The 57,671-nt window shown below is 36.6% G+C and carries 50 protein-coding genes and 1 tRNA gene (1 of these 51 cut by a window edge); 18 read left to right on the top strand and 33 right to left on the bottom strand.

Annotated elements, in window-relative coordinates:
* Positions 1 to 479: 479 nt before the first annotated feature.
* Positions 480 to 1,136 (top strand): ankyrin repeat domain-containing protein, encoded by a 657-nt coding sequence (locus R2R71_RS14485; protein WP_316831995.1) that lies wholly within the window; start codon positions 480 to 482, stop codon positions 1,134 to 1,136.
* Positions 1,137 to 1,188: 52 nt separating this feature from the next.
* Here R2R71_RS14485 and R2R71_RS14490 read toward each other — a convergent pair whose 3' ends face one another.
* The 5 genes from R2R71_RS14490 to pyrF form a co-directional block, all read right to left on the bottom strand.
* On the bottom strand, positions 1,189 to 1,407 hold the full coding sequence (locus tag R2R71_RS14490; RefSeq protein ID WP_316831996.1) for a PspC family transcriptional regulator: 219 nt from the start codon (positions 1,405 to 1,407) through the stop codon (positions 1,189 to 1,191).
* Between the two features lie 108 nt (positions 1,408 to 1,515).
* Positions 1,516 to 1,731 carry a hypothetical protein gene (locus R2R71_RS14495; protein WP_316831997.1) on the bottom strand — a complete coding sequence of 72 codons (216 nt, stop codon included), beginning with the start codon at positions 1,729 to 1,731 and terminating at the stop codon, positions 1,516 to 1,518.
* Positions 1,732 to 1,771: 40 nt separating this feature from the next.
* A complete protein-coding gene (locus tag R2R71_RS14500) occupies positions 1,772 to 3,055 on the bottom strand; it encodes a DUF2851 family protein (RefSeq protein WP_316831998.1) in 1,284 nt (427 codons plus the stop codon).
* 81 nt (positions 3,056 to 3,136) lie between these two features.
* Complete coding sequence (locus R2R71_RS14505) at positions 3,137 to 3,391, bottom strand: hypothetical protein (RefSeq protein WP_316831999.1); 255 nt, start codon at positions 3,389 to 3,391, stop codon at positions 3,137 to 3,139.
* A 92-nt stretch (positions 3,392 to 3,483) separates the two neighbouring features.
* Positions 3,484 to 4,317, bottom strand: a complete 834-nt coding sequence (gene pyrF / locus R2R71_RS14510) for an orotidine-5'-phosphate decarboxylase (protein ID WP_316832000.1) — start codon at positions 4,315 to 4,317, stop codon at positions 3,484 to 3,486.
* Positions 4,318 to 4,742: 425 nt separating this feature from the next.
* Between pyrF and rho the strand changes: the two genes are divergently transcribed.
* Both rho and pssA read left to right on the top strand, forming a co-directional pair.
* Positions 4,743 to 6,461, top strand: coding sequence for a transcription termination factor Rho (gene rho, locus R2R71_RS14515; protein ID WP_316832001.1), 1,719 nt, complete (start codon positions 4,743 to 4,745; stop codon positions 6,459 to 6,461).
* Between the two features lie 77 nt (positions 6,462 to 6,538).
* On the top strand, positions 6,539 to 7,228 hold the full coding sequence (gene pssA, locus R2R71_RS14520) for a CDP-diacylglycerol--serine O-phosphatidyltransferase (protein WP_316832002.1): 690 nt from the start codon (positions 6,539 to 6,541) through the stop codon (positions 7,226 to 7,228).
* Here pssA and R2R71_RS14525 read toward each other — a convergent pair.
* Together R2R71_RS14525 and folK are read right to left on the bottom strand one after the other, a co-directional pair.
* The gene (locus R2R71_RS14525; protein ID WP_316832003.1) at positions 7,225 to 7,605 is read right to left on the bottom strand and encodes an Hpt domain-containing protein; all 381 of its coding nucleotides are present in this window, start codon (positions 7,603 to 7,605) and stop codon (positions 7,225 to 7,227) included. The genes pssA and R2R71_RS14525 overlap by 4 nt on opposite strands.
* A gap of 16 nt (positions 7,606 to 7,621) precedes the next feature.
* Positions 7,622 to 8,116, bottom strand: coding sequence for a 2-amino-4-hydroxy-6-hydroxymethyldihydropteridine diphosphokinase (gene folK / locus R2R71_RS14530; RefSeq protein WP_316832004.1), 495 nt, complete (start codon positions 8,114 to 8,116; stop codon positions 7,622 to 7,624).
* 49 nt (positions 8,117 to 8,165) lie between these two features.
* Here folK and sppA point away from each other — a divergent pair, with 49 nt between their 5' ends.
* Positions 8,166 to 9,932: a signal peptide peptidase SppA gene (gene sppA / locus R2R71_RS14535; RefSeq protein ID WP_316832005.1), complete on the top strand. Its 1,767-nt coding sequence runs from the start codon at positions 8,166 to 8,168 to the stop codon at positions 9,930 to 9,932.
* A gap of 77 nt (positions 9,933 to 10,009) precedes the next feature.
* Here the strand turns inward: sppA and R2R71_RS14540 are convergent, their stop codons facing one another.
* On the bottom strand, positions 10,010 to 10,633 hold the full coding sequence (locus R2R71_RS14540) for a hypothetical protein (RefSeq protein ID WP_316832006.1): 624 nt from the start codon (positions 10,631 to 10,633) through the stop codon (positions 10,010 to 10,012).
* Between the two features lie 88 nt (positions 10,634 to 10,721).
* On the opposite strand from R2R71_RS14540, the gene R2R71_RS14545 reads away from it, so the two are divergent.
* From R2R71_RS14545 to murA, 6 genes are all read left to right on the top strand, one after another.
* Positions 10,722 to 12,395: a helix-hairpin-helix domain-containing protein gene (locus R2R71_RS14545; protein WP_316832007.1), complete on the top strand. Its 1,674-nt coding sequence runs from the start codon at positions 10,722 to 10,724 to the stop codon at positions 12,393 to 12,395.
* 90 nt (positions 12,396 to 12,485) lie between these two features.
* On the top strand, positions 12,486 to 13,088 hold the full coding sequence (locus tag R2R71_RS14550) for a DUF4254 domain-containing protein (RefSeq protein WP_316832008.1): 603 nt from the start codon (positions 12,486 to 12,488) through the stop codon (positions 13,086 to 13,088).
* A gap of 92 nt (positions 13,089 to 13,180) precedes the next feature.
* Positions 13,181 to 14,209 (top strand): glycosyltransferase family 9 protein, encoded by a 1,029-nt coding sequence (locus R2R71_RS14555; RefSeq protein ID WP_316832009.1) that lies wholly within the window; start codon positions 13,181 to 13,183, stop codon positions 14,207 to 14,209.
* On the top strand, positions 14,202 to 14,699 hold the full coding sequence (locus R2R71_RS14560; protein WP_316832010.1) for a histidine phosphatase family protein: 498 nt from the start codon (positions 14,202 to 14,204) through the stop codon (positions 14,697 to 14,699). The genes R2R71_RS14555 and R2R71_RS14560 overlap by 8 nt, the downstream gene beginning before the upstream one ends.
* A 410-nt stretch (positions 14,700 to 15,109) precedes the next feature.
* Positions 15,110 to 15,784, top strand: coding sequence for a DUF4290 domain-containing protein (locus R2R71_RS14565; RefSeq protein WP_316832277.1), 675 nt, complete (start codon positions 15,110 to 15,112; stop codon positions 15,782 to 15,784).
* 65 nt (positions 15,785 to 15,849) lie between these two features.
* A complete protein-coding gene (gene murA, locus R2R71_RS14570; protein WP_316832011.1) occupies positions 15,850 to 17,175 on the top strand; it encodes a UDP-N-acetylglucosamine 1-carboxyvinyltransferase in 1,326 nt (441 codons plus the stop codon).
* A 246-nt stretch (positions 17,176 to 17,421) separates the two neighbouring features.
* On the opposite strand, the gene R2R71_RS14575 is transcribed toward murA, so the two are convergent.
* From R2R71_RS14575 to R2R71_RS14605, 7 genes are all read right to left on the bottom strand, one after another.
* Positions 17,422 to 18,783: a pyridoxal-phosphate dependent enzyme gene (locus R2R71_RS14575; RefSeq protein ID WP_316832012.1), complete on the bottom strand. Its 1,362-nt coding sequence runs from the start codon at positions 18,781 to 18,783 to the stop codon at positions 17,422 to 17,424.
* Between the two features lie 251 nt (positions 18,784 to 19,034).
* Complete coding sequence (gene dprA / locus R2R71_RS14580) at positions 19,035 to 20,129, bottom strand: DNA-processing protein DprA (RefSeq protein ID WP_316832013.1); 1,095 nt, start codon at positions 20,127 to 20,129, stop codon at positions 19,035 to 19,037.
* Positions 20,130 to 20,185: 56 nt separating this feature from the next.
* Positions 20,186 to 20,452 (bottom strand): hypothetical protein, encoded by a 267-nt coding sequence (locus R2R71_RS14585; protein WP_316832014.1) that lies wholly within the window; start codon positions 20,450 to 20,452, stop codon positions 20,186 to 20,188.
* Positions 20,453 to 20,593: 141 nt separating this feature from the next.
* The gene (locus R2R71_RS14590; protein ID WP_316832015.1) at positions 20,594 to 22,090 is read right to left on the bottom strand and encodes a S41 family peptidase; all 1,497 of its coding nucleotides are present in this window, start codon (positions 22,088 to 22,090) and stop codon (positions 20,594 to 20,596) included.
* 2 nt (positions 22,091 to 22,092) lie between these two features.
* Positions 22,093 to 22,701 (bottom strand): HAD hydrolase-like protein, encoded by a 609-nt coding sequence (locus tag R2R71_RS14595; RefSeq protein ID WP_316832016.1) that lies wholly within the window; start codon positions 22,699 to 22,701, stop codon positions 22,093 to 22,095.
* Position 22,702: 1 nt separating this feature from the next.
* The gene (locus R2R71_RS14600; RefSeq protein WP_316832017.1) at positions 22,703 to 23,179 is read right to left on the bottom strand and encodes a hypothetical protein; all 477 of its coding nucleotides are present in this window, start codon (positions 23,177 to 23,179) and stop codon (positions 22,703 to 22,705) included.
* A gap of 123 nt (positions 23,180 to 23,302) precedes the next feature.
* On the bottom strand, positions 23,303 to 23,953 hold the full coding sequence (locus R2R71_RS14605; RefSeq protein ID WP_316832018.1) for an ABC transporter ATP-binding protein: 651 nt from the start codon (positions 23,951 to 23,953) through the stop codon (positions 23,303 to 23,305).
* Positions 23,954 to 24,054: 101 nt separating this feature from the next.
* On the opposite strand from R2R71_RS14605, the gene R2R71_RS14610 reads away from it, so the two are divergent.
* From R2R71_RS14610 to R2R71_RS14645, 8 genes are all read left to right on the top strand, one after another.
* On the top strand, positions 24,055 to 24,753 hold the full coding sequence (locus tag R2R71_RS14610) for a hypothetical protein (RefSeq protein ID WP_316832019.1): 699 nt from the start codon (positions 24,055 to 24,057) through the stop codon (positions 24,751 to 24,753).
* Position 24,754: 1 nt separating this feature from the next.
* The gene (locus R2R71_RS14615; protein ID WP_316832020.1) at positions 24,755 to 25,051 is read left to right on the top strand and encodes a transcriptional regulator; all 297 of its coding nucleotides are present in this window, start codon (positions 24,755 to 24,757) and stop codon (positions 25,049 to 25,051) included.
* A 56-nt stretch (positions 25,052 to 25,107) separates the two neighbouring features.
* Positions 25,108 to 26,673, top strand: coding sequence for a DUF4173 domain-containing protein (locus R2R71_RS14620; RefSeq protein ID WP_316832021.1), 1,566 nt, complete (start codon positions 25,108 to 25,110; stop codon positions 26,671 to 26,673).
* A 53-nt stretch (positions 26,674 to 26,726) separates the two neighbouring features.
* Positions 26,727 to 27,035 (top strand): hypothetical protein, encoded by a 309-nt coding sequence (locus R2R71_RS14625; RefSeq protein ID WP_316832022.1) that lies wholly within the window; start codon positions 26,727 to 26,729, stop codon positions 27,033 to 27,035.
* Positions 27,036 to 27,309: 274 nt separating this feature from the next.
* Positions 27,310 to 28,509 carry an ADP-forming succinate--CoA ligase subunit beta gene (sucC, locus tag R2R71_RS14630; protein ID WP_316832023.1) on the top strand — a complete coding sequence of 400 codons (1,200 nt, stop codon included), beginning with the start codon at positions 27,310 to 27,312 and terminating at the stop codon, positions 28,507 to 28,509.
* Positions 28,510 to 29,140: 631 nt separating this feature from the next.
* The gene (locus tag R2R71_RS14635) at positions 29,141 to 30,001 is read left to right on the top strand and encodes an RNA polymerase sigma factor RpoD/SigA (protein ID WP_010601359.1); all 861 of its coding nucleotides are present in this window, start codon (positions 29,141 to 29,143) and stop codon (positions 29,999 to 30,001) included.
* Positions 30,002 to 30,101: 100 nt separating this feature from the next.
* Positions 30,102 to 30,464 (top strand): hypothetical protein, encoded by a 363-nt coding sequence (locus R2R71_RS14640; RefSeq protein WP_316832024.1) that lies wholly within the window; start codon positions 30,102 to 30,104, stop codon positions 30,462 to 30,464.
* A complete protein-coding gene (locus tag R2R71_RS14645) occupies positions 30,407 to 31,066 on the top strand; it encodes an ATP-binding cassette domain-containing protein (RefSeq protein WP_316832025.1) in 660 nt (219 codons plus the stop codon). Before R2R71_RS14640 ends, R2R71_RS14645 begins: the two co-directional genes overlap by 58 nt.
* A gap of 69 nt (positions 31,067 to 31,135) precedes the next feature.
* Here the strand turns inward: R2R71_RS14645 and R2R71_RS14650 are convergent, their stop codons facing one another.
* The 18 genes from R2R71_RS14650 to R2R71_RS14735 all read right to left on the bottom strand — a co-directional run.
* Complete coding sequence (locus R2R71_RS14650) at positions 31,136 to 31,999, bottom strand: AMP nucleosidase (protein ID WP_316832026.1); 864 nt, start codon at positions 31,997 to 31,999, stop codon at positions 31,136 to 31,138.
* A 160-nt stretch (positions 32,000 to 32,159) separates the two neighbouring features.
* Positions 32,160 to 33,398, bottom strand: a complete 1,239-nt coding sequence (clpX, locus tag R2R71_RS14655; protein WP_316832027.1) for an ATP-dependent Clp protease ATP-binding subunit ClpX — start codon at positions 33,396 to 33,398, stop codon at positions 32,160 to 32,162.
* Positions 33,382 to 34,089, bottom strand: a complete 708-nt coding sequence (gene clpP / locus R2R71_RS14660) for an ATP-dependent Clp endopeptidase proteolytic subunit ClpP (RefSeq protein ID WP_316832028.1) — start codon at positions 34,087 to 34,089, stop codon at positions 33,382 to 33,384. Before clpP ends, clpX begins: the two co-directional genes overlap by 17 nt.
* 333 nt (positions 34,090 to 34,422) lie before the next feature.
* Positions 34,423 to 35,772 carry a trigger factor gene (gene tig, locus R2R71_RS14665; protein WP_316832029.1) on the bottom strand — a complete coding sequence of 450 codons (1,350 nt, stop codon included), beginning with the start codon at positions 35,770 to 35,772 and terminating at the stop codon, positions 34,423 to 34,425.
* Between the two features lie 73 nt (positions 35,773 to 35,845).
* Positions 35,846 to 35,927, bottom strand: a tRNA-Leu gene (locus tag R2R71_RS14670).
* 125 nt (positions 35,928 to 36,052) lie between these two features.
* Positions 36,053 to 36,352 carry a hypothetical protein gene (locus tag R2R71_RS14675; RefSeq protein ID WP_316832030.1) on the bottom strand — a complete coding sequence of 100 codons (300 nt, stop codon included), beginning with the start codon at positions 36,350 to 36,352 and terminating at the stop codon, positions 36,053 to 36,055.
* Positions 36,353 to 36,412: 60 nt separating this feature from the next.
* Positions 36,413 to 37,210 carry a helical backbone metal receptor gene (locus tag R2R71_RS14680; RefSeq protein WP_316832031.1) on the bottom strand — a complete coding sequence of 266 codons (798 nt, stop codon included), beginning with the start codon at positions 37,208 to 37,210 and terminating at the stop codon, positions 36,413 to 36,415.
* A 57-nt stretch (positions 37,211 to 37,267) separates the two neighbouring features.
* Positions 37,268 to 37,945, bottom strand: a complete 678-nt coding sequence (locus R2R71_RS14685; RefSeq protein ID WP_316832032.1) for an ABC transporter ATP-binding protein — start codon at positions 37,943 to 37,945, stop codon at positions 37,268 to 37,270.
* A gap of 75 nt (positions 37,946 to 38,020) precedes the next feature.
* On the bottom strand, positions 38,021 to 40,447 hold the full coding sequence (locus tag R2R71_RS14690; RefSeq protein ID WP_316832033.1) for an ABC transporter permease: 2,427 nt from the start codon (positions 40,445 to 40,447) through the stop codon (positions 38,021 to 38,023).
* A gap of 55 nt (positions 40,448 to 40,502) precedes the next feature.
* Positions 40,503 to 42,896: an ABC transporter permease gene (locus tag R2R71_RS14695; RefSeq protein ID WP_316832034.1), complete on the bottom strand. Its 2,394-nt coding sequence runs from the start codon at positions 42,894 to 42,896 to the stop codon at positions 40,503 to 40,505.
* Between the two features lie 83 nt (positions 42,897 to 42,979).
* A complete protein-coding gene (locus R2R71_RS14700; RefSeq protein WP_316832035.1) occupies positions 42,980 to 45,370 on the bottom strand; it encodes an ABC transporter permease in 2,391 nt (796 codons plus the stop codon).
* Positions 45,371 to 45,448: 78 nt separating this feature from the next.
* A complete protein-coding gene (locus tag R2R71_RS14705; RefSeq protein WP_316832036.1) occupies positions 45,449 to 47,830 on the bottom strand; it encodes an ABC transporter permease in 2,382 nt (793 codons plus the stop codon).
* Between the two features lie 91 nt (positions 47,831 to 47,921).
* Complete coding sequence (locus R2R71_RS14710) at positions 47,922 to 50,300, bottom strand: ABC transporter permease (RefSeq protein ID WP_316832037.1); 2,379 nt, start codon at positions 50,298 to 50,300, stop codon at positions 47,922 to 47,924.
* Between the two features lie 92 nt (positions 50,301 to 50,392).
* A complete protein-coding gene (locus R2R71_RS14715; RefSeq protein WP_316832038.1) occupies positions 50,393 to 52,768 on the bottom strand; it encodes an ABC transporter permease in 2,376 nt (791 codons plus the stop codon).
* A 77-nt stretch (positions 52,769 to 52,845) separates the two neighbouring features.
* Positions 52,846 to 55,221, bottom strand: a complete 2,376-nt coding sequence (locus R2R71_RS14720; protein WP_316832039.1) for an ABC transporter permease — start codon at positions 55,219 to 55,221, stop codon at positions 52,846 to 52,848.
* Positions 55,222 to 55,410: 189 nt separating this feature from the next.
* Entirely contained in the window at positions 55,411 to 56,109 is a 699-nt protein-coding gene (locus R2R71_RS14725) for an ABC transporter ATP-binding protein (RefSeq protein ID WP_010602884.1), read from the bottom strand.
* Positions 56,106 to 56,513, bottom strand: a complete 408-nt coding sequence (locus tag R2R71_RS14730; RefSeq protein WP_316832040.1) for a hypothetical protein — start codon at positions 56,511 to 56,513, stop codon at positions 56,106 to 56,108. The genes R2R71_RS14725 and R2R71_RS14730 overlap by 4 nt, the downstream gene beginning before the upstream one ends.
* 2 nt (positions 56,514 to 56,515) lie before the next feature.
* Positions 56,516 to 57,671, bottom strand: the 3' portion of a protein-coding gene (locus R2R71_RS14735) for an efflux RND transporter periplasmic adaptor subunit (protein WP_316832041.1). Its footprint extends 89 nt past the window's final position; 1,156 of the gene's 1,245 nt are visible here — the last part of the coding sequence; its start codon lies beyond the right edge, outside the window; it ends in the stop codon at positions 56,516 to 56,518.

Here is a 57,671-nt window from a genome sequence, read left to right on the forward strand (position 1 = left end):
AATAATGAACAAACTTAACTAAAACTGCGCAGCATTCACGAAAGCGTTATAAAAAATATAATCTATTCGAGGTTGCTTCCGCTGCGAAAAGTTTTATTGTACTATTCCGTGCACATGAAACATAAATAAAGCCATGGAATCAGTATAAATTACTATCATCGTTGCACTTTTAAAGCTCCCTTAAATTAAATAATTATTTGGGCAACATTAAACCTTTAACTCAAAAAATCGTCTATTATTTTAACAACACACAAGTTGTACGTTTTGTCAAATGAAGCGGATTTTGTTTTAGGTTTTATCCCGTTTGTTCCTGGAGAGGTTAAACGGGATTTTTTTATTAAAATTAAATTGGCCTTAATTCTTCATTAGCATCATTGGTTGAAGCCAATGGCCTCAGCATACATATTTCAGTAAAAATTTCTTAACACTATTAATTTTTTGTTAATTTAAATCGATTATTTGAAACGAAAATCAACTATATGAGTATAGCACAGCTCGAAGAACAAATTGAAGCAGGGAATTTTCAGGGTGTAAAAGAAATCCTGGTTCAAAATCCGCAACTTGCAAACACCAACACTTCACACCATATTTCTCCATTATTGCTGGCCTGCTATTATAAAAAACAGGATATCGCCAATTTAATTGCAGAATTTACAGATGATCTGACTTTGTTTGAAGCTTGTGCCGTGGGCAAGTTTGATGCGGCAACTTTACTCATCTTTCAGAAACCAGACTGTGTTAACGATTTCTCAGAAGATGGTTTTACACCATTGGGATTAGCCTGTTATTTTGGCCATGAGGAACTGGCAAAGTTCCTCGTACTTAAAGGTGCTGATGTAAACCTTGCCTCGAAAAACGGTTTTAATGTTTTTCCGATACATTCTGCGGTAGCCGCTAATAATATCAATATTGCTAAAGTGCTTTTGGATGCTGGTGCATATCCAAATGTTTGTCAGAAAGCTGGCTTGGCGCCTTTACATACCGCAGCGCAATTGGGAAATATTGAACTAATTATTTTATTGCTAGAGCATGGTGCAGAAGTAAGCTTACGTATGGAAGGTGGAAAACTACCTGCTGATTTGGCCGCAGAAAAGGGTTTTCATGAAATTGCCGAGATTTTGAGAGACGACGATTAGCCGATTTCTTCAACTTTAGATACTTAAACCAAAAACGATTAACTAAAATAGATTACTCCCAGATGCGCAAGCGCATTTTCTTCATGTAAGTTCTGATATCGAGTACTACTGCTGCTAAAAAATAGAACAAAATGGGAAAACCTACGGCAAGGAAGGATGAGTAGATAAAAAACAGCCGGACTTTTGCAGTACTCATATGGAGCTTATTTGCCAGGTAAGTAGAAACCCCAAAACTCTGCTGCTCGAAATAAGTTATAATCCGTTGAAACATTTTCTGCTCATTTTAAATCTTAACCATATCCTGTTCAAAAAGGATAACCAGTTTTCCTGCACTAATTTAGTAAATATTTTCACTTTACCTTAATAACGCTAAAACGTATTACTCTAGTGTAAGTCTTTCGAAATCCTGTCGATCTTCATGTTTAATAAACAGAATCTGCTTATCATCCAGATGGGCATATTTTTTCTTCAGCTCGTTTTTAAACTTATCTATATCAACTTCAGCGCTCAAAATTACCGTTAAAGCATCGGCATTGCCCCTAACCTCGATAATTTTATCGGGATAAAGTTCTTTAAGTTCGTGTGGAAATTCCATAATAGCTAAACCGATTAGTGCGCAGAAAGTTTTATGATTACTAAGCCTGTTTTAATATTTTAATGCCAATACCACAAGATAAACATTTTTTAGCATCGCAATAATGTTTTTTCAACTGCAAAATACCTTGTGTTGAGAAGGCATTTTTAACTTTCACACCTGCATCAGTAAATTTATCAATTATCGCATTTTCTTCTGGTGGCAGGCTTTCGAGTAGTTTTATCGCCCGGTTGATGTAAAACTGTGAAGCAGTATGCTTACCATATGCGAAAAGAAACAATGCAATGGTATTTAATAGGATATTATCGATAGAAGTTTTTCCGATTGCTGTACTGACATGATCGGCTTCTTTCTTAAAATGATAGTGGTTTCTCCAATAGTCGTTAACAGGCAAATCTTCAAATAATCCCCTCAATCCGGATATCTCCTTTATTTCCATTACTTTCGAAAACATATGATTGGATTTTACAATTAATGCAGCGAATTGTGCTAAACGGAGAGTTGGAAAATTTTGAGGGCGCATCCGCATAAACTTCCACGATGATACTTCTATGGGTTTGATTTTATATTTCTGTTTTAAAAACAGAAACTCCTCCTTCAGTTTGGCAGGGTATTCATCTTTAAAGCTTTCGCTTAAGAAACCTGCCGCACCAAAAACCAAAGCTTCAATCTGCAAGTTATTGTCTTTATGCTTGCTGTAAATTTGCTGGGAAATGGCCTTGGCAAAAAGCTCAAAAGGTAAAGCATTTATCTTAAATCCAAAGTTCCGGGCCATGAAGCGATAAAATGTTTCATCCCAGTTCCCGTTCAGCGTGTTTAAAGTTTCAAAAACGGCTTCTGTTTTTTGCGCAAATCTTTCTATCAATGTTCTGGATAAAAATGAATCAACTATGAGCGGGTCTACCTCTCCTATCTGCGCTGTGCAGGGAAAATCGGTCAGTGTTAAAAATATACTCTCGTATTTCGAAATTAAATCATCTGCGATACGGGTTTTGAGCTCCAAAACAGGCAAAACTGTTCCATTCATTCTTTTTATTTCCATATCATGTTCAAACACAACATGCAGAATTACATTCTCATAACCAGAATCATTCTGATGATTGTGCTTAAACCAATCAGAAGATTTAACATGGATTTCTATATTGCCAGCCCAGACTGTTTCCCCTAAATTTATCTTGGCATTACTAAAATCGGGCCCGGCATTCTTATTCAGAAAACCAGGATGAATGATCTTTAAACTTTCCCCATGATCAGTTTTTAGCCCGTTATGATCAAACAATCTGAATTGCCATACGTAATGAAGAAAGTCTTCAGGAAAATTCATTATTGAAGATAATGAAATATTCCCTTAAGTTGTAAATAAATTTTTAGCTTCTTTCGAGTACGGAGGGATGGAAATTTACAATTACTTCCAAGGCAGGCTATCAATGTGTTTGAATATTGCTGTTTTAAACTGTTCAGCGGTTAAGCTATTTTCCCATTTCTTATCAAATTCAGTAGGTTTTTCTAACGCTTTAGCATAAACTGGAACCTGTTCATTTACAAGAGGCAATTGATTTTCGAGTAAAATTGACAAAAGTTTATTTTTCTCAGCTTCAGACAATTTCTCAATATGCGATAGCAGTGTTTCGAAGTCTATATTTGAAGCGGGTTTATTCATAAAGGCATTTCAATTATTTAAATATAATCATTTTAAAAATTCAGACGCTATTTTAATATAAATCCGATTATTAAATACAGGTTATATCTGTTTTAAACAACCAAATCAGCAGCAATTAAAATCTGCTCCATCTCTTTCTGTAGTTTTAAAGCCTCTATCCTTGCCTTTTCAGCGAAATCTTCGCCATTGCTGGCATATATAATCCCTCTTGATGAATTAATCAGTAATCCACATTGTGCGTTTAAACCATATTTGCAAACCTCCTGCAAATCGCCGCCCTGTGCACCAACACCCGGTACAAGAAGAAAATGATTTGGAACCAGTTTACGTACATCGGCAAATGCGGCACCGCGGGTTGCGCCTACAACATACATCATTTGTTCATCAGTTGCCCATTGTTGTGAAGTTTTAAGCACCTTTTCAAAAAGTTTGTCGGTTCCAACTTCCTGCAGTTGAAAATCGGCATGACCGGAATTAGAAGTGAGGGCTAAAAGAATTACCCATTTATCTTTAAAAGTTAGGAAAGGTGTAACCGAATCGCTGCCCATATAGGGTGCTACGGTAACTGAATCGAAACTCATTTCAGATGATTTTTCATTAAAAAAAGTTTCCGCATACATGGCAGAAGTGTTACCAATATCGCCCCGTTTTGCATCGGCAATTGAAAAAATATCTTCTGGAATATATTTCCATGTTTCGGTTAAGGTTTTCCATCCTTTTTTACCGTAACATTCGTAAAAAGCAGTATTTGGTTTATAGGCCACGCATAAATCTTTTGTTGCATCGATAATCTGTTTATTAAATTCAAGAATGGGATTATCGTACTTTAACAGGTGCTGGGGGATTTTATCCAGTGATGAATCTAATCCAACGCATAAAAATGAACGTTTTTTTTGTATCTGCTCAAAAAGTTGCTGCTTAGTCATATAATGCTTATTTGCTGCAAATATGAGGTTTTTTGAAATTTTTGAGGAATAAAAACAACGTCATATTAATTATTTTTATAAACATTTTAAACTTTTTCTTGCGGATTACGTTTCAAATACATACAATTGCAACATAATTTCTCAACCGTTTATCTGAATATCCCAGAAAAAATTTATCAAGACTTGTTTTTTGTTACCATTTTTTGAAAGCGATTATCGTTTTTATTCAGCTCGTAAACAATTATGAAACCATTTTGAGTACACCAACATAACCAGCTCATCTTAAGTTTTATAGCCATAAGAATTTATACACAATGAAACCGCAGGGCTTGCGCTAACACAAATATTTAAAGCCTTGCAGATTTATAGCCGGAAAACATCCGTTATAAACAAATGAAAAATTTCTTGAAACATATATATTTAGAATGTTTAGCAAATCAGAATTAAATGATAAGCTCACCCCCGAATTACGTGAGCTGGCAAAAACCTATGGCATCGAAGGTGCCGACTCCCTAAGAAAAATCGACCTTGTTGAAGTGCTTCTACACCAGCAGGAAATTATAAATGCCGCTAAATCTGCCGGAGCTGGCGACCCATATGGCGAGGCTGAACCTGTTGCAGTTTCTCCAGCCCCAAAAACTAAAGCAGCTAAAGCTGAAAAGGCTCCAAAAGTAGCCGCAGCAACAACTGCAACTGAAACGCCAACACCAGAAAAACCAATTAAAAAAAGAGCCAGACTACCTAAAGAAGATTCGGCAGCGCCTGTTGAAAGAAGAAGAGAATCGGTAACTTTATTTGACGAACCACAACACGAACAACCAGAAGTACAACCGGATCGGGTTATCGAATCGGATGAAAGCGTTAAACCAATTTCAGCATTAATTGAAGAGTCTGCTGAAGTATTGCCACCGGTTCAGAAACAAAAACAAGAACCCCGCGAAAAGCAACAACGTGATGACAACCGCCAGCAAAAACAGCCTGGGGGTGGTAATCACCACAAAAACGAAAACAGTTATTCAAATCTGGATTTCGATAATGTAATTACAAATGAAGGCGTTCTAGAAATTATGCCAGATGGATATGGTTTCTTACGCTCTGCGGATTACAACTACTTAACTTCTCCTGATGATATTTATGTATCTCAGTCACAAATTAAACTTTTCGGTTTAAAAACTGGCGATACAGTAAAAGGCAGTATCCGCCCACCTAAAGAAGGTGAAAAATATTTCCCTTTGGTTCGTGTAGAAACCATTAATGGCAGAATCCCTGCCGAAGTTCGCGACCGCGTTCCTTTCGATTATTTAACGCCACTTTTCCCAACTGAACGATTGAATCTTTTTACGGATACAAATAATTACTCTACCCGTATTATGGATTTGTTTACTCCAATTGGTAAAGGACAGCGTGGTTTAATTGTTGCGCAGCCAAAAACAGGTAAAACCAATTTATTAAAAGAAGTTGCTAATGCAATCGCCAAAAACCATCCTGAAGTTTATTTAATTATTCTTTTAATTGATGAACGTCCGGAGGAGGTTACTGATATGGCCAGAAGTGTTAGAGCAGAGGTTATTGCTTCTACATTTGATGAGCCTGCAGAACGTCACGTTAAAATTGCCAATATTGTATTGGAAAAATCTAAGCGTTTGGTAGAAAGTGGTCATGATGTTGTAATCCTTTTAGATTCGATTACACGTTTAGCCAGGGCTTACAATACTACTGCACCTGCATCCGGTAAAATTTTATCGGGTGGTGTTGATGCCAATGCATTACACAAGCCAAAGCGTTTCTTTGGAGCTGCACGTAATATCGAAAATGGAGGTTCATTAACCATTTTGGCTACGGCGTTAACTGATACCGGTTCTAAAATGGATGAGGTGATCTTCGAAGAATTTAAAGGTACAGGTAACATGGAGTTACAATTAGACCGTAAATTATCGAACAAACGAATTTTCCCTGCTATTGATATTACTGCTTCGAGTACACGTCGCGATGATTTATTACACGACAGAGATACCTTGCAACGTGTTTGGATTTTACGCAACCACCTTGCTGACATGAATAGCCAGGAAGCGATGGAATTTGTACAATCTCAGATAAAAGGTACAAAAAGCAACGAAGAATTCTTAATTTCGATGAACAGCTAATAAAAGGTAAAATGTAAGATGGTAGATGGACAAAATAACGTTCCATTTACCATCTCACTTCTTACATCTTCCATTATATGAAAAGGCATATCCCTAATGCGATTACCTGTGCAAACCTTTTTTCAGGTTGTATCGGAATCGTTTTTGCATTTAAAGGCGAACTTCAAACCGCCGCCTATTTTGTAATCCTTTCGGGAATTTTCGATTTTTTTGATGGAATGGCAGCCCGTTTATTGAATGTAAAATCGGCTATAGGAAAAGACCTTGACTCACTGGCAGATATGGTAAGTTTCGGTTTCTTACCTGGTGTAATTATGTTTCATTTATTACAGAAAAGTGATTATTCCTCAGCTTATTTACCCTACGCAGGATTTCTCATTACTGTATTTTCTGCCCTTCGTCTCGCAAAATTTAATAATGATGAGCGCCAAACTGAAGACTTTATTGGTTTAAATACGCCAATGAATACTTTATTTATCTGCTCATTACCTTTTATAGCAAATGATTACCCGGAAATAATTGGTTCTACAATCCTCCTCATCGCTGTAACGGTAATTACAAGTTTCCTGCTAGTTAGCGAAATCAGAATCTTCTCATTAAAATTCAGTAACCTGAGCTGGGCAAAAAACAAAATCAAATTTATATTCCTGATTTTATCGGCAGTACTTATTGTTGCTTTGCAATTCGCTGCAATACCATTTGTTTTAGTATTGTACATTGCCCTATCCTTTTTACATTTTAGGAAAACTGAGGCTTCAATAAATTAAATATTATACTTTGCTTTGATCTCTGCCATAGCATCTTCTACCTGAAAGTAGACTTGATCCATTAGTACGCGAAGTTTATTGACACTTTCGGCCATTTTATTTAAGCCCTTTTCTTCCTTGCACGCAGTTTCGATGGTATGGATAAAGTCCTTAACATCATTTCGCCCAATATATGTGAAAGTTGGTTTTATTTTGTGAGCGCAATCCGACATCATTACCCAGTCTTCAACCTGCAAGGCCTTTTCCATCTCATTCAGATAGAAACTACTTTGATCGATAAAGGTATTGAAAACCTCAATTATAAATTCGGGATCTTCACCTACCATTTCTGTAAGATACGATAAATCTAGAGGAGGATTATCCAGGTCATCTTGCATAATCAAATTTAATAATTTACAATCTGTTTACCTCTAAATCATCAGTAACATTTTCGAAAATTTCTAAAATAGTATTCCCTGTTACCGGATGTACAACATCTGGCGCTATTTCTGCCAATGGAACTAATACAAACTTCCTGTTCTGCATGTGTGGATGAGGAATCTGGAGCCGCCCTTCTATATCGATAATTTCATCACCAAAAAGGATTAAATCAATATCAATTAATCTTTCTCCCCATTTTTCTTTCCTAATCCTACCTAATTTCTGTTCAATTTCCAATGCTTTATCCAATAAGCTCAAAGCACTTAAGCCTGTGCTCAGGGCTACCGCCTGGTTCAAAAAATCAGGTTGATCTTCTTTACCCCACGCTGCAGTTTGATAAATAGACGAAACCGCGATAACATCGCCAGCTTCATCATTTAAAAGCCGAATGGCCAGTTCCAGATTTTTATTTCTGTCACCTAAATTTCCACCCAGTAACAAATAAGCAATTGTACGCTCTAATGCCATATTAAGCCCTTGTATTTTTATATCTTTACCACAAAATTAAAATATTTAAATGAGAGATTTCTTCAAGTATCTGTTTGCTTCAATGCTCGGATTTTTCCTGTCTGTTATCATCCTGTTTTTTATCTGCTTCGTTGTTATTGTAGCTGCCATTTCATCGGTTGATGATGATAAAACAGTGGCTGTTGGTAATAATTCGGTTTTGTATTTAAACTTAGATCAGGCAGTAATGGAACGTACGCCTAAAAACCCATTTGGCAATCTTCCTATAGTTGGCGGTGAGGAGAAAGACGGTATTGGATTAAACGACCTTTTAAAATCGATTAAAAGAGCTAAAAACGACGATAACATAAAATGTATTTACGTTAATGTGAGTAGCCCCAATGCTGGTTTTGCAACCATGCGTGAAGTGAGGAATGCACTGATTGATTTCAAAAAATCGCACAAAAAAATCCTTGCCTACAGCGAAGTTTACACCCAGGGTGCTTATTATCTAGCCTCTGCTGCCGATAAAGTTTATTTAAACCCTGAAGGTGCTTTAGAATTTAAAGGCTTTAGCTCTGAGTTAACTTTCTTTAAAGGAACACTTGAAAAAGTGGGTGTAGAAATGCAGGTTATCCGCGTAGGAAATTACAAGAGTGCTGTAGAGCCTTACATCCTTGATAAAATGAGCGATTATAACCGTAAACAGGTTACAGCGTATGTTGGTGGACTTTACAATACATTTTTATCAGATATTGCACAATCGAGAAGCCTCGAAAAAGACAGTCTTTACAGCATAGCCGACAACTATAAAATCAGGGAACCCAAAGATGCACTTAATTTTAAAATGGTTGATGGCCTGAAATATAAAGATGAAATTCTGGAAGAGCTTAAAGCTTTATCAGGCAAAACCAAAAAGCAAAATATTACCTCTGTATCGGTGAATGATTACGCAAAAAACAACAATCAAACTGGTTCAGGCAAAGATAAGGTAGCGGTTATTTATGCTAACGGAGAAATTACCGGAGGAGAAGGTTCCGATAGTCAGATTGGTTCTGAACGTATTTCCAGGGCAATTCGTAAGGCACGCCTTGATGACGATATCAAAGCGATTGTTTTAAGGGTTAATTCTCCAGGAGGAAGCGCTTTGGCTTCGGATGTAATCTGGCGGGAAATTGTGCTAACTAAAAAAGAAAAACCTGTTATCGCATCCTTTGGCGATGTTGCCGCATCAGGCGGCTATTACATTGGCTGTGCGGCTGATAGTATCTTCGTTCAGCCTAATACAATTACCGGTTCTATCGGCGTGTTTGGCATCATCCCTAACTTCCAAAACTTAATGACAAATAAACTGGGAATTACATTTGATGGCGTTAAAACTGGTAAATATGCGGATATAATGGCTACTAATCGCCCGATGACAGAAGGTGAAAGATTCATTATACAGAACGAATTAAACAGAATTTACAGTGGTTTTGTAAGTCGTGTAGCGGATGGCAGAAAGAAAAGCAAATCTTATATTGACAGCATTGGCGGAGGCCATGTCTGGATTGGAACCGATGCTGTACAAATCGGTTTAGCCGACAGAATCGGAAGTTTTAACGACGCAATTAAATCTGCCGCTCAAAAAGCCAGGCTAAAAGAGTATAAAGTGGTTGAATATCCTGATGTTATCGACCCACTGAAATCATTGCTGGAAGAAAGTACCGATAAAATTAAAACCTACTATACCAAACAGGAATTAGGCGACAATTATATGCTTTATCAGCAAATGAAAAAGGTTATGGCAAGCTCTGGCATTCAGGCCAGAATGCCTTTCGAAGCTGTGATTAAGTAGCGTAATGGAAGATGTGGGTAGGTTAATCCCACATCTTCCATTTCACATTCTACATATTTCATCCCCAATATTCTATCTTATATTTTTTTCCACTCGGGATGTAAGGTTAAATAAGTATTGTTAATGGATTGATTAACCGGATGCACGGTTAAGGAAATACTTTTCCCCTTAAGGAATTCAAATCCAATACCATCCTTTTTAGCGTCGAAAACATTTATCGTATCCTTTTTCTCGTTAATATAAGTAGCCGCCAGCTCCATAGCCTTAAAATTCAGTTTAGCATCAGCTTCTGATATACCCACACCAATCCCATCTTTAGTTTTGAATTGGTTAGCAGTAATCCTAATCTGTTTTACTTCTTTAACCCGCATCGAAGTATCGCGATAAGCAGAATATACGGCCAGTTCATTCCTTGTATTACTGGAAGAATCTTTTCCATACCAGATCCCCCAGGCTTTACCCATTGCGGCATCGCCTGCATCAGGTTTACCTAGCTTTTCACCAACTGTTATCATATCTTCACCAAGGGCAACCTGACCAATTGACCTGCCAGGAACAATTAAAAAATCTGTTTCGATAGCTTTTTCAGCAACCGATTCGGCATGAACAGTTGTATCTTGTTTATTTTCTGTGTTGGCAGGTGATTGACAAGCAGCGAAACACAGGCTTAAGCCTGCCAATAGAATATTAGTTGTTTTCATACTTAATCAACAAAGCTTTAATAAATTCTGTTTCGGAAAAAATAATGTGTAGTTAAGTTTCAAACCATAATTCATAATTTTACCGCTTATGGAAAATAAAACCATCGCCAGAACCCTTCGTCTTTTATCGCAATTAATGGAATTGCACGAGGAAAATCCTTTCAAAATCAAATCAATTGCCAATGCTTATTTTAAAATTGATAAGTTACCTTTTGCGTTAAAAGATAAACCTGTTGATGAGATTGATAAAATTGAAGGGATTGGAAAAAGCCTGTCGGCAAAAATTATCGAGTTATTGCAAACCGGCAAATTAAAGGAACTAAACGACATTGTACAGCAAACCCCTGAAGGCGTTGTTGAAATGTTAGGCATTAAAGGTATTGGCCCAAAAAAGATTTTAATTATCTGGCGTACATTGGGCATTGAAAGCGTTGGTGAATTATATTATGCCTGCAACGAAAACCGATTAATTGAAGCTAAAGGGTTTGGATTAAAAACGCAGGAAGAAATAAAAAATGCCATTGAATTTAAGCTTGCCGCGAATGGCAGGTTTTTATATGCGCAGGTAGAAAGTTTTGCCAACAGCATTTTTGACGAGCTTTCAAGATGGCTGGTTAATGTAGACCATAATGCTGCAATTGCATTTGCAGGCCAGTTTCGCAGGGCTTGCGAAATTATTGATGAACTTGAAATTGTAATTGGTGCAACACATATTGATGAAGTACAGGCTTCACTCCCTGGTTTCGAAGCACTTTCTTTGATAGCTGCTGAAGACTCCTTTATCACAACCACCGAAACAGGTTTAAGAATTAAGATTTTTGTGGTTGAAAAAGCTGGATTTTATCTGGATTGGTTTAAACTTACCGGAAATGCTGAACATGTTGAAAAAGTTTTAAATTTAGCAGGCAATGGCCCTTTTGCCAATGAGCGGGAAATTTATGATCGGGCTGGTTTGGCCTTTATTGAGCCCGAATTACGTGAAGGTTTTAATGAAGTTGAATTAGCGAAGGAAAATAAACTTCCTCAGTTAATTACTTACGAAGATTTGAAAGGCAGTTTACATAACCACTCTACCTGGAGTGATGGCGTACATAGCCTCGAAGAAATGGCCGTTTATTGCAAAGATGTTTTAAAACTTGAGTACCTGGGAATCTGCGACCACTCCAAAACAGCAGTTTATGCTAAAGGCCTAAATGAGCAGCGTGTTTTTGGCCAGCATCAGGAAATTGATGAACTAAATAAAAAACTTGCCCCTTTCAAAATTTTTAAGGGAATTGAAAGTGACATCCTGAGCGATGGCTCCCTGGATTACAGCGATGATATTTTAAAAACTTTTGATTTCGTTGTTGCCTCTGTGCACAGCAATTTGCGTATGGATGAGCTAAAGGCAACCAGCCGCTTACTCAATGCGATCGAAAACCCTTACACTACAATTTTAGGTCACCCAACCGGTCGCTTACTGTTAAGCCGGGCTGGTTATCCAATTGATTATAAAAAAATTATCGATGCCTGCGCGGCCAATAATGTAGTTATCGAAATTAATGCAAATCCATTACGATTGGATTTAGACTGGCGCTGGCATCGCTATGCTTTAGAAAAAGGCGTATTACTTTCCGTAAATCCTGATGCCCACCGAACAGAAGGTTTTCATGATATGCGATATGGCATTAAGATTGCCCGAAAAGGTGGTTTGAGTGCCGACAAGTGTTTGAATGCTTTTTCTCTGCAAGAAATAACAAAGTATTTTGAAAGTAAGAAATAAAACTCACCACAGATGTTAAAAATGGATACGGACAAGTTTAATCTGTGTCTATCTGTGAAAATCTGTTGTAAAAAAGCATAACTTTGCCCCATGATAAGTGAAATTGCCAACCGCGTATTTAATCAGGTTATTACAGACTACCATAAGTTTGATGATATTGACCATCCGGTTGAAAACCCATATGATGCTGAAAGTTTAGAGCATCTTTTTTACATTAAAAATTGGATAGATACTGCGCAATGGCACATGGAAGATGTGGTTCGTAATCCGGAGATTGATCCTGTTGAAGGTTTAAGCTGGAAAAGACGTATTGACGCACAAAATCAAGTACGTACGGATATGGTAGAATTTATTGATGGTTATTTCTTAAACCTATACCAAGGTATTTCGGCGCTTTCAGATGCAAAAATCAATACGGAAAGCCCGGCATGGGCAATCGACAGGCTTTCTATCCTGGCTTTAAAAATTTACCACATGCAGGAAGAAGCTGAACGCGAAACAGCATCAGCCGAACACCGTGAAGCCTGCCAAACCAAACTAAATGTATTATTGTCGCAGCGTGATGATTTATCACAGAGTATTGATGAATTATTAAACGATATTGAAGCTGGAAAAAAATATATGAAAGTATACAAACAGATGAAAATGTATAACGACCCGAGCCTAAACCCGGTGTTGTATAATAAAGCATAGAATCCACAAGTCGTCATTGCGAGGCACGAAGCAATCTCTCTCATAAAAAAAGATTGCTTCGTGCCTCGCAATGACGAATGATCAAAAACGCCATGTCAAAAGAAAAAATTATTGTTCTACGTTTTTCGGCCATGGGCGACGTGGCAATGGTGGCTTCTGTTTTAAAAGAATTTCCAGTTCAAAATCCTTCTGTAGAAATCGTAATGGTTAGCCGTGAGGCTTTTAAACCATTTTTTGATGAAATTGAAAATCTCAGTTTCCACGCCATACAGCCAAAAACTGTTCATAAAGGAATTAATGGTTTATTTAAACTCTACCAGGAACTCCGGAAATATAATCCAACAGCAATTGCTGATTTGCACGATAATCTTCGGAGCAGAACGATTTCGACTTTTTTCCGTATAACCGGCATAAAAATCAGACGAATTAATAAAGGCAGGGCAGAGAAAAATGCCTTAACCCGTCCCGTTAATAAAATCTTTAAACCTTTAAAACAAACCGTAGAACGTTATGCAGATGTGTTTCGTAGCCTCGGTTTAAGCATTAAATTAAATCATCAGCTTCAGCAATCGGCAAGAGCACTTCCTGCTAAGGCTAATGTTCTTTTTCAAAATCCATCGACCAAAAAAGTAGGTATTTCTCCATTTGCACAGCATATTTACAAAGTTTATGCTTTAGAAAAAATGGAACAGGTAATTTCTTCATTAAGCTCGCAAGGATTTGAACTGTTTATTTTTGGAGGAGGAAAAACTGAGCAAAGTATCGCTGAAAAATGGGCTAAAACTTATCCAAACACCAATAACGTAATTGGAAATTTTAATCTGACCGAAGAACTTGCCATTATTTCAAATCTCGATTTAATGCTGAGCATGGATTCATCGGGTATGCACATGGCTTCACTAGTTGGGATACAGGTTGTTTCCATCTGGGGGCCAACACATCCTTATGCAGGGTTTTTGGGTTATGGGCAGCAGGAAAGCGATTGCATCCAAATCGACCATCCTTCGAGGCCAAATTCTATTTATGGAAACAAACCCTGTCTTTGTGGTGTTGAAAGTTGTATAGATTTAATTAAACCGGAAACGATTGTAAATAAAATTAAAGAAAAACTAAATGGCTAAGCAACTACTATTGATTCGTCACGGAAAATCAGATTGGGGAAATATTGACTTAAAGGATTTCGACCGACCGCTGAATAAACGTGGTAAAGAGAATGCACCCAAAATGGCCGAAAGACTGGTAAACAGGGCTTTCAAATTTGATTTAATTGTGAGCAGTCCGGCGAAAAGAGCAAAATCGACTGCAAAATATTTTGCGGAAGCCTATCAGTTTGAAGATATCCGGTATGAAGAAGCCATATACGAAGCCAATACAACAACACTTTTGAAAGTAGTAAATGACTTAGATGATTCGGCAGATACTGTAATTATGTTTGGACATAATCCGGGTTTTACGGATTTAGCTAACGAACTGAGTGATGCGGACATTTATAATATTCCAACTGCGGGAATGGTTTTAATGTCATTTCCATTTGAATCGTGGAAAATGGTGAGCCGTGGAACCGGGGATTTAGTTTTCTTTGATTACCCGAAGAATAGTGATGAAATGTAGTTTTTTTTCCACGGAAACACGGAACGGAGTTCAAGAAATCGTCATTTAGATTCACTCCATCCGCCGTTTTGACCGTAGTGGCCAAATTCATTCGATAACAACTAAAAGTTCTGCTAGTGCCCACTAAGGGAATCACAGCCCTTTGTTAAATAAACCCGATAAAACGAAAAGCCCGGAGCGAGAAACGAGTGAGGACTTGAAGTGATAGCGGGGCTGCAAGATCAAAAGCACTACTGAACGTAGATTTCCAAAAAAACAAAAAACAATCCTATTTGTAATTAAAAAGATTATCTTTGAACTATAAATAACGAAAGTCCGGCAATAGACATTTCGGTGAATTCATAACCTAAACTCTCCTGGTTATTTCATAATTCGTAATGCCGGAAGATTTATCCATTAAATTACCTTACATGAGTTTTGATTATAACACCACGCGAAGCCATTTAATTTTATCGGAATATGGCCGGAATGTTCAAAATATGGTGAAGTACATTTGCGAATTACCCACCATTGAAGAACGTAATAAATATGCCCAGGCGGTTATCGACCTGATGGGATTTTTGCAACCTCATTTACGTGATGTTGCTGATTTTAAGCATAAACTTTGGGATCACCTTCACATTATTTCTGGCTATCAGATTGATGTTGAAAGCCCGTACCCAAAACCTTTGCCTGAAAATGCTTTTAAAAAGCCAGAACCACTTCCCTATCCGCAGCAAAGAATTACCTATAAACATTATGGTAAAACCGTTGAGGATTTGATTGAGAAAGCCATGCGGGAAGAAAATCCTGAACATAAAAAGGCAATGGTTCAAAGTATAGCAAACTTTATGAAGATGGCCTATGTTACCTGGAATAAGGATAACGTAAGTGATGATACTATTATTAAAGATTTAAAATACCTTTCGGGAGGTTTATTATCGCTCGATGAAGGAGTAAACCTTGCAAAAGTTGAGTTCAGGGCGCAAAATCCTCGTCAGAATAACAACAATAACCGGGGGCGCAACAACAATAACAACAACGGTAAAAACCGTCAGAACAACAATAACAGAGGACGTAACAACAATAACAAATCTAAATATTAAAGGAAAGGTAAAAGGCAAAATATATGCATAGCCTTGATACTTAATACTAAATACCAAAAAGATATATGAACGCATTTGAAATAACAGGCGGAATTAAATTAAAGGGCGAAATCACACCTCAGGGCGCCAAAAACGAGGCTTTACAGATTTTATCGGCTGTATTGCTTACCGAAAAGAAAGTAACCATCAGCAACATTCCTGATATTAAAGATGTAAACAAACTGATTGAGTTATTGGGCGATCTGGGTGTTAAAGTTGAGCGCATTAACAAGGATACTTACACTTTTGAAGCAAAAAATATCGATTTAAATTTCTTTGAATCGGATACTTTTAAAGCAAAAGGTGGTGGCCTACGTGGTTCGATTATGATTGTTGGCCCATTGTTGGCTCGTTTCGGAAAAGCAGCTATACCTAAACCAGGTGGCGATAAAATCGGTCGCAGGAGATTGGATACGCACTTTATCGGTTTCGAAAAACTAGGTGCTAAATTTGTTTACGACAGCAAAAAAGCTTTCTTTAACGTTGATGCGACCAATTTACAAGGCGCTTACATTTTATTGGATGAAGCTTCAGTAACTGGTACAGCAAACATTGTAATGGCTGCTGTATTAGCTAAAGGCACAACAACTATTTACAATGCTGCCTGCGAACCTTATTTACAGCAACTTTGTAAAATGCTTAACCGCATGGGTGCAAAAATTTCGGGTATTGGCTCAAATTTATTAACCATTGAGGGGGTTAAAGTTTTAGGTGGTACTGAACATAGAATGTTACCGGATATGATTGAAATTGGTTCATTCATTGGTATGGCGGCTATGACGGAATCAGAAATAACTATCAAAAATGTTTGCTATGATGAACTTGGTGTAATCCCTGAAGTATTTAAAAAATTAGGTATTAAACTGGAGCGCAGAGGTGATGATATTTATGTTCCATCGCAAAAGCATTATGAAATTGATACGTTTATTGATGGCTCTATCCTTACCATTGCCGATTCTCCATGGCCAGGTTTTACTCCAGATTTATTGAGTATTGTGCTGGTTGTTGCTACACAGGCAAAAGGAAACGTTTTAATACACCAGAAGATGTTCGAAAGTCGTTTATTCTTCGTGGATAAATTAATCGATATGGGTGCCCAAATTATCCTTTGCGACCCACACCGTGCCACCGTAAACGGTATTGACAAAAAATACAAACTTCGCGGAATCAGCATGACTTCTCCTGACATCAGAGCCGGGGTTTCTTTGCTAATTGCCGCATTATCTGCTGAAGGTAAATCGACTATTTACAACATTGAGCAGATTGAGCGTGGTTACCAGGATATTGATACACGTTTACGTGCCTTAGGTGCGCAAATAAAGCGTGTAAATGCTGATGCGCCAAGCCATTAGGCTTTAAGCTGAAAGATTATAGATGAAGGCGAAAAGCCGAAAGCTTGAATAGCATAACGCAAAACGCCCGAGTAATTTCTTACTCGGGCGTTTTTGCACGCTATAAATTTTGGGATTCGTCATGCTGAATTTATTTCAGCATCTTTTAAATGAGAACCTGAAATGAATTCAGGTTGACGACCGGCTTAGACTGGATTCATTGCACATCTCATCCATCTCACATTATCCATTTTACGTCTTACATCATTATCCCGAAATCGCATTAATGATATCGTACTGCGTAATAATTTCGATTTTACCAGACTCATCTTCAACTAACACGGCTGAATTCTCCTTATTAATCAATGATGAAATTTTATCAATAGAGGTATTCAAATCAACAAAAGGAAATGTAGCAGTCATGATTTCAGCAACCGGAGCTGATTTCAAACCAGGATTTTCAAGTAAAGCAGATAAAATATCGCTTTCGGCAACTTTACCTACAATCATACCTTGCTGCGTAACCGGAATTTGCGAAATATTCATCGACTTAATGGTATTTATCGCTTCTAAAACAGATTTTGTAGTATCAAGCGTTACAATCTCTGTTGATTCCTTTTTAGATAAAATAGATTTTGCAGTAAGTTTCTCATCCTGTAAAAATCCACGTTCGCGTAACCAGTCTTCGTTATACATTTTACCCATATAACGACTTCCATGATCATGGAAGATTACCACAACAACATCTTCCGGTTTTAATTGATCCTTTAACTGGATTAAGCCGCCAATTGCCGCACCTGCAGAGTTTCCAACAAAAATTCCTTCTTTACGGGCAATATCGCGGGTCATTAAAGCAGCATCCTTATCGGTAACTTTCTCAAATAAATCAATTACATCGAAATTCACATTGGCAGGTAAAAAGTCTTCTCCAATACCTTCGGTGATGTAAGGATAAATCTCATCCTTATCAAAAATTCCGGTTTCTTTATATTTTTTAAAAACTGAACCGTAAGTATCAATTCCCCAGATTTTTATGTCAGGATTCTTCTCCTTTAAATACCTGCCTGTTCCGGAAATGGTTCCACCTGTACCTACACCAACAACCAGGTGCGTAATTTTACCTTCAGTTTGCTCCCAAATCTCTGGCCCTGTTTGCTCATAGTGCGCCTGCGAATTGGCTAAATTATCATATTGGTTGGGCTTCCATGAGTTAGGCACCTCACGCTCTAAACGTGATGATACAGAATAGTATGATCGCGGATCTTCAGGTTCAACATTAGTGGGACAAACAATAACCTCAGCACCAAAAGCACGTAAGGCATCTACTTTTTCTTTCGATTGTTTATCCGTTGTGGTGAAAATACATTTGTAACCTTTAATAATGGCTGCCATAGCCAGGCCCATCCCAGTATTTCCTGAGGTTCCTTCGATAATTGTACCACCTGGTTTTAGTTTACCACTTTTTTCGGCATCTTCAATCATTTTAACTGCCATACGGTCCTTAATTGAGTTGCCTGGATTAGTAGTTTCTATTTTGGCCAGAATTGTACCTGGAACACCTTTAGTTATCGTATTTAATTTTACCAATGGCGTATTGCCAATGGTTTCTAAAATATTATTGTACCACATGCAGCAAAATTAAGCAAAGGCATTAAGTATTTTACAAACAATATTTTATTTGAAACATAATTACGAAAATTTAAAATAAATAAAATTTTATTTCATAATCTATAATTATGATAGGTATTATAGATTGATTATTGGGTGAAACGCAATATAGATTTTTGGATTGGGCAACATTTAAACAGCAAATTTTGCCATTCCCGATAATCAGCATTGCTTTCAGCTTTATATTTTATATGGAAGAACATTATTATTTATCAGGCTAACTTATAAACCTTCCCTGGTAAAGAAATGATAACACCCTGCATTTCCAGTGTTAATAATACAATGGCTAACTTACTCTGCTGAATATTCAATACAATACTAAGTTCATCAATAGATGATTGTCCGCTTTGCAATTTATCCACTACTTTTTGTTCATCTGCCGTAAGGTTTAATTGCAGGCTAGTCTGGCCTGGATTTTTCTTTCTTTTAAGTTCGTCATTCCAGCCCAGGTAATAAATTAAATCGCCGGCATTATTAATCAAACCTGCCCGGTTGGTTTTAATCAGGAAGTTACAGCCTTCCGAGAACACATCATTTGTACGGCCCGGAAAGGCATAAACATCCCTATTGTAAGAATTCGCAATTTCTGCTGTAATCAGCGCACCGCCTTTTATCGAGGCTTCGATTACAATTGTAGCATCGGCGATACCGGCAATAATCCTGTTTCGCTGAGGGAAATTTTGCCTATCAGGATTGGTTAAAATCGGAAACTCTGAAAGCAATCCACCGTTTAAAACCATTTTTTGCGAAACGGTTTTATGTACCTGTGGATAAAGCCGATCTAAACCATGCCCCAACACACCAACCGTTGTGATATTATTTACCAAACACTCTTTATGTATTGTAACATCTATTCCGTAAGCCAAACCGCTAACAATTAAAACATTGTAAGGCGCCAATATTTCACAAAGTTGTTTACATAGATTTCTGCCGTATTCAGTAGCATTTCTTGTGCCCACAACACTGATGATTTTAGCATGATTTAAATCTGCCTTACCCTTAAAATAAAGTAAAATTGGAGCATCCACACAGTTTTTCAGGCGTTTTGGATAGTTCTCATCCGTAAAAAAAAGCACTTCAATGCCATGCTTTTGAATAAACTGAAGTTCTTCTTCTGCCCTAATTAATGCATCGGTATTTAAAATTGCTTCAACTGTTTTCGTACCGATCCCGGGAATCTGTTGCAACTGTTTTTTTGAAGCGGAAAAAACGGCTTCTGCACTACCGCAATAGGCCAGTAAATTTTTAGCATTTACCCGACCAATGGATTTAATGAAGGTTAAAGCAATTTTGTGGAGCGTACTCATCAATTTTCAGGTTAAGGTTAATAAATGCGGGATGATTTATTTCCTTAAAAAACTGCCTAAAAATCGATATCAATTAAGCTTTTTAATGGAATATGGATATTATTTTTCAACTGAATATAGTTTTCGGTAACCGACCAAACGGTAGTATCTACTTTCTTCGGACCAATTGTAGTGTTAAAAGTAATTACAGCTTTTGATTTAAATTCGTTGCCAAGCCGCTGAGCTTCATCTAATTTAGTTTTTAGTTCGCCGGAATGGTCTTCTTTTGCATTGATTATATTTAAGTAGCCTATGTGTTCCTTTTCTACAATTTCTATTGGCATAATATCTCTTTAACGATTAATGATAAACAAGCTTATCGAAATTTTATAAAAAAAACAACCTCAAAAATCGTTTTTTTTGTAATAATTGAGATAAAAAAAGCCGGTATTATTTAGATACCGGCTTACAATTTATGGTTTGGTTTATTTATTCAGTTTTAATTTTCTGGTTTCAATCATTCCCTTAAACTCGTGATCGATTTTACCCGTTAAATCCTCCATCTGCATTCTTGATAAAGCAGATGTACTGCTAATGGTATTATCTTTCAAATAAGAAGTAAAAGCGCCATTAGCAGAATAATTTAAGGCTTGTGCTAAAAGTTTCTCCGAAGTATCACCGAAATCCTTTGTCACATCATCAGCAATATCCTTATCAACGGTCATGCCGTCAAAATAATCGCCCTGATTTAACTGGTTTTTAGTTTGGAACTGCGGAATGTATAAGTCATTTTTATCTATACGGATAGAAAAGAAGCCAACTGGCTTACCGTAAGTTTTACGTCCAATCAGTTTAACATCCATCACCGGTTTTAAATTATTAATTAACAGCTCACTAGCAGAGGCTGTAGAAGAAGTTACAATAAAATAAACTCTTGAAAGGGTATTAAGTGAGCCTCTTTTTGCAAAAACCTCCTGATTACCTGCAGCTGCAATTGGCTTATATGAATAATCATAATATGAATATAAACGAGTTACACCATCATTACCTTTAGCATAAAATTTCTGGTTTTGAAGAATAGTTGCATTACCATCCTGCATGGTTTGTGTCCAGTAAGTAGTATACATCACTTTGCCATTCTGCGAAGATGGTGCAATTAAATTAGTAAATGCTTCAGAAGTAGCTACCGAACCACCACCGTTGTATCTTAAATCAACAACCAATTCAGTTACACCATCAGTAGCAAATTTTGCAAATGCGGCATCTAAAAGTGATGTAGAATTAGTGGTAAAGCTGTTAAATACTATATAGCCTACTTTTTTCGTACCGACTGTGTAAGTGTTCGTAAATAAAATAGGGTTAATATTGTACGAAGCACGGGTAACCACAACATCCTGTGAGGTTCCGTCCGGCTTCAGAACAGTTAAGGAAACGGTAGTCGCTGTACCAAAAATCGCATCTACAATTGCATTAACCGATGCATCTGTAGTGTTAATATTAGTACTGCCATTAATCTTGGTAATCTGGTAACCACGTTTTAAACCCTGTGTTGCTGCCGGAGAACTGGCATATACATATTTTATCCTTAAGTCGTTAGCTGCATTAAAGAAAACTGAAAAACCAAAATCACCGCTAACACCGCCTAACTGGCTTGCCACTGTTCCATCATCAATAAAAGAGTATTTATCTTTTCCACCCGTACTAGGCAAGGCTTTAATCGCAGCTAGAACAGCATCATTGGAAGCATATTGCCTTGGATTGAAGGTGGTATAGCTTGGCATTCCTGTATTCCAAAAATACGTTTGCTGTGCATATAAATAAATAGAATCTTTTGTTAACTCAGCCCGGGTACCAGGTGTTCCTGGTGTAGTTGTGGTTCCACCGTCTGGATTAACAGAAGACTTTTTACATGAAGTTGCAAACCCTACAACAGCAATGAAAGCGCACAGAAGCATTTTTTGTGCAGTAAACTTTTTGATCATATTTATTTGTAAATTTCTAGTGACACAATATACGGCAAATTAATTAATTTTGATTGTTGCTCATCAAATTTATTTGCACCAACAACTAACGCATCTTTTACTGATAAATTGTTGTTGCTTAATATGTTCTGAAAAATTTCTGATTTGGGTTGATTTAGTTCCTCCGCAAAGAAAACGGTAAGGTATTTTTCAAGTCCATTCCACTCGGTTTGCTTTATTTTATTCAATTGCTGCTCGGGATTGCCAGCGGTAACAATAAAAATCTGCTTTCTGTTTACTACCAATTCCTGCATAAATTCTAGCATATTTTTGTAGAGCAGTAATTTCAATGGCAAACGGGCATTTAAATGCAATAAATCATAGTTATGCTGATAGCTTTCCGCAAGTTCAAATTTGGTTGCTGTTTTTTGAAAAAGGCCTTCAGTCCCTTCATGCTCATATGTTATGCGCATGAAATCTAAAATAACCTGTGCATTTTTTTGTTCTGTATACTCGATAAATTGGGCAAACAAGTAATAAACCTGAAGCAGGTAATCTTTCGAAGGGAACAAAACATCATCCAGTTCGAAAATTACAATTTGTTTATCATCAGCAAAGGAATAGTTTTCCATATTAAACGGTAAAAAGTTTATAATCTTGGTTCTCCGACAGGTAAAACACGCCGTTTAGGGTTTCTGAAAGTTTTGCATCAGGCCTGTTTCCTGATGAATAAATACAATCACCTTTCACAAAGACATTTAAATCAGTACCTGAGGCTTTTATACCTGATAAAAAATCATTTAAATTATCCTGTGAAGGCAGCAGCACATCAATTCCATATTCACTAAATAAAACTGCCGATTTTGCGATGGCTTCTACTTCAAAATCGTGAAGGGGAATAATGCTATCAATGGCTTCCGTAATGCAAAAATTGAGCAAAATGTGGGCAATACTATCTTTATTTAATTCTCCTAAGGAGCTAAGCGCATAATTGTTCGTTACCATAGCCGGCACGTCGCCATAATCGGCAAATAAAATAAAATGACCTGGAAAGGCTTTTAACAATTTAAAGGCTTTCGAATTATTTCCGCCTGTAATGAGTATTTTCAAAGTTGAAAGTTAAATTAATGAATTGTTTATTGGATACATGAAAGAATGACTGAATTGCAAAATTGTATAATCGTTGAGGAATGCGATGTTTCATAGAATCTTTTATTCCTAATAATTTTATCTCTATACAATTAAACCATCTTTCATTGTCACGATCCGATCGCTGGTTTTGGCAAGGTGCTCGTTATGTGTTACAATAACAAAGGTTTGCTGAAAGTTATCACGCAGATTAACAAAAAGCTGGTGGAGTGCAGCGGCATTTTCCGAATCCAGATTTCCTGATGGTTCATCTGCAAGAATAATGGAAGGATTATTTATCAAAGCCCTCGCAATAGCTACTCTTTGTTGCTCACCGCCTGAAAGCTGATTAGGCTTATGATTTCCCCTATCTTTTAACCCAAATAAATCCAACAGCTCCAATGCCCTGGTTTCAGCTTGCTTTTTATTTGTTTTAGCAATAAAGGCCGGGATACAGATATTTTCTATGGCACTAAACTCTGGCAGTAAATGGTGAAACTGAAATACAAAGCCGATATTCTGGTTACGAAAAGTACTGAGTAATTCGCCCGATAATTTACTAATCACTGTTCCTTTTAATTCAACTACGCCTTCATCAGGCTTATCTAAAGTACCCAGAATATGAAGCAATGTACTTTTCCCTGCCCCCGAAGGTCCAATAATGCTTACAATCTCCCCTTTCTGTACCTCAAAATTTACGCCTTTTAATATTTGTAAATTCCCGTACGACTTTCTTACTTCAGTGGCTTTTAACATGCTTCAAATTTAATAAAAAAGGTAAAAGCTGAAAGCAAAAAGACTAAAGCTTAAAAAGGAAAGTGAGCTGAAAATAAATACCAGGTGTGTTTCGGGAAAAAATGAAAATAAAATTTGCAGATACCAATATGTTATTTAACTTTGAAAAACAAAGCACTTTTAATATGAACCCTCAGGAAGAACAGTTAAATGCACTAAAAGACATCAGGCAAATGATGGATAGGTCATCGAGATTTATTTCATTAAGCGGTTTATCGGGCGTATTTGCAGGGGTAATTGCTTTAATTGGTGCTTATTTTGCCAACGAGGAAATTGACAAATTTCTTAATAACCGGGGTTACAGCTATGGTGTTCAGGGCGAAATAGACCTGGAATATAACCTGATTAAATTAGCCTTAATCATTTTATTTGTGGCCTTAGCTGGTGGTGTCCTTTTTACTTATCGTAAAAGTCAGCGAAACAATCTTCCTATCTGGGATAAAACATCAAAATCTCTACTAATCAATCTTTTTATCCCATTGGCTGCCGGTGGATTATTTATTATTGCCTTACTATTTAACCACCCTAACACTTACAGCATTATAGCACCTACCTGTTTAATTTTCTATGGTTTAGCATTAATTAATGCCAGTAAGTATACTTACAGCGACATCCGTTATTTAGGTTTTCTGGAAATAGGATTAGGTTTAATTTGCATGTTTAACATTGGTTATGGTTTAATTTTCTGGGCTATAGGTTTTGGTGTATTGCATATAATTTATGGTCTTTTAATGTATTTCAAATACGAGAAAGGCAAATAAGATGAAGAATCCGATAGCCGACTTAAATAAAATATTCGATAGCCGAATCCGGTTAGGGGTAATGTCTGTATTGGTGGTTAATAACGAAATAGGTTTTAACGATTTAAAACAAATGCTCGAATTAACTGATGGGAACCTGGCATCGCATTTAAATACGCTGGAGCAGGCTGAATTTATTAAAGTACACAAAGGCTTTATCGGCAGAAAAACCAGTACCACCTACTCTATTACAACTTTAGGAAAGCAAGCTTTCAAGGCGCATCTTGATGCACTTGAAAAAATGATTAAGAAACTATAATATTTTTTTTAACTATTTACTTTGAAATTCAAAGCACTTTTAAATAAAAGATGAAAATGAAAAATAAATCTAACTTTTTACTATTATCAGCCTTTGTAGGCGGTTTACTATTCAGTTTTTTATTCTGGGAAGAACGACTGGCAATTAATCTATGTATTTACAGCATATTTCTGTTAACCATTACCTGGCTGAACCCTGATGTAACAAAAACTACCAAATTCAAATTTTATGGAATGGCACATCTTTTAGCTGCCATTCTAGTCGTTATTAACAACTCAGATTTAACTTTGGTTAGCTATTACATAAGTTTAATGTTGTTTATCGGCTTTAGTCATAACCAGCAATTAAGAACAGTTTTTACATCGCTGCTTAGCACTGTTCTGCAAATGCTTACCATTCCTTTCAACGCAATCAGAAATTTAAGCGAGGTTACTGTTGGTAATTTTAATTTGAAGCCTGTTTTCAGATTAATCAAATATGTCTTCATCCCGGTACTAATTATAATTGTTTTCAGTAGTCTTTATGCTGCTGCCAATAGTGTTTTTGCACATTACACCGAACAAGTACTGGTTTCGATTGGCGATGTTTTCGATGCTATTTTCGGTTTCATTTTTAAGGATTTAAGCTTCCCTCGTTTTATTCACTTTTGCTTCGGATTAATTGTTACCGGAGGCTTAATAATAACCTTTTCTGATAAAGCCCTACAAAATTTCGAACTGAAATTTAAAGAACAATTATTCAGAATCAGGAATAATTCAAATCAGAAAACCATATGGTTTGAACTTGCAAAAACTTTTAGTGGTAATTTACTAATCAGAAAACTGGCACTGAAAACAGAATTTATTACTGCACTTCTCTCTTTTACAGCATTAAATCTACTCTTGCTCTTATTAAATATCATTGACATTACTACGCTTTGGTTTGGACAAAAACCATCTGGAAACTTTTCTGCCGAGTTACATGACGGCACTAATACATTGATTTTCAGCATTATTTTAGCTATGGCCATCATTATTTATTTTTTCAGGGCTAACCTAAACTTTTATAGCAAAAGCAAAGTATTAAGAATGTTGGCTTTTGCCTGGATGTTTCAAAATGCCTTGCTCATCATTTCTGTATTAATTCGTGATGGTTATTACATTGAATTTCATGGCCTTACCCATAAAAGAATCGGAGTTTTGGTATTCGCTTTACTTTGCGCCATTGGCTTAAGTACAGTTTATTTAAAAGTAGTGAGGCAGAAAACATTTTTCTACCTCTTGAAAATTAACGGTAACACCTGGTTTGCTTTATTACTCGCATTTAGTGTAATTAACTGGGATGTTTTTATTGTGAAATACAATTTATCACATGCAGATTCTATAAGTATTGATACTACTTATTTATTATCCTTATCAGATAAAACGCTACCATTCATCGATAAAAACAAAGATAAACTATTAGCTACGCCAGTATTTATTCCCAAAGGTGAAGTAATTATCGACCCAACAAATGATCAGCTCATTAACCGACTAGATCAAAGAATTAACTTTTTTAAAGAACGTTATGAAAAATCAGGCTGGCTATCCTGGAATTTGCAGGATTGGAATACGGCGGAATATTTTAACCTTAATAAAAAATAGTTAGACTGTTAACAACAACCGATAATCAACAAAAAAAATTAAATTTATACATCATGAAAAATCAAAAAACACTCCATTATGGTAAACTAAGAGTGGCAATTATTTTAGGTTTAATTGCAATTATTCTAAGCATTCCACTAATTGCCATGCAATTTACCAATGAGGTAAAATGGACTTTAACCGATTTTATTGCTGCCGCAGTTTTACTTTTAAGTGCAGGTTTAGCCATAGAAATTGTTATCAGAAAAGTAAAAACAACCACTACAAGAACCGTTTTATTTTTCCTTATTCTGCTGGTCTTATTTTTAGTTTGGGCCGAACTGGCTGTAGGTATTTTTGGTTCGCCGATAGCCGGCAGTTAAAATGTAATATTCTTTGAAGTTGCAACAGCTCATTAGCCATTCATTTCGTACTTTGTTAAATAAACCCGATTGAGCGGTAATACTTTTTTTAAGCTTCGATGGTCGCAAAACGATCAGCTTGGCAATGGCTTTCGAAGCGTATTAAAAAAAGATTAGAGCGAAAGCGGGGCTGCATTTCCCGATTAACATAAAACGTTCATTTTCTAGAAAAAAACGGCAATAAATATTTGTTTAAAGCCTTTAGAATTGTAGCTTTGGGCAAATTTTGTAGCAAATGAATATTCACGAATACCAGGGTAAACAAATATTAAAAAGTTTCGGTGTTAACGTTCAAGAAGGAATTGTTGCCGATACGCCAGAGCAAGCTGTAGAGGCTGCAAAGCAATTGAAAACTGATTATAACTCTGACTGGGTTGTAATTAAAGCGCAAATCCACGCTGGTGGTCGCGGTAAAGGTGGTGGTGTTAAATTAGCCAAAAACCTTGATGAAGTTAAACAACGTGCTACCGATATTATTGGCATGCAGTTGGTTACACCTCAAACCGGTCCGGAAGGTAAAAAAGTGAACAAGATTTTAGTTGCTCAGGATGTTTACTATCCAGGTGCTTCTGAAACTAAAGAATTTTATATTTCTGTATTGTTGGATCGTGCCAAAGGCCGCAACATTATTATGTACAGTACTGAAGGCGGTATGGATATCGAAGAAGTTGCTGAACATACACCACACTTAATTTTCAAAGAAGAAATTGACCCTAAAGTTGGCTTACAAGGCTTCCAGGCACGTAAAATTGCTTTTAACTTAGGTGTTAGCGGTAATGCTTTCAAAGAGATGGTGAAATTTGTTTCAGCATTATACAAAGCTTACGAGGCTACCGATTCTTCGATGTTTGAAATTAACCCGGTGTTAAAAACATCTGATGATAAAGTAATTGCTGTTGATGCTAAAGTTAATTTAGATGAAAACGGTTTATTCCGTCACCCGGATTATGCAGCAATGCGTGATGTTACGGAAGAAGATCCAATGGAAGTTGAAGCAAGCGCAAGTAACTTAAACTTCGTTAACCTTGATGGTAACGTGGGTTGTATGGTTAATGGTGCTGGTTTAGCAATGGCTACTATGGACATTATTAAATTAGCTGGTGGTGAGCCTGCTAACTTCCTTGATGTTGGTGGAACCGCAAACGCACAAACGGTTAAAGCTGCTTTCAACATCATTTTGAAAGACCCTAACGTTAAAGCTATCTTGATTAATATTTTTGGTGGTATTGTTCGTTGCGACCGTGTTGCGCAAGGTGTTATCGATGCGTATAAAGAAATCGGAAATATCCCTGTGCCAATTATCTGCCGCTTACAGGGAACAAACGCTGAAGAAGCTAAGAAATTAATTGATGAGTCTGGCCTTCAGGTTTACTCTGCTATCGCTTTAAAAGAAGCTGCTGATTTAGTTACTAAAGTTTTAGCTGAAAAAGCATAATTAGCTTAGCGAAGTCTTAAAATACAGAAACCTTTCAGTGTAAGCTGAAAGGTTTTTTTTTATGCACAACGCCGTCATTGCGAGGCACGAAGCAATCTATTTAAAAATAACTTTAATGCAGAAAGATTGCTTCATGCCTCGCAATGACGTGATGGCTACCTTAAACTATAAAAAATATTTAGAAAATCAGGTTTCTGCGTGCTTCGGTTGCGAAAGTCCTGCTATCACTTCAATCTTTTTGTAAAACAGTGTCATACTGAGGTATGAAGCAGCTGTTTCATAGGCTCAAGATGCTTCGTACCTCAGCATGACGGTATATTTAAATTTGTGTAAAACAAAAAGTATTTCCGTTCTATCAGGTTTATTTAGTTAAGTGAATTCTTCTTCGGTTAAAAGTTAAGCCAAAAGCCCAAAATATCACTATGCTGGACAATCCAGAGCATTTCATATAATGTGATAAAAAGACAAGCTGCACTAATGTCAGAATATAATTTGGAATGATTTTTGTTGTAAGTAAAGCTGTAAAATACTTGTGCAAACACCTACATTTTCAGCATTTTATCCTTTCAGATTGCTATACAATTTCGTAACTTTGCACACTCAATAATTAAAGAGCACACAATTCGTATAAATGAGACAACTCAAGATAACGCAATCCATTACCAACCGTGAAAGTCAATCGTTAGATAAATACTTACATGAAATTGGTAAAGTAGATTTAATAACAGCAGAGGAAGAGGTAATTTTAGCAAGAAAGATTCGCGAAGGCGATCAGGCTGCATTAGAGCGCCTAACTAAAACTAACTTACGTTTCGTAGTATCTGTTGCAAAGCAATATCAAAATCAAGGTTTAACTTTAGGCGACTTAATTAATGAAGGAAACTTAGGTTTAATTAAAGCTGCAAAACGCTTTGATGAAACTAAAGGTTTTAAATTCATCTCTTACGCAGTATGGTGGATTCGTCAGTCTATTTTGCAGGCAATTGCCGAACAAAGCCGTATTGTACGTTTACCTTTAAACCAGGTAGGTTCATTAAGTAAAATCAGTAAAGCTTTCTCTAAGTTAGAGCAGGAATATGAGCGTGAGCCTTCTCCTGAAGAATTGGCAGATATTTTAGAAACTACTGTTGATAAAATTTCTGACACGCTAAGCAATTCTGGCCGTCATGTATCGATGGATGCTCCTTTTGTTCAGGGTGAAGAAAATACCTTACTGGATGTATTGGAAAACCATGAGCCAAATACAGATAGCTCGCTGATCAACGAATCATTATCGGAAGAAATTAAGCGTTCACTATCTACTTTAACAGAAAGAGAAAGAGAAATCATCGTTTTATTCTTTGGATTAGGTTCTAACCATCCGCTTTCTTTAGAGGAAATTGGTGAGAAATTTAATTTAACCCGTGAACGTGTTAGACAAATTAAAGATAAAGCTTTACAACGCTTACGTCATACTTCAAGAAGCAAGATCTTAAAATCTTACTTAGGATAATAATTTCCAAATTAGGAAATTCTGGAATTTTAAAGACCGACAAATTTGTCGGTCTTTTTTTGTATAAAATATCTTCGGTTTATTTTCTATATATTTAAGGATGTCGCTCAGCATTCTTAAAAAATCGATACTGGTTTATAAACCGATTATTTTATGGAATATTCTTTTGAGTTTGCTGTCAGGAATTTTCTTTGTAATTGACGGTTTTGAAAAACCTGGAGGTTATGCAATGGCACTACTAATGAAACCAACAGGCTGGTTATTTTCAATTATTGTTGAGCGATTTTTCCTGAGAAAACACTTATACTTCTACAAGAACATGGGTTTAGGTTTTCGAAGGATATTAGTTAACATCATTGCCTACGATATTGCATTTCTAATTATAATTATAACTGTTAGTCTTTTATGCCGGAACTTTTTATTGACAGTGTTACCCACCAGTTTAATCAGCAAAAAGTACTAAATGGTGTTTTCATCAGTTGTAAAACAGGCGAAATTGTAGGTTTGCTGGGCAGAAATGGTACTGGAAAATCTACATTGTTAAAAATCATTTTCGGAAGCCTCAAAGCTGATTTTAAGCATCTCAGAATTAATAATCAGGTAATCAATAAAAGTTACAAGTCAGGCAAAATTGCTTATCTACCTCAAGATAACTTTATCCCGCCTAAATTAAGTGTTGAAGCGGCCATTGAAATATTCTGCAAACACCATAAACAAAAAATACTCGAAATTGAGTTTGTAGCACAAAACCTTAAAAAAAGATTCAGGGATTTTTCGGGTGGAGAAAGCAGATTATTAGAAGCATTAATTGTGATATACAGTGATGCTGATTTTATTCTTTTAGACGAACCGTTTTCGCAACTAGCCCCTTTACTTGCCGAGGAAATAAAATTACATATCAATAAATTAAAACCGGATAAGGGTTTCATTATTACCGATCATTATTACCAATCGATACTCGATACCGCCGACCGGATTATATTATTGCATAATGGCGCCAATTACCAGGTAAATTCAGCTGATGATTTGATTCTTCATGGCTACCTTCCAGTTATTAAATCATAAAAAAAGACCGGTAAACCGACCTTTATCTTTAAAATTAAATTGCTTTTTCCCTCGAAATTACAGCCAGGATTAGAACAACAAATGCTTAACCGTTAAGCCATTATTTATTAACTGCTTTAACGAATCAATACCTATTCTTAAGTGTGTTTCTACATATTTTTCTGTTACACTGCTATCACTTTCAGCTGTTTTAACACCTTCAGGTATCATCGGCTGATCGGAAACTAAAAGCAGCGCTCCGGCAGGGATTTTATTTGCAAAAGCTGTGGTAAAAATTGTCGCTGTTTCCATATCGACCGCCATAGCCCTTAACGTTTTTAAATATTTCTTGAAATCTTTATCATGCTCCCAAACACGTCTGTTTGTTGTATAACAGGTTCCTGTCCAGTAATCTCTGCCATGGTCGCGAATGGTTGTAGAAATCGCTTTCTGTAACGCGAAAGCCGGCAATGCAGGCACTTCCGCAGGCAAGTAATCGTTTGAGGTACCCTCTCCTCTTATTGCTGCGATTGGCAAGATTAAATCGCCAAGCTGATTTTTCTTTTTTAAACCACCACATTTACCTAAAAACAGTACTGCTTTAGGTTTTATAGCAGTTAACAAATCCATCATTGTTGCAGCCAGCGGGCTGCCCATGCCAAAATTAATAATGGTAATACCGTTTGCAGTTACACTTTGCATTGGCTTATCTAAACCCATAATCGGGGCATTATCATTCCATTCAGAAAACATGGTTACATATTTACTGAAATTGGTAAGCAGGATATACTCTCCAAACTGATCCAATGGTCTTCCGGTATACCGCGGCAACCAGTTTTTTACAATTTCATCTTTAGATTTCAATCCAGGTTTTACCGGACTTTCAACCTCTTTTATTTTTTTTGAATTCTCTACTACTGATTCGTCTTTTTTTACGTCTTTTTCTTCGTTCATATATTTTTATTCCTTTCAATAATATAAGACAATAATTTCAAAATAACAAATTTCGTTTAAGCTACGCATTAACATGGTTTTAAATGAACGTATCAATTTCGAAATAAAATCTTAAGGTTAAAAAAAATCCCTCCCGATGCTCGGGAGGGATTTGATTTTTTTATGCGGCCTTTAATTTTTTAAAATCGGCCTTTTCAAATTTCTCTATGGCATATTCGAGATTGATGTGTAATTCTTTCACATCGCCCTGCGTTGGCGTATCAAACATTGCATCGAGCATAATAGCTTCGCAGATTGACCTTAAACCACGTGCACCAAGTTTATATTCAAGCGCCTTATCAACAATAAAATCAAGCACTTCATCATCAAAGATCAATTTAACATCTTCATAATCAAAAAGCTTTTCGTATTGTTTTGTTAAAGCATTTTTAGGTGCTGTAAGGATGTTTCTAAGCGTAGCTTTATCAAGCGGATTTAAGTGTGAAAGAACCGGAATACGACCAATTAATTCGGGAATTAAACCAAATGATTTCAAATCCTGTGGCGTGATGTACTTGTACAGGTTTTTAAGATCTAAAACCGTATCGTCTTTCTTCACTTTATAACCTACAGCCTGTGTACGCAATCGATTAGCAATTTTACGCTCAATACCATCAAAAGCTCCTCCACAAATAAATAAAATGTTATTTGTATTAACAGGAATCATTTTCTGATCAGGATGTTTACGTCCGCCCTGAGGTGGAACATTAACAATAGTTCCTTCTAAAATCTTTAACAAAGCCTGTTGCACACCTTCACCAGAAACATCGCGGGTAATTGATGGGTTGTCGCTCTTACGTGCTACTTTATCAACTTCATCGATATACACAATTCCACGCTCAGCCGAAGCCACATCATAATCTGCAGCCTGTAATAAACGGGTTAAAATACTTTCAACATCTTCTCCTACATAACCCGCTTCGGTTAAAACGGTTGCATCACATATACAAAATGGTACATGCAGAATTTTTGCTATGGTTTTTGCCAGAAGCGTTTTACCCGTTCCGGTTTCACCAACCAGCATAATATTCGATTTTTCTATCTCTATCTCGTCTTTATCAATTTTTTGATTTAAACGTTTATAGTGATTATAAACCGCAACCGACAAAACCTTTTTAGCATCATCCTGACCAATAACATACTGATCAAGGTGCTGCTTAATCTCAAGCGGCTTTAATAAGGTAAGTGTCGACTGAATACCTTTGCTGTTTTTCGTACCTAACTCCTGCGCAAGCAATTGATTAGCCTGGGTAACGCATTTATCACAGATAAATGCATCCATGCCTTCAATTAGCATTAGTGTTTCATGCTTGCCAGAGTGGCAGAATGAGCAACGGGATTCTTTATTTTGTTTCGCCATCTTTTTTCGAGTTTCTCGATAATACTTCATCTACCATACCAAATCCTTTTGCTTCATCAGCAGTCATCCAGTAATCACGATCTGAAGCTTTCTCTACCCAGTCGTAACTTTGTCCTGAATGCTCAGAAATAATATCGTATAATTCTTTTTTAAGCTTTAACATTTCTCTTAAGTTGATCTCCATATCAGATGCCACACCTTGTGCACCTCCTGATGGCTGGTGAATCATTACCCTTGAGTGAGGTAGAGCAGCACGCTTACCTTTAGCACCCGCTACCAGTAAAACCGCACCCATTGATGCTGCCATACCTGTACATATGGTTGCTACATCAGGCTGAATATACTGCATCGTATCATAAATACCTAAACCAGCATATACGGAACCTCCTGGTGAGTTAATGTAAATCTGAATGTCTCTATCGGCATCTGTTGATTGCAAAAACAATAACTGCGCCTGAATGATATTCGCATTCTGATCATATATTGCATCGCCTAAAAAGATAATGCGGTCCATCATTAACCTAGAAAAAACATCCATTTGCGCTACGTTCAACTGGCGTTCCTCTATAATATACGGCGTCATGTTCTGAGGGTTCAGATTAGCCTGTGCAATAAATTTATCTACGTGTAAGCCGCCAATCCCCTGATGTTTAACGGCAAATTTTCTGAATTCTTGTGAATCTATGTTCATATCTTTGATTAGGGTTAAGCTCCTGGTTTTGATTTTTCATCCAAAACCAATCGACTGTAATTTTAACTATTATTTCTTATAGCTGGTTAATTTCCATGCCAATTTATTTATTTATCTCCTAATGTAAAGCAATTATGTTGCAGAAATAAAAAACTTGCTTTTTAAAGATAAAACAATTTGAGAATATGAGCTCAAAAAAAACACATAATACTCAACAAATGAGCCAATTAACACTAAAAAACAGTTAAAAATCTTATATAAAATAAAAGCAACCTTTCGAGTTGCTTTTATTTTATATATAAGTAACGACTGCCATTCGGTCAGTCAAATACATTAAGCTTTCGCTAATTCGACAAATTTATCGTAATCAATTGCTTTATCTTCTAAAGTAACGATAGATTTAATTTGTTCGAAAGTTTTTAAAGCTTTTACTTCTTCAAAAGTACGGTTAGCATTTTCTTTATCCTGTAAAAACTGAACGGCATATTGCGCAAGCTGATCTTCAGGAAGCGGACTTGGACTGTACATTCTGAACTGCGCATCTAATTTTGCTTTAGCTGCCTGCACCACATCTTCGTATTTAATTTCGATGCTGTTATCTTTAATGATTTTGTTTTCGATTAAAGTCCATTTCAAGTTCTTAGCGAAGTCATCATAACCTTCAGCCAGTTCTTCGTCGGTTAATTTTTCGTTTGTTGCTTTTAACCAACGACGTAAGAACTCGTCAGGTAATTCGAAGTTATGTTTTGCTAAAAGCTGCTCATAGATATCGTTTGATAATTTACGCTCAGCATCTTGTTTAAACATGCTTTCTACTTCTTCTGTAATTTTTGCTTTGAAACCAGCTTCATCAGTTACTGTACCTTCACCAAAAAGTTTATCAAAAAACTCCTGGTTTAAGTCAGATTCTTCTAAACGGTTAACGTTTTTAACCGTTAACTGGAAACTTGATTTTAATTCTGCTGCATCTTCTTCAGAAATATTCAATGCTTTAGCAATTACTGCAGCATCGCCAAAAGCTTTCTGAATATCGATGGTAACTACATCATCCTTTTTTAAACCTACTAATGATTTAAGGATTTTTTTGTCTGTTACCTGATCTAAACGAAGCGTTGCCGTGTTAGTGATTCCACCTTCGAAAACAGAACCGTCAGCACCTAACTGTACTAACTCTGCATAAAGTACATCGCCTTCAGCCGAAACCTCAGGATTTGTCATTTTGCCATAACTGCGACGGATATTTTTAATACGTGTTTCTAAAGTTTCTTTATCAGCTTTGATAACGTATTGTGTAAATTTATCTTTTGATGAAACATTAACATCGAAAGCAGGCGCTAAACCTAATTCATAATCAAATTCGAAATCATCAGTGTTATCCCATTTGAATTCTCTTTCGTCGTCCATTTTTGGAAGTGGCTGACCTAAGATTTCTAATTTTTGTTCAGTGATATAATTTGATAAAGTATCGTTTAACAGGTTATTTACCTCTTCAACCAGAATACTTTTACCATACATTCTTTTAATGTGGGCTGCTGGCACCATTCCTTTACGGAAACCTGGTAACTGTGCTTTTTTAGCCTGGTCTTTAATTGCCTTATCTACTTTGGCGGTATAATCTGCAGGTGCAATTTTGATTTTTACAACAGCATTTAAATTGCCGGTTTTTTCCTGTGTAATATTCATTTTTTTTGAATCAAGGTTTTTTAAAAAACAAAACCGTTCCGATGTTTAAATCGAAACGGCCTTTATCTTATTGTGCGGAAGAAGGGACTCGAACCCCCACGCCGTGAAGCGCCAGATCCTAAGTCTGGTGCGGCTACCAATTACGCCACTTCCGCAGTTAGGATTGATTAAGGACTGCAAAGATAGAAATTAGAATGAAACTTCAAAAGGGTTTCGTGATATTTTCTAATTTATTTTATCAAAACAATGCTAAGTAGCTAATAATTAGCACGAATAATTTTTACAGTTTTACAAGGGTTACATCAACAAGTTCTGGTCCGCCCGATAAAGGATAGCCGGAAACCTTTTTTCCTTTTATTGTAACCTTCTTATCCAGGTATGGATCTAAACTAAACGTACTCTTCAAAGCATAAGTTTTATCGGCAGTTTTGAGGATGTGTGTACCATATTGATAAGTAGTCATACCTATTTTTTGAATGGTACCTGTTGCTGTAACGTGTGTTCTGGTTTCAGAATCTTTCATTGATGTACATCCTGAAAATATGGCTACAAACAGTGACAATGCTAATATTTTTTTCATAACGGAGATGGATTTTAGATTTTATAGTTCAGCAAATTTAGAAGAAATAATGGCAAAGCACTAATAAAGTAGTTTTTGAAATTCGAAAAAATACTGAACGGCTTTAACCAGACGGCTTCCATACCAGCTAAACATTTCCCCATCAACAAGTATAATTTTAGCTTCGGCGATTTCGGCCCGAATTTCTTCGATATGCTTTTCCTTGAAAGGATAAGGTTCTGATGGAAGCAGGATCAATTCACAATTTAAAGTTTTCAGTTGCTGGAGTGTGATTTCCGGATAACGCTCTTGCTGAATAACATTTACCATCCCATTGGTAAGCAAGACATCATTAATGAAAGTATTCTTTCCTGCGCTCATGTAAGGGTTACGCCAAATCAGGTATGCTACTTTTATATTTATCTGGTTTTGAAGCGCTAATGTTCTTAAATCGTTAAAACCCGCTGAAATAAGGTGATTTAAATAGGAAGCTTCGGGAGCCCGATCAACCAAATCCCCTATTTCGGTAATGGTTTTCATGGCATCATCTACGGTAAAGATATCGCTCATCCAAACGGGGAAAAGATCAGCAAGTTCTTCTACATCACTTTGTGTATTTTCTTCTTTATTACCAATAATTAAATCGGGCTTTAAATCTTTTATCAAATCGATGTTGAGCTTTTTTGTTCCACCGACTTTAGTACGCCCTGCAAATTTTTCGATTGGATGAATGCAAAACTTTGTTAATCCGATAATTTCTTGATCAAGACCTAAATCAAACAACAGCTCAGTTTGGGAGGGTACTATTGAAATTATCCTTTTTGGTGGAAAATTTATAGTGATTTCCCTTCCCATCTGGTCGGTAAAAGTTTTTTGCATGTAGCAAATATACTCGCTTAGTTAATTTTAAAAATTATAAAACCCAAAAACTGTTAATTAAACCTTTACATCATCTTTGATAACACCATCGGCGATATGAAGAATCCTGTTGCCATATTCTGCATTTTTTTCCGAATGTGTAACCTGGATAATAGTGATCCCTTCTTCTTTGTTTAGTTTCTGAAAGAGTTGCATAATTTCTTCGGCCTGAGTAGACTGCAGATTCCCTGTAGGTTCATCTGCAAGAATTATTGAAGGTTGTGCCGCCAAGGCTCTTGCAATACCTACGAGTTGTTGCTGACCACCCGACAATTGATTTGGAAACAAATCTTTCTTCGCGACAATATTAAAACGGTCGAGCAAATCGGCTATGCGGCTCTTACGTTCAGAACTTCCAATTTTTTTATAAAGCAAAGGAGCTTCAATATTTTCATAAACAGTCATTTCGTCAATCAGGTGGTATGCCTGAAACACAAAACCAATATGGTTACGATACAACTCAATGCGTTTTCGTTCATTTAAACTGGTTACATCTTCACCCATAAATTCGTAATTGCCATAGGTTGGCTCTTCGAGCATACCCAGTATATTTAACAATGTAGATTTTCCGGCGCCGGATGGCCCCATAATGGAAACAAATTCGCCCTGTTTAATCGTTGTCGTTACATGGCGAAGCACATAATGCTTAATGCCTTTACTTGAGTAATATTTTTCAATGTTTTTTAATTCTATCATATTTTTAAGTTTTAAAGTAGCGTATTTGAGGTTTTGACGTGCTATTCACATCTTTTGCCTCAAACTATACAACTTTTATTCATATTTAAGTGCATTAACAGGGTCGGTTACTGCAGCTTTCCTTGCCTGAATACTTACCGTTAGTACTGCTATTATTACCGAAACCAATGTGGCTACGAGGAATGGAATAAATGGCATATCAATGCGATAAGCAAATCCATCGAGCCATTTTTTTATGATGATGTAAGCAATTGGCCAGCTAATTAAGTTTGCCACGATAACGAGTATTAGAAATGATTTGTTCAATAGGTTTACAATCTGAATATTCGACGCCCCAAGCACTTTTCTTACTGCTATTTCTTTTGTCCTGCGTTTTGCCACAAAGGTTGAAAGCGCAAATAAACCCAATAGTGATAAGGAAACAGAAACCACGCTAAAAAGGATAATCATATTCATAAAGCGATTATTATCTTCAAGACTACGCGAAAAAGCATCATCTAAGGAAGTGTATTCCATCGGAAAGTTAGGATATAAAATTTTCCACTCCTTTTCAATCTTGCTGATAATTTCTTTGTATTGAGCAGTGTTGAAACGAACAAGCAAATTGTTTGTACTCGAAGTTCCACCAAGGGAAGTTACCTTATAAACTGTTGGCAAAACTGTTTTATCAAAACCTTCGTTATGGTAGTTCTTGATTACGCCTACCACCTGAAAAACGTTGTCTTTTCCTTCCCAATCCGTTTTATGATAACTTTCGCCAACCACATTCTTACCAAACAAATTAGCGGCTGCCTCATTTAAAACCACTGTATTAATCGTATCCTGCTTATATTCTTTAGCAAAAATCCTTCCCTGCAATACTTTTACGCTTAGTGCAGGTAATGCATCCATCGTAACGGTAACTGTGTTTAGGTTTATTGCATTGCCTTTGTATTTAACTTCTTCGGGTACATTAAAAGTGTTTCCCAGAATCTGCGTAGTGGTTGCGACATACTGCACACCTGGAATTTTCTTTAAACGTTCGGCAAAATTATCTTCATAGTTTGATTTTATGTTGATCATGTTCCCTCTTTCAAAGCCTAAATCTTTATTACTCATAAAGCGTGTTTGCATTTGCATTACACCAATAGAAATAATAAAAGTAACCGAGATTATAAACTGAAAGATAACCAGTACATTTCGCAGGGCGATACCACGCAAGCCGTTTTCATAATTTCCTTTTAGAACAGACACTGGATTGTAGTTTGATAAAACCCAGGCCGGATAAAAACCAGCAAGCAGGGTTACAAAAACAAACAAAAGCAGCAGCTGGAAGATCATGGCGAACAATCTTGCATTGTGCCAAAAACTTAAGTCGACTTTAAACTGGTGGTTGAAAGTAGGTAACACCACCTCAATTAAAATAATACAGAGAAAAAGTGAGATCATACTCTGCAGGGCAGATTCAATTAAGAACTGTCCGGTTAACTGCTTTTTATATGAGCCCAATACCTTTTTCACGCCAACTTCTTTTGCCCGCTGAACCGACTGTGCTGTAGCCAGGTTAATGAAGTTTATCACCGAAACCAAAAGCAAAAATGCAGAAATAGCAATTACTGGTTTCAGTTTTTCGAACCAGTTAATGGTGTAAGGTGGATTTGAATGAACTGTTTCTAATGGAATTACTTTTAGCCCTGGTAATTTTCCGTCTTTATAAACATCGTTATAGCTTTTCTTTTGGCCTTTTAACAGGTTCTTTTTGAAATCGACATATAACTTTTGTAAGGTTTGGTTTAATACTAATGTATCGCTCGACTTATTAAGCCTTGTATACACCAGGCAATAATTATTATTGGTTGGATTATCCGGGTCTTTATCTTTATCTCCTGTTCTGGTAATCGCATTAAAACTTAAACTTTGTGGCGATGCAGGTTCGCGGACTATGCCAGTAACCGTTAATGCACTTCCTTCATCGCTTCTCCAACGAACGATTTTAACCGTTTTACCCAAAACCTTCGTTGTACCGAAAAGTTGCAATGCCAGCTGCTCTTTTAATACAATTGTGTTTTTATTTTCTAAAGCCTTATCAGCACTCCCCTGCACAAACTGATATGGAAATACCTTAAAAAAGCTACTGTCTGAATCCTTGATTTTATTAATCATAACCGGATCCGCATTATCAATTTTAAGAGAGTAGCCACTGCTAAAATCCCAGTCGTTATCTACCCTGGTTACAGCAATTGCCTGTGGCAATTTTGTTCTTATCAAATTGGCAATCCGACCGTTAGCTATTTCATTCCAATGCTCTTTGTTGTCAGGTGTAAAAAAGTCATGCTTCTCCCTAATCTGGTAAACATTTTTCAGTTCGGGCGACCATTTATCATAGCTTTCTTCATGATTGATATACAAAAGCATTAATACAAAAGCAGTTAGCCCCAAAGCCAGCCCGCCAATATTAATTGCAGCATATATTTTGTTTTTCCAAAGGTTTCGCCAGGCGATTTTTAAGTTTAGTTTGAACATCTTTTTTAAGGTTGAGGGTTGAAAGGTTGGATGGCAGAAGGTTTAAGCGCTTAAGTTATTCATATTTAAGTGCATCAATTGTATTGGCTACCGCAGCTTTATAAGAGCGTATGGAAACCGTAATTAGCGTAATCGCCATCGAAATAAACATCGCGAGCGCAAATGGCCAGATACTAATATCTATCCGGTAAGCAAAACCTGCAAGCCATTTAGAAACGAAGAGATAAGCCAAAGGCCAGGCCACGAGGTTTGCTATAAAAACCATAACGAGAAACGAACCGTTAAGCATTTTTACCAGTTCGAGCGTTGAAGCGCCCAAAACCTTTCTGATGGCAACTTCTTTTGTTCTTTGTGTTGCCACAAAAGAGATTAAGCCGAATAATCCGATGAACGAAATAAAAATAATTACTCCGGCAAAAACTTTAAATAAAATACTCATTACTTGTTCGCTCTCATAATTGTTACGAATACTATCATTTACAAACCTTGAATCGAAAACACCATTCGGAAAAACACTATTCCATACCTTCTCGATAGCAGGCATTGCAGTTTTTATTTGCGCTCCATCCATTTCTATGGCAGCATTCCAATAATCTTTTTTCCCGGGAAAAATCGCCAGTCCCGAAATGTTTTCTTTAAGCGACTTGTCATTAAAATCTTTAACAACACCAACAATAGAAACTGAATTACCGCCCACGTTTATTATCTTTCCAATTGCATCCTGTGGATTGGAAACACCAACTTTATTTAAAAAAGTTTCATTAACTACGCATGCATTTGCAGTATCACTTTTATTAAATACTTTTCCGGCGATAAATTTTAAGTCAAAAAGTTTGAAATAATTTTCATCGGAACGCATATACCTCAACTCAAAATCTTTGTTTTTTACCCCATTATATGTGAAATCGCTAGAATTAACATTATTGGATAATGGAGCTGACTGACAGAAACTAATCTCCTTTACTCCAGGGATTTGCATAATACGCTCTTTAAATGTATTATATTTTGTGAGACCAATGCTATCATTTTGAATGCCAACCATTGTGACCGCATCCGATTTAAAGCCCAATGATTTTTGTTGGATGTATTCCATTTGTCTGATAATTACAAAGGTTCCAATTATCAAAATTACCGTAATTGAAAACTGAACAACCACTAATATTTTTCGCAAACTTAAACCATTATTGTTTAGGGCTATTTTATTCTTTATCGCTAAAACAGGATTAAAACCGGAGATAATTAAGGCCGGATAAAAGCCTGCCAATGTACCGACAAAAAAAACCAGCAAGCCCATGAAAACAAAAATAATTGGATGGCTAAATAAACTGAATTCCATTTCTCCCTTAAATAGATTCTGCATTTGCGGAATTGCTAATTCCGTAATTACGCATGCAATTAATAATGCAATTATGCTGACGGCAAAAGTTTCGGTTAAAAACTGAGCAATGAGTTGCTTACGTTTTCCACCCATCACTTTGCGAACACCAACTTCTTTTGAGCGACTTACGGATTGTGCTGTACTTAAATTGATAAAGTTTATGCAGCCTGTGAGAATCAAAAATAAGCCAATTACTGTTAAACCATAAATTTCACCTTTACTTATTGATGAATCAGCAAAATTGTCATACTTATCATTAAAGTGAATATCTCTTAACTTTTGCAATCTGTTGGTTTGATTACCTGCAATTTTCTCAATTGGATAGTATTTGTTATTGAATCTATCCATGGTTTCTTTCATATCAGAAAGTTTTAAGCCTTCTTTCAAAAGTACATAGCTTGACGAACTCGAATTTACTGAATCCCAATTATCGTTAAATCTTCCCCAATAGGTTTGATAACTGATAATAATTCCTATTGGGAAACTGCTGTTTTGAGGCATATCCTGAATAACACCAGTAACTTTTAAATCCGTTTTATCACCTATTCTAATAATTTTACCAATTGCATTTTCTACGGTTCCAAAAAATTTAGTTGCGTATGTTTTAGAAAGTACAACTGTATTCGGTGCAGAAAGCGCTTCACCGGCTTTACCATTAAGCCAATTTATGTCGCTAAAAACATCAAAAAAATCTGGCTCGGCATAATAAACTGGTTCCTGAGATTTAATTACTTCTACCCCACTTGCATTCTTAACATGAATAATCCCACCACGTTTAACTATAGTTCCAACTTTTTCGAAACCAGCAATTTCATTTCTGGCAGCTGCTGAAAAAGGAATAGGAACACCTGCAGAATAATCATCATAGGCGTTATACTTCCAATCCGTTACAACCCTAAAAATTCTATCCTCATTTTTAAAACCCTCATCAAAACTCATTTGATAACGGATAAAAATGAAAATCAGAATACAACTCGCCATCCCAATTGATAAACCAAGAACATTAATCAGCGTATAGCCCTTGTTTTTCCAAAGGTTTCGCCAGGCGATTTTTAAGTTTAGTCTGAACATCTTTTTTAAGGTTGAGGGTTGAAAGGTTGGATGGCAGAAGGTTTAAGCGCTTAAGCCATCCACCTTCTGCCTTTCATCCTTAGTTATTCATATTTAAGTGCATCAATAGTATTGGCTACCGCAGCTTTATAAGAGCGTATGGAAACCGTAATTAAAGTAATGGCCATCGAAATAACCATAGCTAGTGCAAATGGCCAGATACTAATATCGATCCGGTAGGCAAAACCTGCAAGCCATTTTGAAACGAAAAGGTAAGCCAGTGGCCACGCAACCAGGTTAGCGATGAAAACCATAATGAGAAAGGAACCATTAAGCATTTTTACCAGTTCAATGGTTGAAGCGCCCAAAACCTTTCTAATGGCAACTTCCTTTGTTCTTTGTGTTGCCACGAAAGAGATCAGTCCAAATAAACCGATGAACGAAATGAAAATAATTACGCCGGCAAATACTTTAAACAATGTGCCCATGATTCGTTCTCCCTGGTAATAATTGTTAATTTCTTCATTCAGGAAAGACTCATTGTAAACCGACTCAGGAAAAGTTTTTTGCCAGATACCTTCTACCGTTTTCATCGTTTGTAACATTTGCTTCGAATCTAATTTAATAGCAGCATAGAAAAATCTTGGTTTAAGTGCTCCGATTAAAATCGGATCGATGTTTTCATGAAGGCTTTTATTTTTAAAATCCTGAATTACACCAACAATCGGTGCTTTCATTCCACCCATCGAAATCATTTTTCCAATGGCTTCATTTGGATTTCTAACATTCAGTTTCTTCAGCAAAGTTTCATTTACCAGGTATTCATTGGTTGTATCTGATTTAACCAGGTTTCTACCCGCTGCAAGTTTTAAATCAAATGTTTTCAAGTAATCTTCATCGGCATTTTTTGTATTAACCTGAAATTCGGCATCCTTACCCCCGTTGTACGAAAAAGAATTTCCATTGTTATTCTGTGATGATGGTGCTGTACGGCAAAAACTTACTTCTTTAACACCAGGAATTTGTTTCAGCTGCATTTTGAAAGTGGCAAAACGTGGCGTTGTTAAGCTATCGTTAGGTAAATCGACCATCGCAACCGCTATTGGATTGAAACCTAAAGGTTGTTCCCTGATATACTTCATCTGTTGAAGAATAACCAAAGTTCCTATAATTAAGGTTACTGTAATGGCAAACTGAACCACAACCAGGATCTTTCTCAGGCCCAGGCCTCCGGTATTAGCAACCACCTTATTCTTAATGGCTAATGCGGGGTTAAAACCCGACATTACAATTGCCGGGTAAAAACCTGCAAGCAAGCTTACAAACACAACCAGACAAAACATAAACACCAAAATAACAGGATGTTGAAAAATACTGAAGGATATTTTTGATTCGAATAAACGCTGCATGCCTGGTAAAGCAATTTCGGTAAGCACACTTCCAATAAGTAGTGAAATGAACACTATTGTTAAGGTTTCAGTTAAAAACTGTATAACCAGCTGGCTGCGTTGGCTTCCCATTACTTTACGAACCCCCACTTCTTTTGAACGGCTAACCGCTTGTGCTGTAGCAAGATTTATAAAGTTAATTGAAGCAGTAACCATCAGAAAGAAGCCGATTATAGCTAAACCATAAAGTTGTTTCTTTGGCATAATTTTACCCGAAAAATTTCCAAATTTATCGTTGTAATGAATATCCCTCAAACGTTGAAAAAGATGCCCTTCTTTTCCGGGTGCATTCTCAACATAATATTTCTTTATGAAAGCCTTTAAAGGTCCGTTGAGGGTTTCAACATCAACATTTGGTTTTAGCTTAAAATAACTCTCAGAATTTGAACCTACAGAACCCCAGTTTACCATATTTCTATCTTTAAAAGATTTATATGGAAGCATGATTTTAAGTGGAATGGAATTATTTTCTGCAACATCGTCGATTACGCCGGTAACTGTATAATTCTGGCTGCCATCAAAATTTATGCTTTTGCCTAAAGCAGACTTCCAATCGCCAAAAAACTTATCAGCCATTTCTTTTGAAAGAACAATATTTCCAGGATTACCTAAAGATTTATTGTTACCTGACAACCAGTTGTAATTAAAGACTTCGAAAAAATCTGGCTCTACGTAAAAAACATTCTCAATACTTTTCAGCTTTTCCTTGCCTGATGCATCGACTACCTTAATTAATCCGGCACTGTTTTGAATAGCTGCAATTTTCTCGATATATGGAGAGAAATCGTTTCGCATCGCTGGCGTAAGTGGCAAAGGAACACCCTGTGAGAAGAACTGATTTCCATCAACATAATCCCAACTTGAAACCACACGATAAATCTTATCCTCATTTTTAAAACCTTCATCAAAACTCATCTGATAGCGGATAAAAATAAAAATCAGAATACAACTAGCCATCCCTATGGATAAACCAAGGATATTAATAAAAGTATAACCCTTGTTTTTCCAAAGGTTTCTCCAGGCAATTTTTAGGTTAAGTTTGAACATCTTTTTTAAGGTTGAGGGTTGAAAGGTTGGATGGCAGAAGGTTTAAGCGCTTAAGCCACCCAAACCTTCCATCCTTAGTTATTCATATTTTAAAGCATCAACAGCATTAGCTTTAGCAACTTTGAAGGTTTGCAGGCTAACCGTTAATACAGCAATTATTATTGATGTTAAGAGCGCAAGCACAAATGGCCAGGGGTTAACACTTATTTTATAGTCATATTTATCGAGCCATTTACTTACCAAAATGAAAGCTACCGGAATGGCAATCAGGTTTGAAATGATTACCAGCTTCATAAAATCCTTATTTAGCAGAACCAGAATATCTGATAAGTTTGCGCCCAGCACTTTGCGTATACTAATTTCCTTACTCCGTTGTTCGGCCATGTAGAGTGCCAATCCTAATAAACCTAGGCATGAAATAAAAATAGCGAAGCCTCCGAAGATATTAGAGAGTGCACTTAAAAGCTTCTCGCTTTTTATCTTCTCAGCCAGCCCTTCACTTACTAATTTTATTTCAACCGGATAAGCCGGATTTAGACGCTGACTTACCTGTTTAATGGTGTCAAGCGAGGCCGTTAAAGATTGCCTGGTATTCAGTTTAAGCAACAGCGTTCCACTTTTCCTCACGTTGTAATAGTAAACTGTTGGCGAAACCTTAGCGCCTAAAGATTCGTTAAAGAAATCCTGCACCACACCAACAACTTTTAACGGTGGGTTATCGCCCCAGGTAATAATTGTTCCGACAGGATTTTTTAACTGCATTAATTTAACAGCTTCCTGGTTTAACAATAAAGAAGTAGCGGTATCTGCAGGGAATTCTGAAGAGAAGTCTCGTCCAGCAACAATTTTAACGCCTGCTGTATTGGCAAAATTAAAACCAGTGCTTCTGTAACTAACGATAGAAACGTCGTTCTTCGGCTTATTTGGCCACGAAATATCACCTGTAATGTTTCCTCCACGAGTAAATGAGCTCGCATATTCTGTTGCTGATTCGATTGCGCCGCTACGTTTGAGCTCGTTCTTGAAGATTTCCATTTTACCTGGCTTGGTTAACTCACCTTCAAGATCTATCTGAGCCAGGGCGGCAGCATCAAAACCAAGTGGTTTATCACGCATGTATTGTATTTGGTTGTAAATCACAATGGCGGAAATAATCATGCAAATGGATAAAGTAAACTGAAACACAACAAGCGTTTTACGAATAGATAATGAGCCTGCTGAACCTTTGAAGCCTTTTAAAACCTTTACGGGAATAAATGATGACAGGTAGAAAGCAGGATAGCTTCCGGCCAGTAAACCTGTAATTAATACTAAACTCAGCAATGTAATCCATATTGGTGCCGAACCGTAATTAATTACAATTTTTATATCGAGGAGATTATTGAAGTAGGGTAACGTTGATTCTAATAATGCAAAAGCGATGAGCATAGCAACAAATGACAAGATTAAAGATTCTATCATAAACTGGCTCATGATTGTTTTGCGTGTTGAACCTAAAGCCTTACGAACACCTACTTCCCGGGCACGTTTCTCTGAACGGGCGGTAGATAAATTCATGTAATTAATACAGGCGATTAAAAGCACACAGAAAGCCAGAAAAATAAATAACCTTACCTGGTCTATCCTACCCCCAACTGATTTACCGTTCTGGAAATCTTCGTAAAGATGCATCTTGGCAAAAGGGAATATGAAAGGTTCGTATGTCATTTCCTTTAAATCATGCTCTTTATTTACGATGAATTTCTGCAGCAACTGATTAGTCGATTCTACCGATACCTTATCCTTCAATTCAAAAAAGGTAAAACAAGTAATGGCACCCCATCCGTTTTCTTTATCCTGAGGGTTTAACTGATCGAAGAAAGCCCATGGATGTAAAACATCAAACTGCATGCTTACATTTTTTGGTAAATCTTCGATAACAGCGCTCACCTTAAGTTCCCTCTTTCCATCGTAGCTAATCCTTTGCCCGATCGGGTTTTCATTACCAAAAAGCTTTTTAGCAGTTGTTTCGTTAATAATAACTGAGGCGGGATCGTTTAGTGCAGTGTTTGCATCGCCATAAATAAAATGGTAATCGAAAATTTTAATAAAATCAGGGTCGACGAAGAATGCTGAAAGTTTAAAATTATCGCGTCCATGGCTATACAATTTCACGTTATTTTCATTCGATGCCCTAGCAGATCTTTTAAAGCCAGGCAACTCTTCCATTGCTGCTTTCGAAAGTTTATTAGGTAAGGCCATTGTTGTGGCCAGTTTACCGTTAAACTTTAAATTTAGTGCGGTAATGTAAATTTTATCAATATTTTTAAACTGTCTATCATAACTCATCTCGTAGTTTACATACAAGAGCAACATTAAGCAACAGGCCATGCCAATGGCCAGCCCACCAATATTGATGAACGTAAAACCTTTGTTTCTCCAGAGATTTCTGAGGGCTATTTTAAAGTTTAGTTTGAACATATTTTTTAAGGTTGAGGGTTGAAAGGTTGGATGGCAGAAGGTTTAAGCGCTTAAGCCATCCACCTTCAAACTTTCTGCCTTTCATCCTTAGTTATTCATATTTAAGTGCATCAACCGGATTTGCTTTTGCCGTTTTATAAGCCTGAAAGCTAACTGTAATTAATGCCATGGTTAAAGTACCCAAGGCTGCAACTGGAATAATCCACCAGCTTATTTCGGTATGGAATTCGAATTTATTGAGCCATTTCCCCATTGCCAGATAACTGATTGGGACAGCAATAATTATTGCGACCACAATCATTTTTATAAAAGAAACGGATAGCAACTGCATCAAATTGGTTACTGATGCACCCAGCACTTTTCTTACGCCAAACTCTTTGGTTCTTTGCTCTGCACTGTAAGCCACCAAACCGAACAGCCCTAAACAAGAAACAAAAATTGCAAGTCCGCCGAAAAGATTAGAAAGAATACCCAATGTTTTTTCTGACTTATACTTATCAAGATATATGGTATTTAAAAAATTAATTTCGACTGGATACGCGGGGTTTATTGCCTTGGTAATTCGATTAATTGTTTCAATATTACTTTGCAAGTTATTCGAATTGTTCAGGCGCATGGTAATAGTTCCTGTTTGCGCAGGATTTAAGAAAACCACCTGTGGGTTATTAGATTTATACGGAGAATCCCAAACGTAATCATTGAAAACACCAATAATAAACGCATCTGAACCAAAAATCTTAACTTTCTTTCCGATAGGATTCTTATAGCCAAAAACTTTTACTGCAGAAGCACTAACCATCACAGCGCCTGTATCAGAAGCAAAGCTTTTCGAAAAATCTCTTCCCTGGATTAATTTTATGCCGTTGGTTTTTATGAAATCATAGGTAGTAGCCACCTGATTAAACATAACTGTATTATCTGGTTTAGTCATTCCATCCCACCTGATATCCATAAAATTGCGGCCGTGATGTGAAAGACCAATTGAGGATTGATACATCGAGGTAATTGCCCCTGATTTTAGCATTTCTGTTTTAAACAGCTCATATTTGGTTTTCAATTCACCATCCTGAGGAATTTCTACCAGTGCATTTACATCAAAACCGACCGGCTTATTTTTAATGTATTGAATTTGCCGATAGATTACCAGCGTGGAAATAATGAGAATGATGGCAAAACAGAATTGCCCAACAACTAAAACCTGCCTTAAGCTAACCGATAGAAAACCTTTTGCATTGATTTTTCTTTTGAGTGTTTGTATAGGGTTGAAAGCAGATAAATAAAATGCCGGGTAACTGCCTGCTATCAAACCTGTAGCAATAACAATCCCTAGTATACCCACCCAGCTAAGGGCACTAAAATAAGCTATCCCCAGATTAATATTTAAAAGCTGATTAAACGATGGCAAACAGATTTCTAACAATGCTATGGCAACCACCACGGCAACTAAAGTAAGCACCATCGATTCGGTTAGAAACTGAAGTATTAGTGAAGTCCGGTTTGCACCAATCGTTTTTTTAATACCAACCTCTTTAGCTCTTTTTTCTGATTTAGCCGTAGCCATATTCATAAAATTGATGCAGGCAATTAATAAAATCCCAAAAGCTAAACCTACAAATAGCAAGATTTGCTCAATATCTCCCCCGATTGATTTACCATTTTCGAACTTTCCGAATAAATGAAGTTTGCTTGCCTGGAACAAAAAGTGAGGTTGCGATTGCTGATTTTGTACGGTATTTTCTTTCACTAAGGTTTCAACTTTTCGATTAACCAAATCAATATTTGCATTTGGATCAAGTGAAACCATCGTGACAAAACTGTAGTTAGTCCAGTTTAAGCTTTTAGCACTTTCATCAACCATTTCGTAAAACGACCATGGCATTAAAAAATCAAATCTGTTCGAGCTGTTTTCAGGTAAATCTTTAATTACTCCTGTAATGGTTAGGTTTTCTTTATCTTGATAACGTACAGCTTTATTCAAAACATCTGTTGTACCAAATAATGTTTTGGCCATACTCTCGGTTAAAATTACTGAAAGTGGGTTAAGCATTGCCGTTTTCTGGTCGCCATAAATGAATTGGTAATCGTACATTTTCAAAATATCAGGCTCTGCGAACTTTGCATCCTTCTTATAGCTATTTTGTCCGTTAGCAATTAAGCTTTTCTGGCCGTAATTCATTCGGGCAACATATTTCGCTTCGGGTAAATTCTGTTTTAAAAGCGGTCCCAATGCAGTTGTAGAACCGTTAAAAGTTCCAGCAATTTTATCGCCCTCACCCGGTACATTCGTCATGGCCACATAAACATTTTGCCAGTTTTTAGCCTGTTTATCAAAATTCCATTCGTAGGAAACATATAACAATAGCATTAAACAAGCCGCAAGGCCGATAGCCAAACCAATAACATTAATGAAAGAAGAGGTTTTATTCTTCCAAAGGTTTCGCAATGCGATTTTTAAGTTGAGTTTGAACATTTTAGTAGTATAAAGTGAGCAAAAAGTGGAAAGGAGAAAGCTAAAAGCTATTTTCGTGTTGCTTTTAGCTTTAGTCTTTCAGCTTTCGACCGTTATTCATATTTTAAGGCATCAACAGGATTAGCCTTTACAGCTTTCCTTGCCTGTATACTCACGGTAATCACGGTTAATAAAATAGTTATCAATGCGCTAATCACGAAAGGCAAAACAGGTAAATTGATTCGGTAAGCAAAGGTTTTGAGCCATTTTTTAGTGAGGATATATGCTACAGGCCATGAAATTGCATTGGCAATAAGCACCATCACAAAAAATGCGCTATTAATTAATTTGAAAATTTGCACATCACTTGCGCCTAAAATTTTTCGTACTGCAATTTCCTTTATCCGGCCATTTGTGATGTAGCGTGCGAAAGCAAACAAGCCCAGAATTGCGATGAAAATAGTAAGCAAAGCCGCAGCAAAAAATACAGATTGTAATTGCTCCTGTTTTTTAAAGAGTTTACCATAAAGTTCATCTAAAAACTCATACCTGAAATCTTCACCATCTTTGGGGTTAATTTGTGGCCATTGCGCTTTCAAAGCAGCCAACGCATCTACCATTTTATTTTCCTCGATTTTAAGCATGAGTTGCGTTTTATAATTCCCGCAAGGATTTTTAATTGAATAAATGGTCGGTTGAACGGCATTTTCAAAACCCTGTGATTTGAAATCTTTAACCACACCGACTATTTTATAATCGATATTACAACCTCTGATTGTCTTTCCTACAGGATTTTTCATGCCATACTTTGCAACTGTACTTTCATTCACAACAGCAGCGTTTGCAGTATCAGTTCCAAATCCTTTGTTAAAAAAGCGACCTTCTTTTAATTTAATGTCGAGCGTTTCGAAATAATCGAAATCTACATCAACAAAGTCCAGGCTTCCCTGCCTACCTTCAAATGTATAGCCATTAGCACCATTATCAGAACCATCAGGAATAGCGGTGGCTACAGTTGCCGATTTAATTCCAGGGATTTTTAAAATCCTTTCCCTCACAGGCTGAAAGTTTTCAGGTTTATTAAACAACGATACATTCTTGATATAAACGACTTGATTTGCCGTAAAGCCTAAATCCTGGGTACGCATGTATTTGAGCTGCGAATTAATAATCAGTAAACCAATAATAAAAATTACAGCTATGCTAAACTGAAAAACAAGCAAACCATTTCTCAACCACGAACTCTGCTTACTGGTCGAAAAATTACCTTTAAGCACCAACGCCGGTTTAAAGCCCGATAGAACCATTGCAGGATAAATGCCGGCTATTAAAGTAATCAGGCATAAAATAAGCGGCAACTGCCACAATAAATTATTATCAAAATGCCAGATTGATAAGTTAACCAGAAATAAATTATTGAAGTACGGTAATACCAGTTCTGCAAGAATTAAAGCTAAAACGGTTGCAACGGCACATTGAATAAATATTTCGGTCAGGAATTGAGTAGTTAGCTGAAAACGATAAGCGCCCATTACTTTTTTAACACCAACCTCTTTGGCTCTTTTTGTTGCCTGTGCAATACTTAAGTTAGTGAAATTAATGCAGGCTATTACCAGAATCAGTATCCCTAATACCGAAAGTGCAACGAGTATTTTATATGGTGCATCATTACCAGCCTTTGGCTTAAGGTGCAAATTCGATAACGGATCTAAAAAAGTTGAAACCGTTTTTATCTCATCAACCACTTTTTGATCGGTTTCTCCCTTCAATAGCTCCTTACGGTATAATTCGGTAATTTTTTGCTCGAGGTTAGCAATGTCAGTACCTGGTTTTACCTGAATATAGGTGTTGTAATTATTGTAACCATAATTTTCCCCTTTTCCTATTTCATTACCAATTGAAACGCCATCAAAAGCAAAGTTTGAATGCAGGTTATTAACAATTGAACCGGCAATTATTCCTGTTACGCCTGAGTTACTTGCACCAAAACCAACCATTTCAGGTTTGTTGTCGGTTTTATCCGGAAACAATGTTTTCATGTTTTCCGTATTTAAATAACTGAGTCTTTCAACCTCACCAGATGGCTTTACTAATCCTCCATTTGGCTGGATATTTAAGATTTTTGCGGCATTATAATCAGCCTGAAGAATATTTTTAGCAAAAACAGTATGCTTGCCCTTCTTAATTGTCAGTTCAAAAAAACTACCCTTGGTAATACCTGCTTCTTCTACTTCCGGAAAACTTTGCTTAATTGCTTTCGCCAAAGGCGGAGAAGTATAATTCGTTTTAAAATCAGGTTCAATCCGGCCTACAATATAAATGTTATCGTAATTCGGGTTTGTCTTATCAAAAGTGGTTTCGTAAGTAAAATACATTACAACCAAAATAAATGCAGCCAAAGCAATTGCTAAACCACCAACATTGATTGTGGTAATTCCTCTGTTTTTCCAAAGGTTTCGTAAAGCGATTTTTAAGTTAAGCTTGAACATAGGGTTTAAGGTTTAGGACTTAGGGTTAAAGGTCAAAGCGCATATACCTTATGCTTTTCACCTTTAACTTTTTAGCCTCATTCATATTTTAATGCATCAACAGGATTGGCTTTAGCTACTTTAACAGACTGTATACTAACCGTTAAAATTGCTATTATAACCGATAAACTTAGGGCAATTGCAAACGGGATCACTGAAATCGAAATCCTGTATTCGTATGCTGAAAGCCATTTATTAATAATGATATAAGCTAATGGAAAAGCAATCAGATTAGCTATGGCCACAAGTTTTATAAAATCTTTATTTAACAAGGTGAGGATGTTAGAAGTGCTCGCCCCTAAAACCTTACGTATACTGATTTCCTTTTTACGCTGTTCGGCCATAAAGAGCGCTAAGCCTAGCAAGCCTAAACAAGATATGAAGATGGCAAAACCACCAAACCAGTTGGAAAGCGTACCCAAGAGTTTTTCATCCTGAAACTTTACATCGAACGACTGGTTAACAAATTTGCGGTTAATGGGGTAATTAGGCTCAATCGTTTTAACAATTTCATCAACTTTTTCCAGTGATGAGCTTATATTCTGATTCGGATTTAACCTAACAATGATTACTTGTGCATTATCATTCGAGCTTCTGTTAAGGTAAAATATCATAGGTGCTACTTTCTGATAAGCACTTTCTACTACAAAATCTTTTACTACGCCAACATTAGTTAGCCTGTTACCCCAAAAAGTAATTACTGAACCGATAGGATTTTTTAAGCCCATCATTTTAACGGCCGCTTCATTCAACATCACATTGTTGCTGTCATTAGGAAATTGCGGAGAAAACTCCCTGCCACTAACCAATTGTGTACCAACCGTTTCAACAAAATCATACCCAATTGCCCGATGATTAAATGAGATGAGTTCGTTTGGTTTCTTACCCTCCCACTCAATATTCGTTGTATTGTTTCCACCTTCAGTTAAATCGGAGCTGAAAATAGTAACATGTGATGCCGCACCAGATTTTACAAGCTGTGTTTTTAGGAGCTCTAGTTTACTCTGGTCATGCATTTTCCCATTTATTGCAATCTGTAGCAAGTTAGATTTATCATAGCCGATAGGTTTATTTTTTACGTAGATAAGTTGCTGATAAATAACTACAGTGCAAACGATTAAGCAGGCTGCAAATACAAATTGCCCAACAACCAATATTTTCCTTACCGATACGGATGAATCTGTTTTGATTTTTAATCCCTTTAATACTTTTATCGGTTCAAAAGATGATAGGTATAACGCCGGATAGCTCCCTGCAACAAAACCTGTAAAAATCATCAGTCCGGTTAATGTTAACCAAAAGGAAATATTATTATAGTTTATGGTTAATTTAATATCTAATAAATTATTAAAATAGGGTAAACTTACTTCAACCAAAATGAAGGCAAAAACAGTGGAAATAAATGTCACCAATATCGACTCTAGAAAGAATTGGCTGATTAGTGATTTCCGTGTTGAACCGATTGCTTTACGAACGCCTACTTCTTTTGCTCTACGTTCCGAGCGTGCAGTCGATAAATTCATAAAGTTTACACAGGCAATGAGCAGTATGCAGAAAGCAAGCAATAGAAATATTTTAAGCTGATCTATTTTTCCTCCTACCGATTTTCCATTTTCAAAATCGCTATATAAGTGCCATTTATCCAATGGATGCAATAATGCTTCAGCAGTTATTTCCTTATCGTGACGTTTGTAAATTTCCTTTATGTCGGCATTTGCTTTACCAAAGGCATTATTATCTTTTAACTGAACCAGGGTTAAACACATATTATTCCCCCAGTTAGGCTCTTTTACCCATGGTTCTCTTTGCTCATATAACTTCCAGGGCATTAAACATTCAAAGTAGATACTGCTATTTGCGGGCACATCATCTATTACCGCCTCAACTTTTAAAATGTTCTGGTTTTCAAATTTTACGGTTTTATTGATTGGATTTTCCTTTCCAAATAATTTCTCAGCAAAAGATTTAGTTAAAATAATTGTATTAACATCTTTTAAAGCACTGGCAGGGTTACCCGTTAAAAAATTATAGTCCAGAATTTTAAGGAAATTTGGATCAGCAAAAACTACTCTGGAGCTTATCTTTTTATCACCAACGGCAACCAAGTTCGGGCGTGGATATGTTGAACGTGAAGCATATTTAACCCCAGGAAACTTTTCCTGCACTTCAGCTGCCATTACATTAGGCGTCCACGACCAACTGAAAGTTTTACTATTTGCCACAACACTTTGATAAACAACATAGGTTTTTTCATGATTGGTAAACTGCTTATCGAAACTCCATTCATAAGCCACGTATAAAAGTAAAATCATACAACTGGCCAAACCAATAGCCAATCCACCAACATTAATTAAGGTGAATCCTTTATTTTTCCAAAGGTTTCGCAAAGCGATTTTTAAGTTTAATTTGAACATGGTAATAGCAAGTAGTTATTATTAAGTAACAGGTATCAAGACTTTACTAAGTTTCTGTCTTTCTTTTTGTTGTTTCAGTATTTCCTTTTATTAGCGCCTTTTCCGAATCTCCCCATCCAGGGAGATGTCGGGTGGCTTATCATTAACTAAAACTAAATTTTCTTTATCTGCCTTTTGGTGCTAAAAGGTTTATATCAACTCCTCATTCCGGCTTTTATTAATCTTTTCCGAAATCACATGACCATCTTTCAGGTTAATAATTCTGTTTGAAAAACTAGCATCATGGCTGGAGTGCGTTACCATTACAATCGTGGTTCCGGTTTCATTTAACTCACAAAGCAGTTCCATAACTTCGTTACCGTGCGAACTATCAAGGTTACCTGTAGGCTCATCGGCTAAAACCAATTTCGGTTTGGTAACCAGCGCTCTCGCCACTGCAACACGTTGCTGCTGACCACCTGAAAGCTGTTGAGGAAAGTGACCGCTACGGTTAACGATATTCATTCTTTCAATAATCTCGTTAACCAGTTTTTTGCGCTCGCCTGCAGGAATTTTATTATAGATTAAGGGTAGCTCGATGTTTTCGAAAACAGTTAACTCATCAATTAAATTAAAGTTCTGAAAAACGAAACCCATATTTCTTTTCCGGAAATTAGAGCGTTCTCTGTCGTTTAAGGTTAAAAGTTCAGTATCAATAAACTTATAACTGCCACTTTCAGGCTTATCCAGTAAACCCATCACATTTAATAAAGTAGATTTTCCGCAGCCCGAAGGTCCCATGATGGAAACAAACTCGCCTTCCTTTACGTGTAGGTTAATGCCATTTAAGGCCGTTGTTTCTACTTCTTCAGTTTTGTAAACTTTTTCCAGGTTTTCTATTTTAATCATGAAGCAATTTTTTTGATGGTTAGTTTAATATTGTTTTGTTGAGCTTTTTTCAGTTCGACTTCGAAATCCTTTTCACTAAATATTTTATGGTAAATTTTAAATGTATAAACTCCGGGTTGTAATTCAATTTCATTAGCTTCTGCTTTTAATGGTACATTCATTTTCAATTTCCCATCAAGCATCAGGCTAACCTTTTCAAGCAGCGTCAGGTCTCCATCTATCGTAAATTTAATTTTGGCAAGGTCTGATCCTGCATTTTTTGCCGATTTGCTATAAATATTCATTTCATAGCTCACCCCATTTTTTTGATCAATCCAGTTAGCCTCTTTTTTAAAAATACTTTGAGCATTCGCCATTAGCGAAAAACAGGCTATTGCTATAGTTATTAAAATTCTGTTCATCATATTTATTTATTAATTTCTACCTGATCATACTGGTTAAACTGATCGTAAGAAGAAGTAATCACTTCATCACCTTTGGCTAAACCATCCAATATTTCGTAATACAGGTAATTTTTTCTTCCGATTTTCACATTTTTCTTAGTTGCCTTACCATTGTTTACCACAAATACCCACGAGCCGCCTGTACTTTGGAAAAACTGTCCCTGAGCAAGCAATAACGATTTGCTATTATCAGATAAAGTTAATTTTGTTTGAAGCGATAAGCCTCGACGTAAGCCTTCAGGTGCAGGACCTTTAAAAACCATTTCCACTTGAAATTGACCCGCAGTAACCTCAGGAATAACCTTGCTCACGGTTAAATTATATGTTTTGCCATTAAACTCACAGGTTGAAGTTTGTCCTTCTTTAACACGATTGATATAGTATTCATCAACACCAGCCTGTAGTTTATAGCCTTGTAAAACATCAATCTTTCCAATCATTTCATTGGCATTATACGATTTGCCAATAACCGGATCGTAAGACGATAGCTTTCCCGAAACTGGTGCTTTGATTGTCATGTTTTCGATATTCTGACGAATCATTTCCAAGCTTTCGTTCATTTGCCCCATTGATTGATCGATTTGCGCCAACTGCATTTTTCTACTTTGGTTTTCTTGTTTAACCGCCTGGCGAACAATTTTCAGTTTACCCTGATAATATTCATAGTCCTGACTCGATTTATTGAACTCTTGTAGTGTAATTACTTTTTTTGCAAAAAGCGCACTATCCAGGCGGTATTGACGGGCAGCGGTCCTTAGGTTATTTTCAACATCCAAAACATCTTGATTCAAAACCCGCTGATTTTGCTCTAAATCTAATCTTGATTTACGTAACTGGTTAATTTGCTCTGTAGCTGCCGTTTGACTTGAGGTATAACTTAACATGGCATTTGAGTTGGAGATTCTTAACAAGGGTGTACCTTTTACCACAGATGCTCCATTTTCAGTAAAAATTTCGGCAACCGTACCTCCTACAGAAGAACTAACAATTACCGAAGTTAATGGAACAACACTCGAGTTTAGTAAAACTACATCTTCAAAATCGCCATATTCTACTTTACTGATGGTTAACTTATCAGCATCGGCACTGTATGTTTTTTTCAATGATAAGGTGTAGCCA

The organism is Pedobacter aquatilis, from assembly GCF_032678405.1.
GTDB classification, from domain to species: Bacteria; Bacteroidota; Bacteroidia; order Sphingobacteriales; family Sphingobacteriaceae; genus Pedobacter; species Pedobacter aquatilis_A.

Coding starts and splice junctions, on each gene's coding strand:
- R2R71_RS14585 (WP_316832014.1), bottom strand. CDS start 20,452: ATGCCAATAGAAATTGTAGAAAAGGAACACATAGGCTACTTAAATATA.
- pssA (WP_316832002.1), top strand. CDS start 6,539: ATGAAAAGGCATATCCCTAATGCGATTACCTGTGCAAACCTTTTTTCA.
- R2R71_RS14485 (WP_316831995.1), top strand. CDS start 480: ATGAGTATAGCACAGCTCGAAGAACAAATTGAAGCAGGGAATTTTCAG.
- R2R71_RS14690 (WP_316832033.1), bottom strand. CDS start 40,447: ATGTTCAAACTAAACTTAAAAATCGCCTGGCGAAACCTTTGGAAAAAC.
- tig (WP_316832029.1), bottom strand. CDS start 35,772: ATGAATATTACACAGGAAAAAACCGGCAATTTAAATGCTGTTGTAAAA.
- R2R71_RS14575 (WP_316832012.1), bottom strand. CDS start 18,783: ATGTGGTACAATAATATTTTAGAAACCATTGGCAATACGCCATTGGTA.
- R2R71_RS14715 (WP_316832038.1), bottom strand. CDS start 52,768: ATGTTCAAGCTTAACTTAAAAATCGCTTTACGAAACCTTTGGAAAAAC.
- R2R71_RS14645 (WP_316832025.1), top strand. CDS start 30,407: ATGCCGGAACTTTTTATTGACAGTGTTACCCACCAGTTTAATCAGCAA.
- clpP (WP_316832028.1), bottom strand. CDS start 34,089: ATGAACATAGATTCACAAGAATTCAGAAAATTTGCCGTTAAACATCAG.
- R2R71_RS14675 (WP_316832030.1), bottom strand. CDS start 36,352: ATGAAAAAAATATTAGCATTGTCACTGTTTGTAGCCATATTTTCAGGA.
- R2R71_RS14595 (WP_316832016.1), bottom strand. CDS start 22,701: ATGGAAAACTATTCCTTTGCTGATGATAAACAAATTGTAATTTTCGAA.
- clpX (WP_316832027.1), bottom strand. CDS start 33,398: ATGGCGAAACAAAATAAAGAATCCCGTTGCTCATTCTGCCACTCTGGC.
- R2R71_RS14680 (WP_316832031.1), bottom strand. CDS start 37,210: ATGCAAAAAACTTTTACCGACCAGATGGGAAGGGAAATCACTATAAAT.
- R2R71_RS14720 (WP_316832039.1), bottom strand. CDS start 55,221: ATGTTCAAATTAAACTTAAAAATCGCTTTGCGAAACCTTTGGAAAAAT.
- R2R71_RS14620 (WP_316832021.1), top strand. CDS start 25,108: ATGAAAAATAAATCTAACTTTTTACTATTATCAGCCTTTGTAGGCGGT.
- R2R71_RS14650 (WP_316832026.1), bottom strand. CDS start 31,999: ATGAACGAAGAAAAAGACGTAAAAAAAGACGAATCAGTAGTAGAGAAT.
- R2R71_RS14695 (WP_316832034.1), bottom strand. CDS start 42,896: ATGTTCAGACTAAACTTAAAAATCGCCTGGCGAAACCTTTGGAAAAAC.
- R2R71_RS14555 (WP_316832009.1), top strand. CDS start 13,181: ATGTCAAAAGAAAAAATTATTGTTCTACGTTTTTCGGCCATGGGCGAC.
- R2R71_RS14490 (WP_316831996.1), bottom strand. CDS start 1,407: ATGTTTCAACGGATTATAACTTATTTCGAGCAGCAGAGTTTTGGGGTT.
- R2R71_RS14640 (WP_316832024.1), top strand. CDS start 30,102: ATGTCGCTCAGCATTCTTAAAAAATCGATACTGGTTTATAAACCGATT.
- R2R71_RS14545 (WP_316832007.1), top strand. CDS start 10,722: ATGGAAAATAAAACCATCGCCAGAACCCTTCGTCTTTTATCGCAATTA.
- R2R71_RS14565 (WP_316832277.1), top strand. CDS start 15,110: ATGAGTTTTGATTATAACACCACGCGAAGCCATTTAATTTTATCGGAA.
- R2R71_RS14625 (WP_316832022.1), top strand. CDS start 26,727: ATGAAAAATCAAAAAACACTCCATTATGGTAAACTAAGAGTGGCAATT.
- sucC (WP_316832023.1), top strand. CDS start 27,310: ATGAATATTCACGAATACCAGGGTAAACAAATATTAAAAAGTTTCGGT.
- R2R71_RS14550 (WP_316832008.1), top strand. CDS start 12,486: ATGATAAGTGAAATTGCCAACCGCGTATTTAATCAGGTTATTACAGAC.
- R2R71_RS14540 (WP_316832006.1), bottom strand. CDS start 10,633: ATGAAAACAACTAATATTCTATTGGCAGGCTTAAGCCTGTGTTTCGCT.
- sppA (WP_316832005.1), top strand. CDS start 8,166: ATGAGAGATTTCTTCAAGTATCTGTTTGCTTCAATGCTCGGATTTTTC.
- folK (WP_316832004.1), bottom strand. CDS start 8,116: ATGGCATTAGAGCGTACAATTGCTTATTTGTTACTGGGTGGAAATTTA.
- rho (WP_316832001.1), top strand. CDS start 4,743: ATGTTTAGCAAATCAGAATTAAATGATAAGCTCACCCCCGAATTACGT.
- R2R71_RS14710 (WP_316832037.1), bottom strand. CDS start 50,300: ATGTTCAAACTCAACTTAAAAATCGCATTGCGAAACCTTTGGAAGAAT.
- R2R71_RS14505 (WP_316831999.1), bottom strand. CDS start 3,391: ATGAATAAACCCGCTTCAAATATAGACTTCGAAACACTGCTATCGCAT.
- R2R71_RS14730 (WP_316832040.1), bottom strand. CDS start 56,513: ATGATGAACAGAATTTTAATAACTATAGCAATAGCCTGTTTTTCGCTA.
- R2R71_RS14685 (WP_316832032.1), bottom strand. CDS start 37,945: ATGATAGAATTAAAAAACATTGAAAAATATTACTCAAGTAAAGGCATT.
- R2R71_RS14615 (WP_316832020.1), top strand. CDS start 24,755: ATGAAGAATCCGATAGCCGACTTAAATAAAATATTCGATAGCCGAATC.
- R2R71_RS14590 (WP_316832015.1), bottom strand. CDS start 22,090: ATGATCAAAAAGTTTACTGCACAAAAAATGCTTCTGTGCGCTTTCATT.
- R2R71_RS14610 (WP_316832019.1), top strand. CDS start 24,055: ATGAAAATAAAATTTGCAGATACCAATATGTTATTTAACTTTGAAAAA.
- R2R71_RS14605 (WP_316832018.1), bottom strand. CDS start 23,953: ATGTTAAAAGCCACTGAAGTAAGAAAGTCGTACGGGAATTTACAAATA.
- dprA (WP_316832013.1), bottom strand. CDS start 20,129: ATGAGTACGCTCCACAAAATTGCTTTAACCTTCATTAAATCCATTGGT.
- pyrF (WP_316832000.1), bottom strand. CDS start 4,317: ATGACTAAGCAGCAACTTTTTGAGCAGATACAAAAAAAACGTTCATTT.
- R2R71_RS14495 (WP_316831997.1), bottom strand. CDS start 1,731: ATGGAATTTCCACACGAACTTAAAGAACTTTATCCCGATAAAATTATC.
- R2R71_RS14705 (WP_316832036.1), bottom strand. CDS start 47,830: ATGTTCAAACTAAACTTTAAAATAGCCCTCAGAAATCTCTGGAGAAAC.
- R2R71_RS14560 (WP_316832010.1), top strand. CDS start 14,202: ATGGCTAAGCAACTACTATTGATTCGTCACGGAAAATCAGATTGGGGA.
- R2R71_RS14525 (WP_316832003.1), bottom strand. CDS start 7,605: ATGCAAGATGACCTGGATAATCCTCCTCTAGATTTATCGTATCTTACA.
- R2R71_RS14500 (WP_316831998.1), bottom strand. CDS start 3,055: ATGAATTTTCCTGAAGACTTTCTTCATTACGTATGGCAATTCAGATTG.
- R2R71_RS14635 (WP_010601359.1), top strand. CDS start 29,141: ATGAGACAACTCAAGATAACGCAATCCATTACCAACCGTGAAAGTCAA.
- murA (WP_316832011.1), top strand. CDS start 15,850: ATGAACGCATTTGAAATAACAGGCGGAATTAAATTAAAGGGCGAAATC.
- R2R71_RS14725 (WP_010602884.1), bottom strand. CDS start 56,109: ATGATTAAAATAGAAAACCTGGAAAAAGTTTACAAAACTGAAGAAGTA.
- R2R71_RS14700 (WP_316832035.1), bottom strand. CDS start 45,370: ATGTTCAAACTTAACCTAAAAATTGCCTGGAGAAACCTTTGGAAAAAC.